Consider the following 54683-nt stretch of genomic DNA (forward strand, 5'->3'; position numbering starts at 1 on the left):
GAGACCAGCCGGCGGGCGTGCACGGTCAGCTGGGTGAGCAGCCAGCTCGGCTTCTCCTTCAGGCGGCGCGGGATCTCGTCCATGCGGATCAGGCTAGCAGTGTTGGCGCGACCAACAAACCTTCGCTAGTGTTGGTCTCACCAACATTGGAGGTTCCCATGTCCGCTGCCGACCGTCTCGATGTCGCTGACCTGTTCGCCCGGCTGGCCCGGATGCTGGACGAGCGGCGGCACGACGAGATCGACCGCGTTTACCATCCGGACATCGCGGTGCATTCCCCGCGCGGCGAGTTGCGCGGGCTGGCCGAGGTGACCGCGTTTCTCGCCAAAGAACCCAGCGAACTCGCCCAGCATGTGCACGGCGACATCCTCGTGGACCTCGACGGCGACCGGGCCACGGCGACTGCCAACCAGCTCGTCTACTTCTACCGCGAAGGCCAGCCGCCCCACCGCCGCAGTGGGTTGCGGGTGGCCACTGCGGCGGTCAGGACTCCGGAAGGGTGGCGGTTTACCGAGATGAGCATCCGTCCGGTGTGGATTCAGGAGGACTGAAGAAACGGTGCCCCGGACTGTCCGGGGCACCGTGGGTATTACCGGGTCGCGCCTGCGGTCCACTGAGGAGCGCCGTATTGGTAAGCGCCTAAGCTTGGTGTCGCATCCGTTGAGCCGTCGTTGATGCCGGGTAGCGGGATTGCTGCGTTGCGGGCTGGGGAATCAGCGTTCAAGCGGTAGTCGTGCTTCGCCGCGTCGACGAACTTCGGGTCGGTGCCTGCGGGGAGGTTGTTCGAGATCAGCATTCCGCCGTCCGTCGCGCCGTCCAGGCCGACGATCTCGCCGATGTTGTTGTACAGCTTGGTTCCGGTCGACTGCCCGGGTCCCTTGACATAGAACAACGTCGCGCCGCCAGTGTTGTTGTAGACGAGGTTGTTGCGCGAGCCGGAGCCGAGGCCGTTGAGCATCACGGTTTTCTCCAGGTTGTTCCAGCCGACGTTGTTCGCGATGGTGATATTGCTCTGGCCGTTGTCGGCGTAGATTCCGGCTACCGCGAACGGGTTCACGCCGGGGGTCGGGGTGCCGTCGTGCAGGACGTTGTGGTCGATCGACGTTTTCAGCATGTCGGAGGCGCAGCAGGTGTAGATCGCCGCGGTGTCCAGGCTGAGCCGGGCGTACTGGGAGATGTCGTTGTACGCGATACGGTCTGGTCCGGGTGTCGTGCCGGGTGCGACGTCCCATTGCAGGTTGATGCCGCTGCGGCCGACGCGGTAGATCGTGTTGTGCTGCACGGTTTGGCTGTTTCCCGCGACGGCGATGCCTGCGGCGTAGGTGCCGAGGTAGTCAGCGTCGTGGATGACGTTGTTGGAAGCGGTATTGTGCTGGCCGCGCAAGGCAATCGCGTTGCCTGCGCTATAGGCCAGGTTGCTGTTGATGACCTGGTTGTTGGTCCCGTTGATGACGAGACCGGTGTCGGCGACGCCGCGGGTTACGGTGGAACCGCAGTCTGTCGCGCCCTGGGTGATGTCGGTGTAGTGCGACAGGTAGTGGGCATTGATCTTGTCCAGCACCACATTTGTGCTGGACGAACCAGTCTGCACTGAAGCGCCGAACAAGGTGAGGCCGGTCAGGTTGGTGTAGCTGGCGTTGGTGAGGTCGAAGGCGAGTTTGCGCCGTTTGGCTTCGACGTTGTGTGCGGCTGGGTTATCCGTGCTGTAAACGTAAAGCCGTTTGGCGGAGGTGTCGTAGAACCACTCCCCCGGATTCGCCAGTTCGCCGATTTTGCCGAACAGCGAGTATCGCGTGTCCTTCGGCACGACCTTGTGCACGCACGGCGGGGCGGCGGCCAGCGTCACCGAGCCGGCTGCGGAACTGGTCACTGTGGACGTTGCCGACACATACCAGTAGCCGGTCAGCGCGCGAGCGCCGTTCCAGTATCCGGCGGGACGGGTCATTGCCGGGTCGACGATGGTGGCGTCGGCGCTGCCTGCGCCGGCGTAGGCCAGTTTCGGGGTGACCAGGTCTAGGCCGGGGTAAGGCCATTGTGCTTCGACGCCCATGGTTCCGTCGGTGAACACCTGCACGGTGGTCACATCGGTGCCGAGGTCCACTGCGGTGCTGTAGACGTTGCCCGCCGAAACAGCTTGGCTGAACGGTGAGTTCGCGGCGAACGGGTCTTTTTTGGCGATCGCCGCGACGTCGGCCGCGGACACTTTCGCCCAGCCGCGCACCGGTTCCGCACCGCTCAGTGTCACCTTCTCGCCGGGCGCGGTGCGGTAGGTGATCGGCTCTCCGGCGGTACCGGAATTGGCTGGCTTCACCGTTTCCCGGTAGGTGCCGCCGGCGATGACGCACGTGTCACCGGCGACCATTACGTCCGCGCAGCGTTGGACGTGCTGGAACGCCGTGGTCGGGGCTTGTCCGTTCGCGCTGTCGTGACCGGTGGTGGCCACGTAGAACGTGCGTCCGGCCGCGGAAGCGGCGGGGGCGACGGCGAGCGTCGTGGCGAAGGCGGCCGCCAGGACCGCGACTTTCCTCAGCACTGCATTGTCCTTACTCCTTTTGAGAGAGACTCAGCCCTTCACGGCCCCGACGGTGAGGCCGCTGATGATGTGCCGTTGCATGTAAATGAAGAAAATGATCACCGGCGCGATCGCCAGCAGCAGGTTCGGGAAGACCTTCGTCAGGTCGGTCGAGTACTGGCTGATCCCGGCGTAGATCGCGGTGGTCACGGTGTAGTGGCCGGAACCGGGGCTCAGCAGGATCTGCGGGCTGACGAAGTCGTTCCAGATGCCGATCGAATTCAGGATCAGCACGGTGACCACGGCGGGGCGCATGAGCGGGAAAATGATCAGCCAGAACGTCCGGTACCGGCCGGCGCCGTCGATCGTCGCCGCGTGGTCGATGTCGACCGGAATGGTGCGGATGAAGCCGACGAACAGGAAAATGCTCACCGGCAGCGTCGAGGCCACGTCGTGCGCGATCAGGCCGGTGACGGTGTTCGCCAGGCCGACTGAACGCAGGACATAGATCACCGGGATCACCAGCGCCGCGCCCGGAATGAACGTGCCCGCCAGGAAATACAGCAGCAACAGCTGCGTGCGTTTCTTCAGGCTGCGCGCGATCACGTACGCCGCAGGTCCGGCGAGCGCGATGCAGAAGATGTCCACCATGACGACGAGGAACAGGGTGAATCCGTAGCCCTGCAGGACATTGAAGTCCGGGCTCGTCGCCGCGGCCTTGATGAAATCGAAGGTGAAGTTCCCGACCGGAAGCCCGAACGGGTTGTCGACGATGTCTTCCTGCGGTTTGAAACTGTTGACCAGCAACAGGTAAACCGGCACCACCATGACCACAAGGAGCCCGGCGAGCAGCACGAACCGGACGACGCCGCCCTCGCGATCCGAGACCCGCTTGGGAACAGCCCGCGGCTCCGCTTGTACCACCACTGCTTGCCCCCTTATCCCGACGCGGCTTGGTCTTGCCGGTTGCGCAACGCCGTCACCAGCAGCGCGAGTGCGGCCGAGACCACCATCAGGAACACGGCCTGCGCGGTCGCGTAGCCGATTTTGGTGCCCTCGAACGATTTGGCGAGGATGAGATACCCGTACGTCTGGGTCGATCCGGCCGGTCCGCCGCCGGTGAGGCTCACGACGAGGTCGTAGGCGCGGATCAGGCCGACCAGGTTCAGCACGGTCGCGACGGTGACCACCGGGGCGATCATCGGGATCACGATCCGCCGGTTGATCTGCCCCTTCGACGCGCCGTCGATCGCCGCCGCCTCAAGCAGTTCCGCGGGAACCGTTTGCAGCGCGGCGACGAAAAGCACCACGTTGAAGCCGAATCCGGCCCATACGATGACCCAGATCAACGCGATCAGCGCGAGCTTCTCGTCGAACAGAAACCCGATCGGGCCGAGCCCGAATTTCTGCAGCGTGCTGTTGATCGCCCCGTTGGTGCCGAGGATCGCCGCCCACAGATAGCCGAGGATCAGCGCGCTGATCACGTGCGGGTAATAGGCCAGTGCGCGAAAGAAGGAGTTCCATTTGGACCGGCCGCGCAACGCCAGCGCGTACACCAGCCCGCCGCCGACCATCAGCACCGTGCCCGCCACCGAAATGATGCCGGTGACGTACCACGCGCGGCCCGATGCCGGGTCGGAGAACAGCTTCGCGTAGTTCTTCAGCCCGACGAACACCGCCTTGGAAAAGCCGTTCCAGTCGGTGAAGCTGAGATAGATCGCGACGCCGACGGGAACGACGGTGAGCACGGTGTACAGCAGCACGGCCGGGCCGCTCATGCCCAGCGAAACGGCGGCCGCGCGGAGCCGGACGCCGCGCGGCCGGGTGTTCCGCCGTGGCGGCGCGGGCGGGGCCGCGACCGGCTTCGTCAGCTCTGCGAGTTCCACCACTTGTCCAAACCCTCCGCGACCTGCTGCGCCGACGAGCCGGTGTACAAGGACTGCACCTGGGTGTTCAGTTCGGTGGTGTAGCCGTCGATCGGCTGCCGCTCGCCCGCCTTCACGAGGACCGACGGCGCGGCTTCGAGGATCTGCTGCACCTGCTTGCCGAGGCTCGACATCTCGTAGGCGAAGCCCTTGCGCAGGTTGCCGTCCGCGGCGAGCTGGCTGCGCACGGCTTCCTTGTCGGTGACCAGCCAGCGCACCAGCTCGGTCGCCTCCTGCGGATGCGGCGAGGCCGCGGCGACCACGTACGGGTCCGCGACGTTGCCGAACTGGCCGGACGGGTACGCGCCGTCGGTCGGCATGCTGAACACGCCGATCTCGTCGCTCTTCTTCGCCTTGTCCGCGGCGGGGACGAAGTACGAGCCCATCACGTACATCGCCGACTTGCCGGCGAGGAACGCGGCCTGCCCGTCGGTGTAGGTGAGGCCGAGCGCGCTCTTCTGGAGATAGCCCTGCTGGATCCAGCTCTGGTAGCGCTGCAAATAATTCACATAGCCGCTGCCGGCGAAGCTGACCTTCTTGTCCGTGCGTTTCACTGTCCACTCCGGATCGGCGGTGAGCACGCCCGCGTCGGCCATCATGGAGAACTGCGACCCCGGCACCCATTGCCCCGCAGTCTGCAGCGGCTGGTAGCCCGCCGCCTTAAGCTTGCCCATCGCCTCGGTGAACTGGTCGAGAGTCTTGATCGCCGCCGCGTCGACGCCGGCCTTCGCGAAGGCGGCCTTGTTGTAGAACACCAGCGACTGGATCTGCTCGCCGACGCCGACCAGGTAACGCTTGCCCTCGATCTCGTGCTGCTGCGCGAGCGGGGTGTCCTTCGTCCACTCCTGGTCGCTGAGATCCGTGAACAGCTGCGCGTTCTCCTTGGTCGGGACGATCTGCTGGGCGATGTCCGGCGGATCGCCCGCGGCGAGGTCCTGGTTGAGCTTCGCGCCCGCCGAGATCGTCCCGGTCAGCTCCAGTTTCACGTGCACGCCCGGATGCTTCTGCTCGTACTGGGCGAACAGGCCCTTCCAGTACTCCTGGGTGAGGTTCGGGGTGATGTTCACGATCACCCGCAGCGTCGTCTCCCCGGACGCGTCCGGCGACCCGCCGGCACACGCCGCGCTCGAACCCAGCACGATCGTCGCCGCAACGGCAGCGGTGCCTCGGCGCCAGTGTTTTCTCATGTCAGCCCCACGCTCCATTGCGTTCTCACGAGTAATCGATAGTCGAGATGAAACCATGCGGCCCAGGCGCGGTCAATAACGAATCGGAAGCGAAAAGCCTGTGCTGCAACGGAATTCGCGCGCATCAAGACCGGCGGCGACGCCTTCGGCAGCGACAGGCGTCCGCGCGACCGGGAGCCGGACCGGGGGCAGTGCCATCGTCTATCGATAACTGATCGTAAGCCAAGCCCCTCGCCTGTCAAGACCGGATTTTCACCGCCGCCAGCGCACCGCGACCCGGCGCACGGCCGGATCGGTGACCCGCAGAGTGAACCGGGTGAGGACGTTTCCCCAGCTCAGCCGCAGGAGCGGATCGTCGAGCGGCTGCTCCCGCACCTCCACGGCCGCTACCTCGGCGTCCCACGCCAGCCGCAGCGTCCGGCCGTCCGCGGAGACCTCCGCCCAGCCCTCCCCGCACTCGACTGAACCGGCGAGGAGATGGTGCAGCAGAACGGGATTCAAAGCTCCGTCCCACTCGTCCTCGACCACCACCTCGCGCTCCGCCCGGCGCAACCGGACCGTCCGCTGCCAGCGCGACACGGCACCGTCCGGATACGCCCCGCTCAGTTCCGCACGCAGGCTCGGCACGCTGAGATCGGCTAACACTTCGCGAGCACCGTGTTGTGAACCAGTCACTTGCTCCGCGCCGGGTTCTGGGACGTTGTGCCAAGCGCTGCGGAACGGCCACGCGTCGTACCGGTTCGGGCCGAAGGTCGCGGCGGTGTACGTCGGGCGGCCAGCGTCTACGACCATCGGACGGCCGTCGAGCGCGACCCAGTACGTGCCGACGTCCAGGTGGTTGTGGTGCTCCCCGTTGTGCCCGGCCTTCGCCGCCACCGCGAGCCCATCGGATCGGCCGTTTTCCTCGCGGGCCACCAAAATCTGCACGCGCGGAAACCACGCTTCGCGCGCCAGCCACGGCGTATCCGGACGGCCTTCAAGGGCGGCTCGGCACCAATCCGGGTCCCGCAACGCGGCGAGCGCGCGCCCGAGCCCGGCCGCCGGATGCACTGCGCGGCCGGACAACCGCGCACCGGCCGCCGCGTGCGCCGCCGTTTCCGGCTGGCCCAGCCGCAGACCCCACTGATACGGCACATGCCAGGGCTGAGTCAGCAGCAACCGCGCGGAAGCGTCCCCGACGTTGACGTACCAGTCCTCGCCGAGATGCATCCGCTGGGGATAGCGCAGCAGCTCTGTGAACCGTTCACACCTGTCCGGACCACCGCCGTTCTCCGATACCAGGTCCAGCAGGTCCAGCGCCTCCAGCAACCGGCACGGGCCCTGCCACCAGTACGCGATGCCCTCGTCGATCGCCCCGTCGTCGGGCAGCACGGCGAGGTAGTGCTCGAGTCCTTCGCACACGAGCCGCACCAACCGGTCGCGCCGAGTGTGATCGGTGCACAGGAACACCGCGGCGGCGAGAACCGCGCCGTGAATCCACGGATTCCAGTTGTTCGCCGTGCCGTCCGCGCCGATCCACGCCCAGTCCCGGATCCGCTCGAACGGACCGAGCACGCGCCGGTCCGCCTCGCGCCGGAGACGGCGGCGCAAGCCCGGGGCCCGCAGGTCCAGGTGCGGGCCGAGCACCTGGTCCGCCCAGGCGAAGAGGGACACGACGTCGGCCGCGCCGAGGTCGAGGAACGGTTCGTCCGGGTCCGGGAGGACGTCGCCGCGGGCCGCGGTGAACCGGTCGTGCGGGGCCCAGCACCAGGTGGTCGCCTCGGCGAGCGCGACCAGGCCGTCGATCGCCGCGTCGAGGTGCGGGCACTCCCCCGGCGGCGCGGTCGCCGGGGCGGCTTCGCCGGTCAGCACGGCGGCCAGGACCAGCACCGTGACGCGTTCCTTCAGCAGCCGGACCTGCGTTTCGTACGCGCCGCGGTTGCCGTCGCGGAACGGACGGGCCCAGTCTCCGGCCAGCAGCTGCGGGGCCGGACGGTCGAGTTCGCGCGCGGCCTCGGCGAGAATGTCCTGCCGCGCTGAGGGTTCTGCCGCGTCCCAGGTCGCGCGATCGGTGACGTCCGGCAGCTTCAAGTCCACTTCGGACAGTCGCTCAAGCATCGGCTTCGAGGAACAGTTCGAGCACCGGAAGCAGCACGTCCGGCGCGATGATCGGCAGGGTCAGGGTGAGCGTGCCCGCGTCCTGACGAGGCGGCGCGAGGTTGTTGTGCTCGTGGTTTTCCCCGTTCAGCTGGTGAAACCGCACCTCCGAACCGTCGTGCAGCAGCTGCGCGTACCGGACTCGCCCGGCCAGCCCCGGCAGGTGGAGGTGTTTGAGCGGCCAGAACAGCAGATGCACGTACAACCGGTCGCCGACCTGCGTGTACAGGACGTTCGACGGCGGCGTGAACTCCGCCGGGCCGGCGTTGTGCACCGAGCGTTCGTGCAGCTGCATCCACTCGCCGATGGCGGCGAGCGTCTCGCGGGCGCGCGGGTCGAGCGCGCCGCGACCGGTCGGGCCGACGTTCAGCAGCAGGTTTCCGCCGCAGGCCACCGATTGGACCAGCATCCGCACCAGCAGGGCCGGGTCTTTGTACTCGTGGTTGTCGCGGTCGTAGCCCCAGGATCCGTTGAGCGTGTGGCAGGCTTCCCAGCGCACCGGCACGCCGTCGCGTTCCAGCGGACGGTCGGGCTGGTACTGCTCCGGCGTCACGTAATCGCCGGGGATGCCGAGGCGGTCGTTGACCAGAATTCCCGGGCGCAGCTCGCGGACGAGGGCCAGCAGCTCCTCCGCGCCCCAGTCCTCGGGGCCTTTCGCCGGGTACGTGAAGTCGAAGAACAGCAGGTCGATGTCGCCGTACTCGGTGAGCAGCTCGGTGACCTGGCCGCGCAGGAACTCCCGGTAGCGGGCCATGTCGCGCGGTTGTTCCAGCGCGGCGGCGTCGGCGTGCAGCGGGTGGTAGCGGTCGATCTCGAAATCCGGGTGATGCCAGTCGAGCAGCGAGTAGTACAGCCCGACGCGGATGCCCTCGGCGCGCATCGCGTCGGCGAACTCGGCGACCAGGTCGCGGCCGGTGACGCGGACCGAGTGGTAGTCGGTCAGTTTCGAGCCGAAGAGGCAGAAGCCGTCGTGGTGCTTGGCGGTCAGCACGGCGTAGCGCATCCCGGCCGCGCGGGCGGCTTGGGCCAGCGCCGGGGCGTCGAACCGGTCGGGATCGAATCGTTCGAGGTAGCGGTCGTATTCGGCGTCCGGGATCGCCTCGCGGCTGCGGACCCATTCGTGCCGCGCGGCCAGGCTGTAGAGGCCGAAGTGGACGAACAATCCGAACCGGGCCGGCTCGAACCAATCCGGGGATGCGGGCACAGCGGTCTCCCTTCTGCCGGGGCCTCGGGGGCCCGAGGTTGACAGCTCTCGGCCGTCGGCGGTTACATCTACCATCGATAGACGATAATGTCACCGTCACTCGGACGGCGACGCGCGGAGAGGCACGCCATGGACGCGAACGGCCGGCAGGCTGTCCCAGCAGGGAAAACCGACACGTACGACTCGAAGCTGGCACCGGTGCAGACCGCGACCTTCACCCGGCCGACCGCGCGGATGGTCGAGGCATTGGACGACGTGAGCGCGGCGACGGCGTGCGCGAAGCTGCACCAGATGGGCATCACGCGGACCTTCCTCGACGGCCCGGTCCCGCTGCACCGCACACCGGACGTCAAGGTGGTCGGCGGCGCGGTGACGCTGCAGTTCCTGCCGCAGCGCGAGGACGTTTTCTCCGGCACCGCGCAGGAGGACGCCGAGCGCAAGACCGCGTTGTGGCAGGTGCTGGAGTCGATCCAGCCGGGTGACGTGCTGGTCGTTTCCGCGTTCGGCAGTCACTTCACCGGCTGTCTCGGCGACATGCTCGTGCGCTACTTCAAGCTGCGCGGCGGGGCCGGAATCGTGGTGGACGGCCGGGTTCGCGACGCCGCGCGGATCCGTGCGCTGGGCGTTCCGGTGTGGTGCACCGGGGTGACGCCGCATTACGCGTCGCAGACAGAGCTGTTCCCGGCGGCGTTCAACGTCCCGATCGGCGCGGGCGGCGCGCTGGTGACGCCCGGCGATTTGATCGTGGCCGACGAGGACGGCGCGGTCGTGGTGCCGCAGCAGAAAGCGCTGGCGATCGCGGAGGATTCCCTTGCGCACCAAGACAAGGAAGCATTTGCGCGACAAAGGCTCGACGAGGGCGGCCGGTTGTCGGACTACTATCCGCTGACCGGGCGCGGGCTGGATGAGTACGTGGCGGCGCAGACCTTCGCCGACTGATCAGCCGCGCCAGCGCGCCAGCCACTCCGCCGCCGCGCGCAGCGGGACGTCGACCGGCGCGATCCCCGGATGCCAGGCGCGTTCCCATTCCAGGGAAATCCAGCCGGACCACGGCCGCAGCAGCCGTCCGCATTCCGCGAGCGGAACCCTCCCCTCGCCCGGCGGGACGGGCGTCAGGTCGGCGGTCGTGTCTTTCAGCTGGAAGTACCCGAGGTACTCGCCGAGCAGTGCCCGGGTCCGCGCCGGAGGTTCGCCGGCCCGCCACGGATGCAGCGCGTCCCACAGGACCGCCACCCGTGCCGGGTCGGCGAACGGCGTGACCAAGCGGAGCACGGATTCGGCGGTCAGATGGGAATCGTGGGTCTCGACGAGCAGCCGGATGCCCGCCGCGGTCAGGTCCGGCAGTACCGCGGCGATCCGTTCCACCGCACGGCCATCGCTTCCGTCGCCACCGGGGAAGACCCGGATCGCCGGGGCGTTCAGTTGCACGGCCAGGTCAATAAGTGCGCGGAGTTCGCCCACCGGGCCAGGTGCGCAGACCTGGACATAGCTGGCCAGCGCGGAAATCTCTAGCCCCGCTTCGGTGATCTGTTCGCGAATGGTCGCGGCGTTGGTGAGTCCTAAATGGACTTCTTCGTCCGCGTGCACTCGCAGTTCCAGCCCGGCGCATCCGTGCGCGGCGGCGATCGCGGCCGATTCCCGCACCGGAATTCCGGGCATCCCCAGCGTGCTCACGGCGAATTTCCATTCCGTCACAACAGGAATCTTACCCGGCTGCTGTCCCGCCGGTAGCCGGAGTTCGTCCGTGTCGCATCACGAAAGTCAGCACGAGCGCGAGCACGCCGACACCGAGCAGAACGAAGTACGCCGCCTGATATCCGGTATCGCTGGTAATCGAGGCACCGGGGAGCCGGACTTGATGAGCGGAAGTGACTGCGCCGACAATCGCCGTGCCGAGCGTATTCATCACGCCGAGCGCGGTGTACAGCAACGAAGTCGTGACCCCCTGCGCTTCCGCGGGCACCGCCTCGATGACGAGATTATTGGCCCCCGCATAGAGAAACCCGAGCCCGATCCCCATGAGCCCGGCGATCACCACGATCAGCACCGGCCCGCTCAACTGTCCGAAAAGGATCAGCACCACTCCCCCGAGAGTGCCGATAATCGAGGTGAGCAAAGCGGTTCTCGGCGCGAACCTCCGGCACACCCACCCTGCCGCGTACCCCGCCGCTGCGCCGACGAGCCCGAAAGGAAGACCGTAACTCACCCCGTATTCCAGCGCGGTCATGCCGAGACCGCGCTCCGCGACCCCGGGAACGTGCGGAGTCCGCAGCAGTTGCGGGATAAGCACGGAACTGTTGGCCGTGGTGACGAAAATGGCGGTCCCGGAAGCCAGCAGAGTCAGCCACACCTTCGGTTCCGACACCAGCGCGAGATCGATCAACGGTTCGGCCCGGCGGCGCTCGACAAGCACGAAAAGCACCAGCAGCACAACGGAAAGCACCAGCAGATACCCGAGATACTGCTTCTCGACCAGCCCGAGCACGAGCACCGCCATTCCCGCTCCGAGCAGAAGACCGCCGGCGACGTCGATCCGGCGTTTGATCCGCACCCGGGTTTCCGGCACGACAAGCAGCACGAGCGTCGAGACGACGACGTCGTAGCCGAGCGTGAACCAAAAGGCGCTGCGAAAGCCGAAGGCATCGACCAAATACCCGCCGAGCAGCGGACCGCCGAACGCGGCCACCCCAGTGCCGACCCCGAGCGCACCGACGCCGAGCGGCACCAGTCGCGGCGGAAAGAGGTCCCGGATCAGGCCGTAACCGGCGACGTACGCGACGACGAAAGCGGACTGCAGCACGCGTCCGGTCAGGAAAAGCCAATACACCGGTGCCAGCGCGCAGATCAGCGAACCAGCACCGAACATGACGGCCGCGGCCATCAGGACTTTTTTCTTGCCGTGCGCGTCGGCGAGTTTCCCGGCGATCGGGAGGAAGACCAGCGACGCGACGAAGACGACGGTCATCACCAGCGCCACCTGGTGGGTGCCGAAGGCGGCGGCGATGTCGGGCAGGCCCACCCCGACAAGGGTGAACTCGAAGTTGGCGTTCTCGGTCAGGAGCGCGATCGCCACCACGATCAGCACGTAATACCAGGTCGGCCGCTCTGCGGTGCGCGGTTCCTCAGCCATGCGCACCGATGTAACCGGCGGCCCGCCCGGGGCGGAAAGATCAGTCCCGCTGTCCGGGACTCACTCCGCCAACCGGTCGAGCGCTTGCTTGAGCTGCGGAACCCAGGCCTCGTGCTCCGGCTTCATCAGCACCGACCGGAGGATCGTGACCGTCTCGGCGTCGCGTTCGACCTCCGGGTGCAGCGTGGCGAATGCGTCCGCTTCGACGCGCAAAGTGGACAGATACAGCGGGTTTTCCGCGTCCGCCATGCCTTTCTGCAGCATGGTGTTGGCCGCTTCGGAAATCTCGCTCATCCGGGACCGCCGGGGCCAGTAAGCGACAATGTCCAAAGTGGGCTCAAGATGCAACGCGAACCGGTCGGATTCCTTGATCCGGGCGGCGAAATCGTTCGCTGCCCGGCGGCAGGCGGCGAGCAGCTTCCCGAGTCCGCGGTCGCGCTCCAGCGGAAATGCTTGCAGGGTAAGCCACAGCGCTCCGGCCGCGGCGCCCGCGCGGGAGCATTCCAGGGAGATCTCGCCGAGGTGCAGCTCGTCGGAAGTGAAGTAGGTATAGGGCGAGTCATGTTTATAAAACCGGCCGACCGCCGGATCGGCGAACAGCACCGCGCCGCAGCCGTACGGCTGAAGCCCGTGCTTGTGCGGATCGACGACGATCGAATCGCATCCGCCGATCGCACGATAGGCCTCGTATTCGTCCAGCAGGGCGTAAAACCCGCCGTACGCCCCATCGACGTGCAGGCGGACGCCGTACCGTTCCTTCAGCGCGAGGGCCTGCCGGATGTCGTCGACCGCGCCGAGCCCGGTCGTCCCCGGCGTCAGCACCACCGTGCCCACCCCGCCGCCGCGGACTTCGGCTTCGACGGCCTCCAGGTCGACGCGACCGTCCGGAAGCGCCCGCACCGCACGGGATTCCACGCCGAGCACCTGGCACATCCGGCCGTGCGTGTAGTGCGCGTCCCGCGAATGGACGACCGCCTTGCCCGGGGCCAGCTCGCGGGCGACCCAGAGGGCTTCGAGATTCGCGATGGTCCCGCTGGAGGTGAGATGCCCGAGCGACGGTTCGGCGAACCCGAACATCCGCGCCAGGTCCGCGACGACCTCGACCTCCATCGGCGAGGTGGCCTGCGACGCGTCGAGCGCGTGGTTGTTCGGGTTGACCACCATCGCGGCGAGATAGGCGGCGACCGCGACCGGATGCGGCGGTTTGAGCATCTGGCCCGCGTAGCGCGGGTGGAAGAACGGGAAGGACGCGTCCATCCGGGCGGCATAGGTTTCGAGGAGTGCGGGGAGGTCGACGTCCGGGCTGCTCGCCGGGGACGGGGCGAACGGGCCCCATTTGCGTTCCCACGCCTCGACGCCGCGGAGAGCCTGATCGATCAGTTCACGCCGGTCCATGGCAGGCACCCTACCGATCAACGGGCATTCTTCGGACTTTTCGCGGACGGCGTTCTAAGGTGTGCGGCACTGGTTCTCCCGCGGCAAGGAGCTTTCGATGACTGCTGGCCCGCCTGAACAACAACCGCCGCAATGGCCTGCCCAGCCGCCGATGCCCCCGCAATACCCGGGCTACGCGCCCTATCCGCCCGTTTACCCGCCCGCGCCGGCCCCGGCGAACGGCGTCTGGCTGGGAACAGCGGCCCTGGTACTGGGCCTCCTCGGCTGCGTGGTCCCGCTGCTGCCGATCGACCTGACCGGCATCCGGGCCTACCTCGCGCTCCCCTTCGGACTGGCCGGGCTGGCCTGCGGGATCGCCGGTCTCGTCGGACGGCGCACCGGCAAGCCGCTGTCCGCGACCGGTGTAGCGGTGTCGGCGATCGCGCTGGTGCTCGGCGTGGTCATGCTCGGCAACCTGGTCGCGGGCTGAGGAACCGTTCTGCCGTGAGCGGAACGGCTGTCCCCGGGGCCCGGTCTGATGCCAGGCTGGGCCTATGGCGGACATCCTTCCTTTCCACCAGCGCCGCGCCCCCGCCCGGGACGACGAGGCCGAACCGCTGTGGCGCGAGGCACTGGGCCGCAGCCTGCGGTCGGCCAGGGAAACCCAGGGCGAGCGGCTCGTCGACGTCGCCGAGCGGGCCGGGATCTCGCCGCAGTACCTGTCCGAGATCGAACGCGGCCGGAAGGAACCGTCGAGCGAGATGATCGCCGCGGTGACCGGTGCGCTCGGCGTGGATCTCGCCGGTCTGCTGAGCGGGATCGCCCTGGACATCCGGCAGGTCAGCGTGGTCGGGCCGAGGCCGGCGCGCCGTCCGGCCGGGCCCGTGCTGATGGCCGCCTGAACCGCGGGCCGGACCCCCAGCCCGACCCGCGACCCGGCAGCAGCGTCACGGACGGTCCGCGATCACCTGGTCCGCCAGCCCGTACTCCACCGCCCCGGCCGCGTCGAACACCCGGTCGCGGTCGGTGTCGTGCCGCAGTTCCGCGACGTCGTGCCCGGTGTGGCTCGACACGATCTCCTCCAGCTGCGTCCGGACCCGCACCACCTCGTCGGCCTGCAGGATGAGGTCCGGGATCGTCCCCCGTCCCTGCGCGGCGGGCTGGTGCAGCACCACCCGCGCGTGCGGCAGCACCGAACGCCGCCCCGCCGCGCCCGCCGCGAGCAGCACCGCGCCGGTCGCGACCGCCTGGCCGACACACGTCGTCGCCACCGGGGCCTTGATGAAGCGCATCGTGTCGTAGAGCGCCAGCATCGCGGACGGGTCGCCGCCCTCGGAGTTGATGTAGAGGTTGATTTCCTGCTCCGGGTTGTCCGACTCCAGGAACAGCAGCTGCGCGATCAGCGCGTTCGCGACGCCCGAGTCGATCGCCGTGCCCAGGTAGACGATCCGTTCGGACAGCAGGTGCGAGTAGACGTCCATGATCCGCTCGCCGCCCTGGCTGCGGGTGATCACGTTCGGGATGGTGTAGGTGCTCATGCGCGTACCCCCAGGCCCATCGCGTGCGTGCGCACCGGCACGACCTGCTCCAGGCGGTCGACGATCTGGTCGATGAAGCCGTAGTCCCGTGCTTCGGACGCGGTGTACCACCGGTCGTGCAGGGAATCGGCGAAAATCCGGTCGAAGGGCTGTCCGGTGTCCTGCGCGGTGAGGCCCAGCACGGTGTCCCGGGTGTAGCGGAGGTCGTCGGCCTGCACCTCGACCTCCACGGCCGAACCGCCGATCCCCGCCGAACCCTGGTGCATCAGGATCCGCGCGTGCGGCAGCGCGAACCGCTTCCCGGGAGTGCCCGCCGACAGCAGGAACTGCCCGGCGCTGCAGGCCAGCCCGAGGGCGAGCGTCGAGACGTCGCACGGCACCAGCCGCATGACGTCGCGGATCGCGAGCATCGACGGGACCGAACCGCCGGGCGAGTGGATCCACAACGCGATGTCCTTGACCGGGTCTTCCCCGGCCAGTGACAGCATCTGGGTCGCGAGGACCGTCCCGTTGTCGTCGTCGAGCACGCCGTCCAGGACGAGGACCCGCTGGCTCAGGAACCGTTCCCGGAGCCGCTGGTCGAACATCGGCGGAGTCGATTCGTTGGTCATGCCCCGACTGTGCCGCCGCGGACCCCGCCGCGTCCGCTCGCGCTGCTCCCAGCGGATCTGCTGTGAGCAGCGCGGAAACTCAGGCGGTTTTGCGGACCAGGTTCGTGTACCCGGCCAGCGCCAGCGTCGCCAGTCCCCACACCGCGACCTGCACGCCCCAGATCGCCGCGGTGAACACCTGCCCGGCGGCGCTGGCGGTGTCGAGGTCGCAGCGGCTGCGCAGGCCGGTCGGCGCGATCGGCAGCCCCCGGTCGAGGCCGAGGCCGATCAGTTCGACCGGGGAGCACGACGTCCCGGTCGCGACGCGTTCGGCGGCGTGGTGTCCCGGCCGGGTTTCCGTTGCCCCGGCCCACAATCCGAGCGCTCCGGCGGCGACGAGCGCGAGCAGCAGCGCGGCCGCGGTGCGCCGGGCGCGGTAGCCGTAACCGGCCAGCACGCCCCAGATCCAGTGGAACAGCCGCGACATCGGCCCGCCGAGCGCGTCCGGCGAACGGCGGCGCAGGTCGTCCTGCTGGGCGATCAGGATGGCACGCGCGTTGCCGTCGTGGCCCGCGGTGCGTTCGACCGCCGCCAGCTTCTGGTACCCGGAGGCGTCGTAGTACTCGGTGTGCCTGCGGAGCAGGTGCAGCCAGCGCCGCCAGCCGAACGCCGGATCGATCGCGGCGTACGTGAACCCGTCCAGCCACACCAGTTCGGGACGAGAGCACTCGGCACTCGTGCTGCCGTCCGGGCACACCAGGCCGTCCGGCATGAACACCGTGGTGGCCTTCGCGTCGGAGAGGCTGAGCAGCCGGTTGTCGGGCGAGGTGATGCGGGTGGTCGCGGAAAACTCAAGCTGCCCGCCGATCTGCGCGCCCTGCAAGCGCACCGCGCCGATCTCCCCGGTGCCGGTCAGTTCGGTGTCCCGGATCAGCATGCTGCGGCCGACCGTCAGAGTGTCCGCTTCGATGGCCGGTCCGCGGTCGTTGGCGATCTTGACGCTCTGGCATTCCAGCGGACCGCCGATGCGCGCGCCGTTGAGATGCAGCGCGCCGTCCGCCGACGAGCCGCTGATCAGGGTCCCCCGGTGCAGGTACAGGCCGCTGCCGAGGTCCGCCGAACTCGCCTCCAGCGCGAGCCCGTCCGGATTCGTGATTTCGGCGTCCCGGCACAGCAGGCTCCCGCCGATGCGCGCGCCGATCAGCCGGATCGCGCCTTCCGGGGTGCCGCCGGTGATCCGCACGCCGTCGGACAGGTGGAGGTCGCCCTCGATCCGCACTCGCGAGGCCTGCAGGCTCGGCACCAGGCCGCCGATCAGGTACAGATGCGGCAGCGTCGCCTGGCGCGCGAGCACCGGCTGGTCGAAGACGCAGTTGAGCAGCATCAGCCCGGCCATGGCGGTGGCGCCGTCGAGGATCAGCGCGCCGGTGATGCGGACGCGGGCCAGCACGACCCCGCGCGGGTCGAGGTCGCCGTGCCTGCCGAGCAGCAGGTCCCGGAGCACCTCCGCGCGCAGGAGATGGTCCGGGTCGTCGGTTTCGGCCAGGTCGGCGACCTCGATCTGCTCGGCGCCGAGCAGATCGCCTTCCCGGGCCGCCTCGACCACACGGCGTTCGAAGTCGCTGAGATCAGTCACCCGGGGCGCAGTCACGCCCGAGATCATGCCGGGTCCGGCGCTCCGCCGCGACGAGGCACGCGCTAGCTGGTCCGCGGATGGAGCAGCGTTCGCAGTGCTTCACGCAGCCAGGGCCCGTACTCCGCGGCGGACCAGCCGTTGGCCCGGCGCAGGTGCACCATCGTGTCGGCACACAGCAACGCGTCCGTGGTGACCGCGAGCTGCTCTATGTCCACAGTGGACTCCAGCAATCCGTCTTCGGCCGCACGGGACCAGAATTCCTTGCACAGCAGCGCTGTCTCCCGTCGCCCGGACTGTGCGGCTTCGGCGATTTCCGGCTCCGCGCCCTCGGCTTGCGCCGCCACCTCCAGCAAAGCCCCGGCACGATCGGCGATTCCGGCCGTGACGTCGACCAGCGCGTCCAGCCGTTCCCGCAAGGTCCCGGCAGTCATCGCGTCCTGCGCCCGAGGCCGGTGCGCGACCTCGATCGGCTCCGCGTCGCCCACGAGCGCTTCGTCGATGACTCGCCGGAACAGCGCGGCCTTGGTACCGAAGCGGACGTACACAGTCCTCGGCGCTACCCCGGCCCGCCGGGCGACCTGCGTGAGCGCGGTGGCCGCATAGCCGTGCTCCAGGAACAGCTCCCGCGCCGCAGCGACGACGAGCGCCTCGGTCCGCGCGATCCGGGCCGCGCCGAACTCGGCTCGCGCATCGGCCTTGACCTGGTCTTTCATCAGATGCATCATAACTGCATTGCAGTCTTACTGCACCAGTGGAGGTCACCGATGATTCCCACCCTCGACGGAGTGCATCACCTGAAGCTGCCGGTGACCGATCTGGAGCGGTCGTCCGCCTGGTACGCCGACCGGCTCGGTTACGCGATCGCGCTCGAATTCCGTCAGCACGGCCGCCGGACCGGGGTCACCATGACGCATCCGCGCGGCGGGCCGGACCTCGGCCTCGTGCTCGACCCGGAGCTGGCCCGCGCGGCGGCCGGGTTCGACTACTTCTCCATCGGCGTCCCGGACCGGGCGAGCATCACCGCCCTCGCCGACGACCTCACCAGCCGCGGCGAACAGCACGCGGGCGTCCATTTCGCGACCGTCGGCTGGATCCTGCCCGGCCTGCACGACCCGGACGGGCACGAAGTCCGCTTCTACACCACCGAATCGCACACCCCGCTCGACCCGGCGACCCCGTTGGTGGTCGAGGACGCGATCACCTCCGCCCGAGCCGCCGAACAGGTCTGGCTGCGCACGCACTAATCCACTGTGGAGGCTTTCCGCAGCGCGAAGAACGCCGCCGCCACGACCGCCAGCCCGATCACATACCCGAGCACCAGCAACCCGACCCGCCCGCTGAAGTTGCCGCCCACCGGCGGCAGCACCACGGAAAACACCGCGACGAGCGCGATCACCACGGACCGCACGCGTCCGGCAGACAGCGACGCGGCCAGCGGAACCGCCGCCCACAGCAGGTACCACGGCTGCACGACGGGCCCGAAAATCACCACGACGCTCAGCATCAGCCCGAGCGAGCGGACCGGGTCGATCCGGCCGGTCCACTGCCGTTGCAGCACCACGACGATCCCGGTCGCGGTGAGCACGTACCCGATGATCTTGCCGACGCCGATCATCGTCTGTGTGATGTGCGCACCGAACAGCGAGCCGACGCCGCCGACGAGGAAGCCGAACCAGTTCGTCGGCGCCATCCAGCTGTTGACCTCCCCCGAGGTGGTCAGCGCGGACACCCAGCTGAACCCGATCCCCGACGCCAGCGAAACCGCCGCGGACACCGCCACGAAGACCACGACCATCGCCGCACCGGCGAGCAGGAACTCGCCGACCCGCCCGCGCCGGCGGGCGATCGCCGTCCCGACCGCGGCCAGCGCGACCAGCGCCGGCACCTTCACCTCCGCGCCGAGCGCGATGAGCAGCACCCCGCCCGCGAGCGGCCACCAGCGGATCCGGTCGCCCACCGCGTCCAGCGCGACCGCCGTGCCCGCGACCATCAGGCCGAGCATGAGCGAATCGTTGTGCATTCCGGCGACGACGTGCCACAGCACCAGCGGGTTCAGCACGCCCAGCCACAACGCGACCCGCGGCGACGCCCCCGCCTTGGCGGCCAGCCGGGGCACCGCCCACGCGATCAGCACGAGCCCGGCCACTTCGACGAGCCGATGCAGCGCGACACCGACGATCGGATTCCCGCCGGACACCTGCGCGATGACCCGCTCCACCACACCGAACAACGGCCCGTACGGCGACGGCGTCTCACGCCAGTAAACGCTGACCCGGCCGACGATGTCCGACGCCGGACCCAGCGCCTGCTGCGGGCCGACGACGTTGAGGTCGAACCCGTGCGCGGCCACCGCGCCCTGCGCGAGATAGCTGAACACGTCCCCGCTGAACAACGGCGGCACGACGAGCAGCGGCCCGCACCACAACGCGAGCGTCCGCTTCAGCCAGCTCGCGCCGGGCGAGTCCGCGGCGAGCACGCGTCCGCCGAGCAGCGCCCACGCGAGCACCACCAGCCCGACCCCGGCGATCCCGCCCGCGAACGGCGCCACGCCGGACATCCCGGCGGCCCCGGCGTACACGGCGACGGCCAGCAGCAGGACCCCGCCGAAGCCGGTCCAGCGCAGGCTCGCCGCGGACGCGAACCCGAAGAACCGCACGGGGCGCGAGAGCGTGCCCGGCTGACTAGACGACATGCGGCAATCGTAGTAGCCGCCCGCCCCGCACCCCGGCTACCGGTCCGTGAGGGGAACCCTGAGGGAATCAGATTCCCTCAGGGTTCCCTTCACGGACAGTCTACAAAGGACACTCGGGTCAGTTCTTGTCGCGGGTGATCACGCCGCAGGCGAACCGGGTTCCCGCGTCGCCGGTCGCCAGCGTCTTCTCGTCCGGGACCGGAGCGTCCGGCTTGCCGCGGACGCTGTAGCGGTCGGCGGGGATGTTGGCGAAATTGTCGGACTTCGAGTGCACGATCAGCGCGGTCCCGTCCGGGCCGAAGAGCTGGTCGAGGGTGAAGGTGTCCAGCACGAACTTCGTGTACCCGCGATTGTTGGACTGCACGAGCACCGGCGGCAGCTGTCCGATCGGCAGTCCGGTGTGGTGGTCCATCGGCATCAGGTGGGCGCCCGCGGCGGTGAACGGGTTTTTCGGGTCGCCGACCGTGCAATTGCCTTTCTCGTGGACGTGCATGCCGTGGAAACCGGGGGCGAACTGACTGGTCAGGTAGACCTCGACCCAGACCTTGTGCGAGCGCCGGTCCGCGGTGAACCACGCGGAGCCGACCTCCTTGCCGTTGACGTCCTTCAAGGTGGTGGACGCGGAGTCGCCGTCGCGGGCGGCCGAGCCGGCTGGCTGCCGAGCGGTGTCGGGCAGCTGCTGGCCGGTTTGGCTGACCGCCGCTGGCGCGACGCCAACGACCAGTGCGCAAGCGCCGAGCGTGCCTGCGACAAACTTCTTTCTGCGCACGGTATCTCCCTGAGGGCACTGGTGATCTCTGACCGCTCCAGAATCAGCCCTCGCCTTCCCGGTGGCCAGGGGCCAGATGGAAGTAAAGAGTCCGGCACGCGGCGGAATGTCCAGGTTTCGCGGTCAGGCGGCATATTCGGCGATCAGCCGCTTAACCGTCTCATAAGCGGGTTTGGCGGAATAATCATCGCGCAGCAGACCGAACCGGTTCTCCCGGGGTCCGCTCGACAATCCGTCCCGCAGCCCGAAAATCTCGTACGTGTCCACCCCGGCTTCCGGCAGCCCGAAAACCGTGCGCGCGACGGATTCCATCACGCGAGCCTGCTGTTCCTCCGAATTCTCCGGTCCGGTCGGCCACCCGGTCTCGGTGATGTGCAGCGGCACCGAACCCGGTATCCCGATCTCCGACGCGGACTCGCGAAATGACCGGACAACATACGTCACCGCGCCGGGCAACGCATCGGCGGGCACCGGCCGGAAAACGTCCGGAAAGAAATCCAGCCCGAGGAAATCCACGCGAGTCAATACTTCCGGGTCTACCGCCGAACGCACCTCGTCCCAAAACGGATCCCCGGGCAACGCGACCGCCGCGTTGAATCCGATCGCCACGTCGACCCCCAGTCGCGTCCGCTCGTCCAGCGCCGCCGCGAGACCGGCACCGAGCGCGTCGTAGCAACCGGGGCTGCCGCCATCCAGCGGCGCGGCGACGTTGACCTCCTCGCAGACCTGCAGTTTCCCGCCGCCCAGTTCGGCGACCTCCCGAACCGCTCTCCGCACCGCATCGGCGAACCCGCCCGGATCGACCTCCGGACTGCTGTAGCCGAGCACGTAGTCCACCACCCGTCCGTCGCCGAGGTACGGAACGGGATCCGGCGGCGTCGGCTCGTGCGTGCCCCGGTAGTGGCGATAGCAGCGCACGTAGAACCGTTCCGCGCCCTTCGCGAGGTCCCGCAACGCTTCCGCGGTCCGCTCGACGTCTTCCGGCGGCGCGTCGATGAACGTTTCCAGCCGCACCAGATCCGTGCTGACCACACCGGGCCACACGCCGAAGGTGATCATGACCGTCCCCTCTCCAGTAGTCGTATACGAGCAATGTACTCGTATACGACTAACGTGCGCTACCCTGGCCCGGTGCCGACGAACGCTCTCGACAACCCGCTCGTGCTGCCGATGCTCGGCCTGCTCGTGGAAACCCCGCGCCACCAGTACGCGCTGCTGCGCGAGCTCCGCACCCGCTACCCGTTCCTGAACCCGAAGACCTCGACGGTGTACACGCTGGTCAGCACGCTGACCCGGCACGGACTCGTCGAACCGGACGGCGACGGCGACCCTCAGCCGGTCCGGCTCACCGAAGCCGGCCTCGCCGACTTCCGCGAACGGATCGAACGGCAGCTGCGCGACGCCGACCCGAACCTCGACTCGCGGTTCCTGATCGCGCTGGCCTACCTCGGCGCGCTCCCGCCAGCGCGCGCGGTGACCCTGCTGCGCGACCGCGCGGACCGCGTCCGCGACCAGCACCGCGAGCTGTCCGCGACGCTCGACCGCGCCGATCTGCCGGAAATGCAGATGATCGAGGTGCATTTCCTGGTTTCGCGGCTCCGGCACGACGCCGCGTGGCTCGCCCGCACGGCGGCCCGGATCGAGAGCGGGGACCTCGTCCCGCCCCGGTGATCACAGCTTTCATCGTGATTTCATCGCCGCCCCTTACCGTGCGCGAGTGCCCGGCGACAGCTGGCCGGGCAGAGGCGAAGGTGGGGGTATGACCGGCGAATCCGGATCAGTGGTCGACGCCGCGTCGGCCGGGGTGGAGAACCTGGCGGACTCGGCGCTCGCGGGACTCGACAAGGCGGGGCCGGTCGGCGACCTGGCCCGCCCGGTGGTGTCCGCGCTGCGCAACGTGTGGGAGGGCTACTTCGGCGCGCCGGTCCCGCCCGGCGGCACCAACTGGAACGCCTACACCCACCAGCAGCTGTACCAGATGCTGTGGGAGAAGGCCGACGTCGGCGACGTCAGCACGGTCGCCGCGGAATGGCAGCGGCACGGTTCGGCCATGCAGTCGCACGCCGATTCGCTCAAATCGCAGCGGGGGACGCTGCACGAGAACTGGAGCGGGGAGGCGGCCGAACGCGCGTCCGGACGGCTGGGCTCGCTCGGCGACCGCGCGTCCGGGATCGGCGACCGCGCCGGAACCGTCGGCGGCGCCGCCCAGGACGCCGGCGACTCGCTCGCCGTCGCGCGCAACACCATGCCGAAGCCGCCGGGCGACCCGACTGGGGGCGCAGTCGCCGCGGCGGCGGCCGGAGCGGGTGCGGGCGCGGTCATCGGCGGGATCCTCGGCGCCGGGGCGGGCGGGATCGGGGCCGGCCCGGGTGCGCTGATGGGCGCGGCGATCGGAGCCGTCGCGGGCGGCGGGGCCAGCCTGTTCGTCGCGAACGTCGCGGCGGCCGAGCAGAAAGCCCAGGCGGTGCACGTGATGCAGCGCTACGAAGCCAGCCTGCACAAGAGTTCGCGCGCCATCAATCCGCCGCCCGCCGGGTCGACGACCGCGGATTCCTACGGCGCGGACGAGTCGACCAGCGCGTCGAGCTACGCCGGTCCGCTCGGCGGAGCCGGGTCCGGCGTCGGCGGCGGCATGCCGTGGGGCGCGCTGACCACGGCGGCCCCGATCGAATCTGGTCTGTCCGCCGGATTCCGCTCCGCGCTCGGCATGGAAAGCGCGCTGCTCGCCCGCAACGCCGCGATGGCGGAGATGGCCGCTGCCCGCGCGGCCAATGGCAACGGCATGATGCCCGGCCGCGGCGCGGGCGCCTCGCAGGAGGAGGAAGAGGAGCACAAGAACAAGATGCCGGTGCTCGACCAGCCGCTCCTGCACCCCGAGGACAAGACCATCAGCCCGGTGATCGGGCTGTGACCAGCGAGAACGACAGGAGCACCCGATGACCGGCCACGAGGTCGCCCCGAACGCGCTGGACCGGCAGGTCGCCGCGCTCGGCAGACTCGGCGAGCAGACCGGGGAACTCGTCGGTTCGGCGGGACGGCTCGCCGACCGGCTCCCGCAGCTCGGCACCGCGCCGCCCGCGCTGCACCTGGCGCAGCGGCTGCGCGAGGCCGCCGGGCACGCCGGGCTCACCGGCGAACTGGGCGCCGCGGACACCGAGCTGACCGGGTTCCACGAAGCGCTGCAGGCAGGCATCCGGCGCTACCAGGACCACGAATCCGGGGTACAGGAAGCGTTCCAGCGGCTCGAACGGCAAGCCGAATGACCGCCGTGCTGCCACGCACCGGCGACGAGACCGTCCACATCGGACTCGTCGAGGCCGACCTGCTGGCCGCGCACGCCGGGGCGAGCTGGCCGTTTCCGTTGCAGGTGCCGTCTTACGGCCGGATCGACGGCGAGCGCGAGATCCTGTTCGCCACCGCCGGGCAGACGCTGCTGGCCCGCGGTCTCGCCGACGAATCCGGGCCGGACGGTCTCGCCGCGGAAGCGGTGACCGCACTGCGCGAACGCCGCGGCGTCGTCGATTTGGTGGTGGCGGACGCCGAGGGGGCGACCGCCGTCACCGCACTCGTCTACCAGTCGTCAGCGCTGATCTGCCGCCAGCGGCTCGACGCCGACACGCTGTCTGTGCGCCGGGTCGACGAAACCGCGCTGGTCGACGCCGTGTTCGCGGAAATCCCGAAGCTGGAGGCGGCGCGCACGATGCCGGTCACGCTGCCCGCGCACGCGGTGAAGGAGGCGATGGCGCTCACCGACGACGAGGACGACGTCTCCCGCGCGCACCGGCTGCGCGACCTGGTCCGCGACTCCGGCGGCGACCCGGCGGCGCTCGAAAGCCTCGCCGGCCTGGTCGTCCCGTTGACCGGCCGCGGCCAGCTCGGCGCGACCCGCGACGGGCGCACCCGGGAAGGCCGCGAACTGTCGTGGCTGGACGGGCCGCGCGGCCGCGTCCGGGTCAATCCCGCGCGCAACGGCTGGCTGAGCGTGAACTCGCTGCGCCCGGCCGACCTGCGCTTCGCCCTCGGCGAGATGGCCACCGCCGCGCGGCGGCCGTGATGACCGCACCGAAAACGACCGGAGGATCTTCCGTGCCGATCCAAGACTCGGCGGCCTGGCTCGCCGACTACCAGAAAAACCTGTCCCGGATGCAAGCGAACGCCGAAGCCGCGAGCGCGAGCCTCAGCCGCGTCGGCGGACGGGCCGCGTCGCCGCGCGGCGAGGTCGAGGTCGAGGTGGGCCCGAGCGGCGCGCTGACCGACTTGCGGCTGAGCCCCGCCGCCCGCACCCTCGAAGCCGACGCGCTCGCCCGGCTCATCCTCGCGACGGTGCACGACGCGCACCGCCAAGCGGGCGCACAGGTCGTGGACATCATGACCGACTACGTCGGCGACGGCCCCGCACTTCAGATGGTCCGCGACAACCTCCCGGTCGAGGCGGCCCCCGCCGCCCCGCGCCAGGAGGACGACTACTTCGCGCACCCGGGGATCATCTCGTGACCGCCGGCTTCGAGGTCGACCCCGCGCAGCTGCGCCGGCACGCGGCCACCGTCGGCGACCTGGCCGACCGGCTCGGCAATACCGCACGCAGCGCCCCGTCCGGACTCGGCGACCAGGCACTCGGCGTCTTCGTGCAGTTCCTCACCGCGGGCCTGCAGTCGGCGGTCGGCAAGACGACGGACGCGGTCTCGCACGCTTCGTCCACTGTGGACAAAGTGAGCGCGAACCTCACCCAGGCCGCGGAAAGCTACGAACGCCGCGACCAGGGCAATGCCGCGTCGCTGCCCGGAAAGGACCTGCCGTGACCGATTCAGGCCAGATTCTGGCAGACCTCAAGAGCACCACCCAGGCAGTCGAGAACCACGACTGGGTGTCCGCGGGCCTCGGCGGCGCCAGCACCGCACTCGACCTGCTTGGCGCGACGCAGGACCCGCTCGCCGCACTGACCTCGGCCGGGTTCGGCATGATCACCGAACTGGTGCGGTTCCTGGAAGAGCCGCTGAAACAGTTGCAGGGCAACCCGGATTCGGTTTCCTCGCACTCGCAGGGCATGGAGGGCGGCGGCCAGCAGGTATCGTCCGTCGCGGACGACTACCGGCAGTCGGCGGGCCCGGAAACGTCGGGCTGGAGCGGTTCTTCGGCGTCGAGCTACCGCGACAACAGCTCGCAGCACGCGGACTGCGTCGAAGCGGTCGGCCAAGCCGGCATCGCGATGGCGAAGGCGGCCACCGGAGCGGGGAAGGTGGTCGCGAAGGCGCAGCAGGAGGTCGGCGGGCTCATTTCGGAGGCTGTCGGCCAGATTATCCAGCTGATGACGCAGGCGTTCGCGGCCGCGCAGGCAACGTTCGGCGCGAGCATCGCGGCGGCGATCCCGCAGGCGGTGGCGATCGCCACCCAGTACGGCGGGCAGATCGCGCAGAAGCTCGGGGTGTTGCTGTCGGATTCGGACAATCTGCTGCAGCTGATCACCTCGGTGACACAGGGGCTTGAGGCGGCTACGCAGCTGATGACGAAGCTCAGCGAGGCTTCGAAGAGCGGCTCTGACGGCGAGACCAGCTCTTCGGACTCTTCGCAGACTTCGTCGCGGTATCCGTCCTCTTCGGACTCTTCGGCAAGTTCGCGGTATCCGTCGTCTTCGGAGTCGCAGTACTCCAGTTCGCCGGAGGACTCGCAGTACCCGGATTCCTCGGACTCCTCGGATTCTCAGTACCCGGAGCAGCACCGCCCGCGCACTCCGGTCAGCACGGCCCGGCAGAGCTGACGAGTTCGACCTCGAAACCGTCGTCGTTCTCCAGGTACGCGGCATAGTGCTCCGCGCCCCCGGCATGGGGATGCTTCTCCGGAAACATCAGCCGCCACCCATGCCGGGCGGCGTCGGCGGTCAACTGGTCGACCGTCGCCGCGTCCTCGACGTGAAAAGCCAGGTGGTTCAGTCCAGGACGACAGCGGTCGTGCCGGTCCGCGGTCAGCGCCGGGGACTGCTCGACCACGAGATACGTCGGCCCGAGCCGCCAGCTTCGGCCCGCGTCCCAGGTCTGGAACCGCTGATAGCCCAGCGTTTCCAGCAGCCAGCCGAGCGACGCGGCCGCGCGGGCGAGGTCCGGCACCCACAACTCGACATGGTGCAGGGTCCCGTGTCCGCTCACGAGGGACCCCGATCCGAGCTGAGCACCACCCGCAGCTCCCGGTCCAGCTCCGCCCCCGGCTCGACGTCCAGATCCGTCCGCAGCCGCTCCCGCGTCCGCCGGTGCACCGCCAGCGCGTCCGCCCGGCGGCCGCCGCCGTGCAGCGCCCGCATCAGCAGCACCGCCAGCGGTTCCCGATGCGGATGCACCGCCAGCAGTGCCGTCAGCTCGTGCACCACGTCGTCCGTCCGCCCCAGTTTCAGTTGCAGCACGGCCTTTTCCTGCACCAGCGTCAGCCGCCGTTCGGTCAGCCGCAGTCGCTCGCCCTCGACGAACGGGCCCGGCAATCCGGCCAGCGGCTCGCCGTGGAACAAGGCCAGCGCGCCGGCGTAGGCGTCGACCGCGGCCGCCGGATCGCCGCTGTGCGTGGCGGTCGCGGCTTCGGAGATCCGGTCGGTCAGCTCGGTGACGTCCAGCCGCACTCGTTCCCCGGCGAAGCGGTATCCGCCGCGATCACTGCCGATGACCGAGTCTTCCGTCCGTTCGCCCGCTCCGCGCAGGCATTTCCGCAGCCGATGCACGTACACCGGGACCACCCGGCCACCGGTGCCCGGCGGTTCCAGCCCCCACACGCCGTCGAGCAGCTCGCCCGGACTGACCGTCTCGCCCGGCCGCAGCACCAGCGCCGCCAGCAGCGCCTGCTGCCGGACCGGGCCCAGGTCCAGCGGGTTCGGCCCGCGCCACGCCTGCAACGGGCCGAGCACGCTGAACCGCAGCGAGTCCGGGCCGGCCGGGGCCGGTGCCGTGCCCGGCGTGACCAGGCCGTGGTCGAAGGCGTACACGATGGCCGCCGCACGGTCGCGGAGGCGGAGTTTCGCGCGCACCCGCTCGAAATGCGCCTCGACGGTACTCGCGGAAACCGCCAGTGTGCCAGCGATTTCCGCGTCCGTCAGGCCCCGCGCCACCGCGGTGAGCACGTCCAGTTCGCGCGGCGTCAACAGCCCGGACGGCACCACCGGACGGTCGGCGGCTGCCTCGCGGTAGGTCGTGAGCACCCGTCCGGTGACCGCCGGATCGAGCCACGCTTCGCCCATCGCGACCGCTCGCACCGCGCGGATCAGGTCCTCCGCCGGGGAATCCTTCAGCACGTACCCGACCGCGCCCGCGCGCAGCACCCCGGCGAGCAGTTCGTCGTCGTCGAACGTGGTCAGCGCGAGCACCGGCGGACACGGTCCGGACGCCCGCAGCCGCCGCGTCGCCTCGATGCCGTCGACGCGCTTCATCCTCAGGTCCATCACCACGACGTCGACCCCGCCGGCCGCCTCAAGCGCCGCCGGGACCTCATCGCCGTCGGAACACTCCCCCGCCACCACGAACCCGTCGCGGCGGCGCAGGATCAACCGCAGCCCCGACCGCACCAGTTCCTGGTCGTCAACGAGCAAGACCCGCATTTCCCCCGAGGCAGCGGTCACGACACGACCTCGCGCGCCAGCGGCACCGTCACGTCGACCACCCACTCGTCACCCTCGGGCCCCGCGCTCAACTGCGCGCCAAGCTGACCCGCGCGCGCCGCCATGCCCGCCAGCCCCGATCCTCCCGGCTTCCGTGCCGCGCCGGTGTGTCCATTGCGGACAGTCAATCTGGCTTCCGCGGTGCCGATCTCCAGTCTTACCAAGGCTTTCTCGGCCGGTTCGTGCTTGACCACGTTCGCCAGCGACTCCTGGACGATCCGGTAGAGCCCCAGCCCCACCGCATTGCCGACCGCGGTCACGTCGCCCTCCAGTTCGTAGTCCGCGACCAGCCCGGCCGCGCACGTTTCCGCCACCAGGTCCGCGATGTCGCCCGCGCCGGGCAGCGGCCGCGTTCCCGAAGACTCCTGCGCGAGCAATCCCACCGTACGGCGGATGTCGGCCATCGCCGCCCGCCCGATCCGCTCCGCCTCGGTGAGCGCGGCGACGGCTTCGTCGATGTCGCGATCCGTGCGCAACCCGTGCCGCGCGCCCGTGACGTGCAGCAACGTGATGCTCAGCGAATGCGCCACGACGTCGTGCACCTCGCGCGCGATTCGCTGCCGCTCGCCGAGCATCGCCTGCTCGCGCACCGCCTCCTGCTTGCCGCGCTCGGCGTCCAGCGCGCGCACGTACCAGCGCAGCATGAACCCGGCGGCCATCCCGACGATCACCGCGAGCATGTACACCGGAAACCCGACGAGCCCGACCGTCAGCGCCGCCGCCCCGAGCACCGCGACCGCCCCGCCGGTCGCCGCGAACGCGACCCGCGCCGACGCGATGGACCCGAGTTCGCCGGTCAGCACGACCAGCGGCATCGGCGCGAAGTCCGGCACCACCGGAAAGGCCAGCAGCAGCCCGGTCCCGGCGAGCATCCCGGCCGCCTTCACCCACGACGGCGCGAGCCGCCCGGTGCAGACCCACAGCAGCGTCGACGACGTGGCCAGCAGAAACCCCGCGATCGCCGCCGGCAGCGCGGGCCCGGCCCGCTGCGCCACCGCGACGATCAGCCCGATCACCGTGAAGGCGGTCGTGCCCATCGGAACCCACCAGGGCAGCGTGAGCCCGGACCGGGCCAAGCCGTCGGCCAGCCTGCCCCGCAACCGGTCCCGCGCTGTCTCCCACACGAGGTCCAGCCTAGAAAACCGCGACGGCGGCCGCCCAGCGGGAAGAACGGGGAACTCCCGGTGCCCGATCGGGCGCCGCCGGATGCACGGAAGATCAACGGTGGGTTACCGTCCGGGCAGGGGAAACGCTGGGGGAGGGGACAGTTGTGAGCAACCCGCTGGTCGCGCCGGTCAAGGACTCGACGACGGCGATGTCCGGGGTGCCGCTGCTCGAGGACGCGGAAACCCTGAAGCAGGGCATCGAGAGCAAGAACTGGGCGTCGGTGGCGATCGGCGCGGTGGGGACCGCGCTGGATGTGCTGACCGCGGTGATGGACCCGTTCGGCGCGATCTTCGCGGCCGGGGTCGGCTGGCTGATGGAGCACGTCGGCCCGCTGAAGGAAGCCCTCGACGCGCTCACCGGCAATGCGGACGAGATCAAGTCGCAGGCGGAGACCTGGACGAACGTCGCCAAGGAGCTCGAGGGCGTCTCGGCGGAGCTGACCGAGCTGATCAAGAAGGACCTGGAGAGCTGGCAGGGCGAGGCTGCCGACGCCTATCGCAAACGCGCCGCGGACACCGCCGCGCTGATCGGCAGCGCGCAGAAAGGCAGCGAGGGCGCGGCCAGCGGCGTCAAGACCGCCGGAGAGATTGTCGCGGCCGTGCGGTCGCTGGTGCGGGACACGATCGCGGACCTGGTCGGGCACCTGATTTCCTGGGCGCTGCAGGTGCTGTTCACGGCTGGGATCGGGATGGCGTGGGTGGTGCCGCAGGTCGTCACCGCCGTCGCGAAGACCGCCTCGACCATCGCGAAGGTGACCTCGAAGCTGGTCAAGGCCCTCAAGGCGCTGATCCCGCTGCTGAAGAAGGCCGGCGTGCTGTTCAAGGACGCCGCGAAGTCCTTGAAAGGGCTCAAGGGCGGCAAGGGCGCCCCGGCGCCGAAGCCCAAGGACATCAACGTCAAATCCGACAAGCCCAGGTCCAATCCCAAGGAGGACGAGAGCGTCTCGACCTCCGGCGACCACAGCGGCGGGGGCGGGAACACCCACAGCTCCGGCGACCGCGGCGGCAACCACCAGCCGGGCAGCGAGGGCACCCGGGGCGAGCCCGGCGGCTCGGGCGGCTCAGGCGGCCGGGAGACCGGCGGCGACCGGGTCGACCCGCAGGGCGCCCGGGAGACCCGCGGCGACGGCGGACGCGGGGCCGATCCGGCGAAAACCAAGGATTCGGAAGGGAAGTGCACCGGGCTCGACCCGGTCGACCTCGCCACCGGCGACCTCCTGTTCAGCGAGATCGACCTCTTCGTCCCCGGCGACCTCGGCGCGCTGGTCGTCCGCGAGCACGTGTCGTCCTACCGCGACGGGCAGTGGTTCGGGCCGTCGTGGACGTCGGTGTTCGACGAACGGCTCGAACTCGCCGACGGCGTGGTCAAGTACTTCTCTGCCGACGCGATGGTGCTGTCGTTCCCGTACCCCCGCCCGGGAACAACCGGGACCGTCCCCGAGCACGGCCCGCTGCGCCGGCTCAGCGTCGACGCGGACGCGTACCTGCTCGACGATCCCGGCCGCGAGCAGACCCGCCGGTTCCTTCCGCATCCGCAGCGGCCGGATGTCTTGCTGCTGAACGAGATCTACACCTACGACGGCGAAACGGTCACCGTCGGCTACGACGAGAACGGCGTCCCGGCGGAACTCGCCCATTCCGCGGGAGCCCGGCTCCGCGTCGACGCCGCCGACGGACGGATCCGCGCGGTGCACGCGGCGGGCCCGGCCGCACCGGTGCTGGTCGCCCGGTACGGATACGACGAACGCGGGCACCTTTCCGTGCGGCACAACTCCTCCCCCGTGCCCGCGCGCTACACGCACGACGCGGAAGGCCGGCTGGTGAGCTGGACCGACCACGCCGGGCACTGGTACCGGCAGGTGTACGACGCGCGGGGCCGGGTCGTGCAGGCGGTCGGCGAGGGCGGCTACCTCTCCGGCTCGGTCTCCTACGCCGGGAACCGCACCGTGCTGACCGATTCGCTGGGCCACCGCAAGACTTTCGAGTTCGACCCGGACGGCGACCTGCTGTCGGAAACCGACCGGACCGGCGGCGTCACCCGGTTCGAATGGGGCCGGTACAACAAGCTTTCGGCACGCACCGACCCGCTCGGCAGGCGCACCGAGTTCGAGCACGACGAGACCGGCAGGCTCGCCGCGGTGAAGCGGCCGGACGGCAGCCGTGTCGAGATCCTGGTGCACACCAGCGCCGAACTGGTGATCGGCGTCCGCGAGGGAGAGCGGCTGCTGCGCCGCACCTACCGGGCCCCGCTGCCGGACCCCTACACCGACGCCCTCGGCTCGTCGGCCGACCAGGACCGCTCGGCCGCCGAAGCTCCCTCGCCGCTCTCCGCGCCCGCCGAGAACCGCGACCGGGACCTGTTCGGCAGGCCGCGCGTCGTCCGGAACGCCGCGGGCGGGCGCGAGACCCGGTCGTGGTCGGTCGAGGGCACGCTGCGGTCGCTGGTCCAGCCGGACGGCGCGCGGTACGAGTGGGTCCTGGACGGCGAAGGCGCCCCGGTGCGGAGCATCGACCCGCTGAACCGGGCGTCGATCACCGAATACGGCCCGTTCCGCATCGTCACCGCCACCGTCGACCCGGCGGGCGCCCGCACCGTCCGGCGCTACGACACCGAACTGCGCCAGGTCGCGGTCGTCAACCCGGCGGGACAGACCTGGGAGTTCAGCTACGACGCCGAGGGCCGGATGATCGCGCAGTCCGACTTCGGCGGCCGGGTCAGCCAGTACGAATACGACGCCGCGGGCCAGCAGACCCGCGCCGCCAACGCGGCCGGGGAAACGGTCGCCTGCACCTACGACCTGCTCGGCAACCTGGTCCGCCGCGAGTCCGCGGCACGGGTCGACGAGTACCGCTACGACGCGGTCGGGAACGTGGTGCACGCCGCGGGACCGGACGCGGAAACGACGATCGAGTACGACGAGATCGGGCGCGCGGTCCGGCAGGTCTCGGGCGGGCGCACCACCACTTTCGCCTACGACGGCGAGTCGGGCGTCACCCGCCGGACCCCGTCCGGAGCCGAAGTCGCCTGGGCACGCGGCGCGGACGGCGTCGACACGCTCTCCGTCACCGGCGTGGAACTGACCCTCAAGCACGACGCGGCCGGACGGCTCGCCTCGGTGCGCGACAGCGAGAAAACCTTGCTGCAGCAGCACTTCGACCTCAGCGGACAGCTCATCGGGCAGCAGACGCCCGCCGGGGCCCGCCAGTACCACCGCCGGCCGGACGGCAGCGTCTCGTCGCGCGACGACGCCGCCGGGCACGTGCGCTACGACCACGACCAGGTCGGCCGGGTCACCGCCGTGCACTCCCCGCGCGGCGCCGAGCAATACCGGTACGACGTGCTCGGCGACCTCGTCTCGTCGTCGCCGGGGACCGGGGCGGAAGCCGGCCCGCGCCGCTACGACGGCGGCCTGCCGGAAACCGCGGGCGCGGTGAGCTACACGCACGACGCGCAGGGCCGGATGACCTCCCGCACGGTCGCCGTCCCCGGCGGGCCCGCGCGGACCTGGGCCTTCGCCTGGGATCCCGGGGACCAGCTCGTCGGCGTGCGGACCCCGGACGGCGACCGCTGGCGCTACCGCTACGACTCCCTCGACCGCCGGGTGGCCAAGCAGCGCCTCGACGCGGCGGGCCGGGTCGCCGAACAGGTCGAGTTCGTCTGGGACGGCACCCAGCTGATCGAAACCCTGCACACCGTCGGGGACTCGCCCGCGACCGTGCTCACCTGGGCGCACCACCCGGACGACGACCGCCCGGTGGCACAGGTGCCGACCGGCGCGGACGGGGCGGCCCAGCCGGTCGCCGTGCTCGTGACCGACGCGGTCGGCACCCCGGTCGAGACGGTCGGCTCCGGCGGCGGCGAAATCCTGCGCACCAGCCTGTGGGGCCTGTCCACCGGCGGCGAGCCGACGCCGCTGCGCTTCCCCGGCCAGTACTACGACGCGGAAACCGGGCTGCACTTCAACGTCTTCCGCTACTACGACCCCGGCAACGCGCGCTATCTCAACCCGGACCCGCTCGGCCTCGAACCTTCCCCCAACCCGCTGGCCTACGTCAGCGACCCGCTGCGGTACGCCGACCCGCTCGGCCTGACCGGCATCGGCGACGACCTCGGGAACTACGCCCCGGACCGCACCGGCCTCAAGCGCAAATGCAAGGGCAACCAGTCCGGGAATTCCGGGCAGCCCGCGCAGAACGGCCAAGGCTCGTCCGCTCCGCCCGCCAAGAAACCGCGCACGCCGAAACCCGGCGGGTCCGGCAAGCCAGCGAGGACCGGGCCCAACGAATGGGACCAGACGCCGCACGGGCCGATCAACGGCAAGCGGCACGAATCCCAGGGCGGCGGCACCGGCACCGGCGAACTGCACCTCGACGGGTCGAAGAACCACTCGACCAAGTCGGGCGGGGCCTGGGACAACCACTGCACGGACGTCCCGCAGATCAACGACGCGGCCCGCAACGGCAAGCTCACCCCGGAGTTCAAGCAGCTGCTCGGCAACAGCGAGATGATCAAGGGGCACATGCACACCGAGGGGCTCGGCGGGGCGGGCGACTCCGCGAACCTCACCCCGCTCAGCAAGAAGGCGAACTCGACGATGTCCGGCAACTTCGAGAAGCCGCTCGCGAACGCCGAAGACAAGCTCCACCTGATGAAGGGGCACGGCAGGGTCTCCGACGCCACCCTGACCACCCGCGGCTACAGCCCGCAGGAGATCGCCCGGCTCAACAAGAAGCTGGACGACCTGCAGATCGATTTTTCGGTGACCCCGAGCAAAGACCTGAAGCTGCCGAATTCCACGAACGCCTTCGAACAATCAGTCCACGACAAGATCGAGCTGCGTTCGAACCTGAACGTCGATCCCGAGCTGGACCGGTTCCTGTCCAAGGAATACGGGAGAAGCTACGCCGAGCTGAAGAACCACATGCCGGGCAACCTGGACGTCGACACGATGAGCGGCCGCATCACCAGGCGGTAGCCGGAGCCGGTATCGATACGATGCCCGGGTGCTCTCCCGACGCGGCGACGGCCGCCGGCGGCCCCGTTTCCTCCTGCTGGCGGCACTGCTGGCCCTGACCGGCTGCGCGACCGGCAAGGACGCGGGCGGCCGGGCGGACACCTTCGAATTCGTGTCCCCCGGCGGCCAGACGGCCATCCACTACCCCGTGGCGCAGCGCCAAAAAATCGCGAACCTCAAGGGCCAGAGCCTCCGCGAGCCCGGCAAGGACATCTCGCTCGCCGACTACTCCGGCAAGGTCGTCCTGCTCAACCTCTGGGGCGCCTGGTGCGGACCGTGCCGCGCGGAGTCGGGCACGCTGAAGACCATCGCGGACTCCGGCCGGGACCGCGGGATCCGGGTGCTCGGCATCAACGTCCGCGACAACCCGAAGTACGCCGCCGATTTCGTGAAGGACCTCGGGCTCGGCTACGAGTCGATCTTCGACCCGTCCGGCCGGGTCGCCCTGCAACTGCGCGGCATCCCGCTGGCCGCGGTGCCGGTCTCGCTGATCGTCGACAAGCGGCAACGGGTCGCGGCCGTCTACCTCGGCGCGGTCCTGAAGACCGACGTCCAGCCCACCCTCGACAGCGTGCTCGCCGAGTGACCCCGGTCCGCGGTCCGTCCACAAAGGACACCAGAACCGGCGATGTGCCCGTTTTATGCCCGAAGGTCCGTGAGGGGAACCCTCAGGGAATCAGAGTCCCTCAGGGTTCCCCTCACGACCCGCACGCACCCCCGCCGCTGCCCGTGAAGGACTCCTTGAAGGAATCAGATTCCCTCAAGGAGTCCCTCACGGATGACACGCCCAACTCCCGCCCTCGCGCGCAACGACTCCTTGAGCCCCGGGCATCCCCAGCCAAGGTCCAGACCTACCCGGCCCCCTGCGCCTACCATGGACCGATGACCGCGAGTGGCCACAACCGCCGGGAGCGGCCCGCCAAGCCCGCGCTCAGCCGCGAAGGCATTGTCGCGGCCGCAGTCGACGTCGTGCGCCGCGAAGGGGCCGAGCGCGTCACCATGCGGCGGCTCGCGAAGGAACTGGACACCGGTCCGGCCTCGCTCTACGTCTATATCCGCGACACCGACGAACTCCACGCCGCCGTGCTCGACGAACTCCTCGGCGAGGTGCCCACCAGCGCCTCCGAGGGCGACTGGCGGAGTCGCTTGTGGACAGTCATGTCCGCCTACCGCGACGTCCTCTACACCCACCCCGGCCTCGCCCGCGTCGCGCTCGTGACCCCGTTGAACGGGCCGAATTACCTCACCGTCGTCGACACCGTGCTCGGCCTGCTCGCCGAAGCCGGGGTGCCGTCCGGGCCCGCCGCCTGGACGGTCGACCTGTTGCTGCTCGTCGCCACCGCCAGCGCGGTCGAGCACAGCACCCGCAACACCCGCCCGGAAGCGGAACGGCAGCACGACGCGCTCGCCGAAATCCTCCGCGGCCTCTCCGCTAAAACGCACCCGAACATCGCCGCTGCGGGGCAAAACCTGTTCTCCGGAAACAAAAACTCCCGTTCCCGCTGGGCGATCGACGTCCTCCTCAACGGCGCGCGCACCACTCCGCTGCCGGACTGAATCAGCGTCCAAAAAGGACCACTACGCCGGAATAGCGGCGATAACGGGCACAATGTCCGCTTGATCGATTCGCTTGAAAAGCACAGTTGACGCGCTCCCTCCTTTCGTAGGTTCCCGGAAAATTTCCGCCCATCTACCTTTGCAGTGTTCCGCTTCACTCCTCCCCGCCCTTTCCGGGTTCTTTTTCTGCGTATCCAAAGGAGCATCAGGATGCAGATCAGAAAAACGTCCGCGCTCGTTTCCCTGCTCGCCGCGGCCGGTCTGGCCGCGACGATGGGCGCGACCCCCGCGTCCGCCGTTCAGCACCACCCGGCCCCGCTGAAGCACGGCCTCGGGCTGAACGTCGCCGGGCTGAAGGCCGCGCAGTCGGGCAAGCGCGCCCACGCGCATTCCGCGCTCCCGGTGCACCCGCGCACCACCGCGGCCGTGCCGTCCAGCGCCGATCTCACCCAGTACGCCAACGAACCCGGCGACCAGGGCCAGGTCGGCTCGTGCGTCACCTGGGCGACCGGCTACACCGGCTACGGGGTGCTGATGAACGAGCAGGGCATCACCGGCGGCCCGATGGCCCCGATGTTCATCTACAGCCAGATCGCCAAGGGAAACGACCAGGGCACCTGGGCGAGCGTCGCGCTGCCGATGGAACAGAAACAGGGCATCGACACCAAATCCGACTACTGGCAGGGCGATTTCGACTACACCACTCAGCCCGACCAGAACGAACGGGCGAATGCGGCGCACTACAAACTGTCCGGCTACACCGAATTGCCGACCAGCGGCGCCGCGGCGAAGTCCGGCATCGAGAACGCCATTTCCCAGGGCGAACCGGTCGCGATCGGCTTCACCGTGCACCAGAGCTTCATGGACCTGAACTCCTCGACCGCGAGCGACTACTCGTACCTGCCCGGCGATTCGGGCAGCGACCCGGTCGTCGGCGGGCACGAGGTGACCGTCGTCGCCTACAACGAGCAGGGCGTGAAGATCGAGAACAGCTGGGGATCCGGCTGGGGCGCAAGCGGTTTCGTCACCGTGCCGTGGTCGTTCTTCAGCACCGGCGACGTCGACGAGGTCAACGCGATGGGCAAGCTCGTCCAGAGCTGACCCCGCGCGGCCTGCCGAAAAGCCGTGAGGGGAACCCTGAGGGAATCAGATTCCCTCAGGGTTCCCCTCACAGGCTTCAAGCGTTCAGGCGGAACTCAGACCAGGTCGTACCGGTCGTTGTCCATCACCTTGTGCCACGCGGCGACGAAGTCGCGGACGAACTTCTCCTTGGCGTCGTCGCTGCCGTAGACCTCGGCGACGGCGCGCAGTTCGGAGTTCGAGCCGAACACCAGGTCGTTGCGGGTGCCGGTCCACTTGACCTCGCCGGTGGCGAGATCGCGGCCCTCGAAGGACTCCGCGTGCGGGCCCTCGCCGTCGGCGGGCTTCCACTCGGTGCCCATGTCGAGCAGGTTGACGAAGAAGTCGTTCGTCAGCGTGCCCGGCCGGTTGGTGAAGACGCCGTGCGCCGAGTTCTGGTAGTTCGCGCCCAGCACGCGCAGTCCGCCGACCAGCACGGTCATCTCCGGCGCGCTCAGGTTGAGCAGATTCGCCTTGTCCACCAGCAGGTACTCCGACGGCAGCGGGTTGGCCTTGCCGCGGTAGTTGCGGAACCCGTCGGCCTTCGGCTCGAGCGGCGCGAACGAGTCCGCGTCGGTCTGCTCCTGCGACGCGTCGGCGCGGCCCGGCGTGAACGGAACGGTGACGTCGACGCCGCCGTCCTTCGCCGCCTTCTCCACGCCCGCCGCGCCGGCCAGCACGATCACGTCGGCGAGCGAGATCTTCTTCCCGCCGCTCTGCGCGCTGTTGAACGCCTCCTGGACACCCTCCAGCGTGCGCAGCACCTGAGCCAGCTCGTCCGGCTCGTTGACCTCCCAGCCGCGCTGCGGCTCGAGGCGGATGCGGGCGCCGTTCGCGCCGCCGCGCTTGTCGCTGTGCCGGTAGGTCGACGCCGACGCCCACGCGGTGGACACCAGCTGCGCGACCGAAAGACCCGACTCGAGGATCTTCGCCTTGAGGTCCGCCACGTCCGCGTCGGAGACCAGCTCGTGGTCGACGGCCGGGATCGGGTCCTGCCAGATCAGCTCTTCCTGCGGCACGAGCGGGCCGAGGTAGCGCTGGATCGGGCCCATGTCGCGGTGGGTGAGCTTGTACCAGGCGCGGGCGAAGGCGTCCGCGAACTGGTCCGGGTTCTCGTAGAACCGGCGCGAAATGGGCTCGTAGACCGGGTCGAAGCGCAGCGCGAGGTCCGAGGTCAGCATGCTCGGCGCGCGGTTCAGCTCACCGCTCTCCGGGTCCGGCACGGTGCCCTGCGCCGCGTTGTTCTTCGGCTTCCACTGGTGCGCGCCCGCCGGGCTCTTGGTCAGCTCCCATTCGTAGGTGAACAGGTTGTGGAAGAACCAGTTGCTCCACTGCGTCGGGGTGGGGGTCCAGGTGACCTCCAGCCCGCTGCCGATCTGGTCGCGGCCCTTGCCGCTGCCGAAGCTGTTCTTCCAGCCGAGGCCCATCTGCTCGATCGGGGCGGCCTCCGGCACCGGGCCGACGTTCGCGTCCGCGTCGCCCGCGCCGTGCGTCTTGCCGAAGGTGTGGCCGCCGGCGATGAGGGCGACGGTCTCCTCGTCGTTCATCGCCATCCGGGCGAACGTCTCGCGGATGTCGCGCGCCGAGGCGATCGGGTCCGGGTTGCCGTTCGGGCCTTCCGGGTTCACGTAGATGAGGCCCATCTGGACCGCGGCGAGCGGGTTGTCCAGCTCGCGGTCGCCCTTGTAGCGCTCGTCGCCGAGCCAGGTGCGCTCCGGGCCCCAGTAGATGTCCTCGTCCGGCTCCCACACGTCGGCGCGGCCGCCGGCGAAGCCGAAGGTCTTGAAGCCCATGGTCTCGAGCGCGCGGTTGCCCGCGAAGACCATCAGGTCCGCCCACGAGATCTTCTTGCCGTACTTCTTCTTGACCGGCCACAGCAGGCGGCGCGCCTTGTCCAGGCCGACGTTGTCCGGCCAGCTGTTCAGCGGCGCGAACCGCTGCTGGCCGCCGCCCGCCCCGCCGCGGCCGTCGTCGATCCGGTAGGTGCCGGCGCTGTGCCAGGCCATCCGGATGAACAGCGGGCCGTAGTTGCCGAAGTCGGCCGGCCAGAACTCCTGGCGCGTGGTCAGCAGCGCGTCGACGTCGCGGGTCAGCGCGTCGAAGTCGAGGCTCTTGAATTCCTCGGAGTAGTCGAAGTTCCCGCCCATCGGGTCCGCCGCGGGGGCGTGCTTCCGGAGGATCTTCAGGTTGAGCTGGTTCGGCCACCAGTCACGGTTCGCGGCGCCCTCGGAGGGGTACCCCATGCGGCCGCCCGTGACCGGGCACCCCGCGTTCGTCTCGCCGGCAGCGGCGTCAGGCGTTTCGGACAACAGAAATCCTTCCGGGAATCATGGTCTTGCTCAGGAACTCAATGCGGCGGAACAGCTGGGACAGCGGCCCCAGTAGACGACCTCGGCCTCTTCGATGACGAAACCGTGCGTCTGCGAGGCGGTCAGGCACGGAGCCTCGCCGACCGCGCAGTCGACGTCCTCGATGGCACCGCACGAACGGCACACGACGTGGTGGTGGTTGTCCCCTACCCGGGCCTCGTACCGCGCGACCGAACCGGGCGGCTGGATGCGCCGCAGCAACCCCGCCTCGGTCAGCGCGCGCAGCACGTCGTAGACGGCCTGGTGGGAAACCTCGCCGAGATCCGCGCGCACCATGCCGATGACGGATTCGGTGTCCGCGTGCGCGTTGGCGTGCACGGCGGAGAGCACGGCCACCCGAGGGCGCGTGATCCGCAACTGCACTCCGCGCAGCAGCTGCTCGAAGTCCGCGGTCGTCGGCATGCCCCGGAGTCTGCCCCATTTTCTGGAATGAATCAAGAATCTGTCACCCACTCCGGTTGTCCTCCTCCTGGCGGTCGCTTGACAGCCCGGAAGGTCTACGGTGAGTAGACCGAAGAGACGTCTGACACATCCGAGGTGACGCCAGAAATGACCGAGGCCGTCGAATCGCCCAGTTCGCATCCGGTCGGGGTCGACATCACGCGAGCGAGCATCGCCCGGGTGTACGACGCCGCGCTGAACGGCACGAACAACTACGAGATCGACCGCAGGGTGCTCGCCCAGGTGGCGACCGTGGCCCCCGAGGTCAACGACCTCGCCTGGGCCAACCGCAACTTCCTCATCCGCGCCTGCCGGTTCCTCGCCACCCAGGGCCAGGTCACGCAGTACCTCGACTGCGGCTCCGGCCTGCCCACCGCGGAGAACACCCACCAGGTCGTGCAGCGGATCATCCCGGAAGCCCGCGTGCTGTACGTGGACAACGACCCGGTGGTGCTCGCGCACGGGCGCGCGCTGCTCGAAGAGAACGAGAACACCAAGTTCATCGACGAGGACATCTTCAAGCCCGAGCACATCCTGCGGAACGAGACCGCGCGCGAGTTCCTCGACTGGACCAAGCCGATCGCGTTGCTGCACAACGGAACCCTGCACCACTACCTCGGCGACGACTACGAGGAGATGATGCGGACCTACGTGGACGCGCTGCCGTCCGGCTCGTTCGTCGTGGTCGCGCACTTCCTCGACCCGCAGACGCCGGAGCACAGCGAGATCGCCCGCCGGATGGAGGACAAGTTCACGCACAGCCCGATGGGCAGCGGCCTCTTCCGCAAGTGGGACGAGATCGCGCGGATGTTCGGCGGCGCCGAACTGGTCGACCCCGGCCTGGTGCTGTGCGAGGACTGGTGGCCGGACGGCCCGCGCTACCAGCCGCTGAACCAGGTCCAGGAGTGCATCGCGGGCGGAGTGGGCCGGAAGGCCTGAGTCCCTGTTTTCGCCGAAGGGCCCCTCGCGGGAGTTCCGCGAGGGGCCCTTCGCCGTCAGTCGAGGGTGCGGAAGTCCAGCGCGGACAACGGCGAATCCGGATTGAGCGCCACGCCGACCGTGCGCAGGGTGTCGTCGAGGATCGACCAGACCCAGCGGGCGAGCAGTTCGCGCAGCTCCTCGCGGCCGATGCCGCGCGGGACGTCGAGCCAGTGCGCGGTGCTCGATTCGACCAGCCCGACCAGCCCGTACGCGATGGTCTCGCCGACCTTCTGGTCCGCGCCGAACAGCCCGAGGTAGTACTCGAACAGCACGGTCAACTGCCGGGCGATCGCGGTCTTCACGTCCGCGACGACATCGCGCGGGCCGGTCACCGACTGCCGCATCAGGTATTGGTAAAGCGCGCGGTGCTCGGAAAGCCATTCGATGTGCGCGCCGATCGTCGCGTGCACCATATCGCGCGGCGTCCCGGAAACTCCCCACAGCGGGGAGAATTGCGCGCCGATCATTTCCGCCGCCCGCAACGCGATAGCGCGCTGCAGATCGGCGGTGTCGGAGAAATGCTTGTAAATGCGCGTGCGGGCGACGCCGGCCTCGTCGGCGATCTGCTCGGTGGACACCTCCGGGCCGTATCGGGCGATCGCGCGCATCCCGGCTTCCACGAATTCCCGGCGCCGGCGTTCCCGCTGCCCTGCCCACCGGGCGGCCCGCCCGTCGGGCGGCGTACCTGAGGACGTCATCCGCGCGAGTGTATCGCCGGGTCACATATCGGATACGGCGCTGTACCTGTTACTTTGGGTATAGAGGGATGACTGTCAGTGTCCGGGATTGCTTCGATGGGACCAGTCGCTTCACGGCGGCGGTTGCTTCGCTGTGACTCAGATCACGGGCAGGGAGTGCGTCATCGGCACGCGGGGAGCGAGTCGCGTCGGTGAAGCGAGCGCCGCCCGCACGGGCGGCGTGCAGGGAGGAACACATGGACGGCGAACAGCACCGGCCGGAACTGTCCACCGGCCACCGGGTCACCTACGTGGTCGGCCAGCGCACCGGCAGGCGGCAGCTGTGCCGGCGCGGGGTGGTCACCGGATCCCCGGTCACCGACGACGCCACCGCGGTCACCTGGGTCCCGGTCCAGGTCGACGGCCAGGCGAGAGACGCGGACCCGCAGTGGGTCGCGGCCGACGCGATCATCGACGTGGTGAGCGCGTCATGAGCGCCGAACAGGCCGTGGCCACCCCGATTTTCGACGGCGTGGTCGCCGAGGCCGGGGTCGACTGGTCCGAAGAGGACATTCCGGCGGGCGGCAAGGCCGGGACGGACGACGGCAAGAAGGCCGGGCCGGGGAAGTAGCCGCCTCGCGCGGGCCGGGCAGCCGGGCAGCGACGGGGTTCAGCGGGCAACGGCCCGGGCACGCAGCCGTCTCGCGCGGGCCGAGGAGCCGGGCAGCGACGGGCTGTTCGGCGGGCAGCCGTCCGGGCACGGCGCAGCAGCGGGCTCTTCGGCGGCCAGCCACGGCACCCTTCCCCCGGCCGCAGCACCAATGCCAGGGACTTAAGCCGCGTGGCCGCACGCGGCTGGACCATCCGCAAAGGACGCCAGAACCCCCGAGTTGCCCGTTTTATGCCCGCATGACGATATCCGGAGGTCTGTGAGGGGAACCCCGAGGGAATCAGAGTCCGTCAGGGTTCCCCTCACGGACGACCACACCCCGCGCCAGCCGGACCCGGCAAGGGCGGCGCCGGCCCTGGCCAGCCCCTTCGACCTGGGCAAGGCGAGCCTTCAACGGCACCCGCAGCGCCCGCCTTCAGTCACTGGCACTGGGCCGCAGCACGGCGATGGCGCCCCCGGGGTGCGGGACTCGCACTCCGCACGGCTGCGGTGCCTCGGGCGCGGGATTCGCACTCCGCCCGCTGACGCCCGCACCGGTTCGCCCCGGTGCGGTTTTCGCGCGCCCGCGGCCGGGCTAGACCAGTTGGGTATCGCCGGTTTACTGCACTCGTCCGGGTGAACCGCATGCCGCCGAATCCCGGCTCAGCGCACTCGCCGCACCTCATTCCGGCGGAGATTCCGGCCGACCCGGAGCCCAATCGACCGGTGCCACTTCCCCCTGCCTTGATCACCACGCGCCACCCGTCGGCAATTATCAACCGGTCAGCCAAGAACCGCGTAAACGATCAACCAGAGCCCTCGATAACCCGATCACCGCCGAGCTTCCTCCAAATACCGCAACACCGCAGTAACCCGCCGATCCGCACTATCGTCCGGAGCCAAATCCAGTTTCGCGAAAATGCTGCGAATATGCTTATGCACCGCGCCGTCCGTCACCACCAGCCGTTCCGCGATCGCGCCGTTCCCCAATCCCTCGGCCATTAACGCCAGCACATCCCGTTCCCGGGGACTGAGCCGTTCCAGGCCGGAATCCGCGCGCGTCCGGGTCAGCAGCTGTGCCACTACCTCCGGATCGATCGCGGTCCCGCCACCGGCCACGCGGTTCAGCGCTTCCATGAACTCCGTAACCCGCCCGACGCGTTCCTTCAGCAGGTACCCGAGCCGCGCGCTGCCGCTGCCCAGCAGGTCCGTCGCGAACGCCTGCTCGACATACGCCGACAGCACCAGCACCGCCAGCCCAGGGCGACGGCGGCGGGCTTCGACGGCCGCGACGATGCCCTCGTCGGTGTGCGTCGGCGGCATCCGGACGTCCACGACCGCCGTGTCCGGTTCGTGTTCGTCCACCGCGGCGAGGAAATCGGCCGGGTTGTCGGTCGTCGCGACGACGTCCAGGCCTTCCGCGCGCAACAGCAGCGCGAGTCCTTCGCGCAGCAACGAGTCGTCCTCGGCGATCACAATCCGCATGGCAGGCTCACAGTCAGCATCGTCGGTCCGCCGGCGGGGCTCGCCAGCGCGAAAGTTCCGTCCAGCGCCTCGATCCGGCGGCGCATCCCGCCCAGCCCCGAGCCGCCGGTTTCCGCCGCGCCGCCGCGGCCGTCGTCAGTGATCCGGAGATGAAGCACGTCATCGCGCCGGCGCAGGACCACCTCGACGCTTCGGGCACCGCTGTGCTTGGCGACGTTCGTAAGCGCCTCCGCGACCACGAAATACACCGACGCCTCCACCGAAACGGCATACCGGCCAGGCAGATCCGCGTCGATGGTGCACGGCACCGGGCAGTCCGCGGCGAGCGCGGTCAACGCGTCGGCGAGGCTCCGGTCGGCCAGCACCGGCGGCAGGATGCTGCGCACCACCGCGCGCAGTTCGCCGAGCGCCGCCTCGGTGGCGTCCTGTGCGCGGCCGAGGATTTCGTCGACGTCCGCCGAACCCCGCGCGGCTGCCCGGCGGGCCGCGCCGACCAGGACGTTCACCGCGACCAGCCGGTTTTGCGTGCCGTCGTGCAGGGCGCGCTCGATGCGGCGCAGTTCGGCGGAATGCGCGTCGAGCGCGGCGGCCCGGGTGGCGGTCAGGTGGGCGATGCGCAGCGTGACGTCGGCGTCCGAGCCCGCGGGCAGCAGCCGACGGCCGGGCAGTGCCTGCAGCCGCGCCATCGCGGGCAGCAGCGCGACCGAAAGGAACGCCCACGCGACGCCGAGCAGCGAAACCGGGAGCGCTGCCGCGAAACTGTGCACCGGCCAGCCGAGTGACGCCGATGCCTCTTCGTCCGGCAGCAGGTACCAGTAGAGCGGGAAAAGCCCGTCCCGCGCGGTGTTGAGCACGATCGTCAGCCCGACGAAGCCGAGCAGGAAACCAGCCAGGCCGTGGACCGCGATCCACAGCAGTTCGCGTTGCACCGTCCGGTCGCGCAGGGCCGCGCCGAGCCGTTCGGGACCGGGGCCGGGGCTGATGACGTCCGGTTTTATCGCAGTGAGCCGGATCCGTTCCCGGTCGGCGACCGCGTGCGCGACGCGCAGCATCGGGCGCGCCAGCGGCAGCCCGGCCCCGATGAGGCACAGCAGCGCGACCGCGGCCACGCCGACCAGCACCAGCAACGCCAGCACCGAGGTGCCGATCCCGCCGACTAGGTGTTCCAGCGCGTCGAGGGCAGTCCGGACCCGCGCGGTCCACGGACGCGGACGGGGTTCGCCTGCGGTTGCCATCGCACCTCCTCCAACGCCGGACCCTAGCCGAGAAATCCGCCCCGGCACCGCCGCGGAGCGCGAAAGTACAGCCTGCTGTACCTCGATTCTCCCGCGCGCGGGATCGTCGCGGCGAGGCCCGGTTCGTAGCGTTCCCGGCATGACGAAACCACCTGCCCGAAAGGGCGCCCGGCCGTTGCTGTGGGGCGTGCTGGTGCTGAGCGCCGCGGCCAACGCGGTCACTTCGGCTCTCGGCGTCAACCTCGTGCTGAGCACCGTGTTCGGGGTCGTCACGCTCGCCGCCGGCATCGCGCTCGTCGCGAACTACCGCAGCCGCCGCTGAGCCCGACCGTCCACAACGGACCCAGAAGGACGATTGCCCATGACTGCCTTACTCCCGCTGCGCGCGTTCGTCGCACGCCGCCCGATCGCGACCTTCTTCACCCTGGCCATCGCGCTGAGCTGGCTCGCGTGGATCCCTTACGTGCTCTCGGACAACGGCCTCGGCGTCGTCCACTTCGGATTCCCGCCGGTACTCGGCACGACGCAGATCCTCGGCATGCTCCCCGGCGCTTACCTCGGCCCGATCTTCTCGGCGTTCCTGGTCACCGCACTCGCCGAAGGCCGCCCTGGGCTGCGCGCGTGGGTGGGCCGGTTGCTGCGCTGGCGGGTGAATTGGCGATGGTACGCGCTCGCGCTGTTCGCCGTACCGGTCGTGCTGACGCTGGCCAGCCTGCCGTTCGCCGGTGCGTTCCGGGTTCCGGCCGCGTCGCTGATCCTGGTGTGGGCCTTGGGTTTCGTGCTGCAGATAGTCACCACCGGACTCGCCGAGGAGCCGGGCTGGCGTGATTTCGCGCTGCCGCATTTGCAGCCGAAGTACGGCCCGTTGCGCGGGACGCTGATCCTCGGCCCGCTGTGGGGCGTCTGGCATTTGCCGTTGTTCTTCACCGAGTGGGGACACTGGCCGGACGTGACGGTCTGGTCGGTGCTGGAGTTCGTCGCGACCGCCATCGCGATCAGCTTCGTGATGACGTGGGTGTTCAACCGCAGCGGCGAAAGCCTGCCGATCGCACTGCTGCTGCACGCCGGGATCAACAACTACCTCTCCGTCGCGTGGGGCGAACTGTTCCCCAGCGCGGACCCGAAAGTCGCCGAACACCTGCTGTTCGCCGCCTTCGCCGCCGCCGCGCTGCTCGTGGTCGCCGCGACCAGGGGCCGGCTCGGCTATCCCCGCCCGGCGACGGAATCCCCGGGCGCGATCCAGCGCGTTCAGTAGTAGATCTGACCGGGGACGCCACCGCCGACCGCGACGGCGTCCCCGTTGATCGCGACGCTGCGCGCAGACGCCAGGAACGCCACCACGTCCGCCACCTCGGCAGCAGTCACCAACCGTCCGATACTCACCCCCGCGGCCAGGCCGCTTTCCAGCTCCGCCACCGAAACCCCACGCGCCCGCGCGATCTCGGCGAACTTCTCCGGCGTCCGCTCAGTGACCGTGTAACCCGGATGCACGACCGTGACGGTGATCCCCTGCGGGCCCAGTTCGTCGGCCAGGTTCTTGGTCATCGCCGCGACCGCGACGTTGCGGATCGAGCCGAACGTCGAACCCGCCAGCCGCGCGTTGAGCCCGCTGACGTTCACGATCCGGCCCCAGCCGCGCTCTCGCATCCCCGGCGCGAGCGCGCGGGCGCAGCGCAGGTAGCCGAGCACCTTGGTCTCGATCTCGGTGCGCAGGTCCTCGTCACGCAGGTCGTCGAGCGGCGTCCGGACCCCGGTGGACGCCGGGGCCGCGCAGTTGACCAGGACGTCCGCCGCGCCGAATTCCGTCCGCACCCGCTCGGCCATCGCCGCTACCGCAGCGTCGTCAGTGGTGTCCGTGGGTATCGCGACGACCTTCGTGCCGCGCCTGCCGACGCTTTCCACTGCTGCCGCAAGGGCTTCGACGTCCCGGGCGACGAGCGCGAGATCCGCGCCCTCCGCCGCGAGCACGTCGGCGACCGCCAGCCCGATGCCCCGGCTGGCCCCCGTGACGACCGCGCACTTGCCCTTCAGACCGAGATCCACGGCTTCTCCCTGAGCGTCAACGACGACGGCGGGGCTTGCCGCGCCCGCCAGGCTTGGGCGCGTTCCGGCGCCGGGCCGGCTCGCGCTGTGGCGGTTTTTTCTTCGCCGGGGCCGCTTTCCCGGTCTTCGCCTGCGTTTCCTGCTGGCCGCGAGTGCTGTTCACGGTGCGGCCGCGGACGATGCCGATGAACTGCTCCACCAGATCGCTGGTCTCGCCCTCCGGCCAGGACAACGCGACCCGCGACTGCGGCGCGTCCTCGACCGGCCGGTAGGTGAGGTCGCGGCGATGGTGCAGCCGGGCCAGCGACTGCGGCACCAGCAGCACGCCGACGCCCGCCGCCACCAGCTCGATCGCGTCGCCGGTCGTTTCCGGGCGCTCCAGCGCGGGGCGGCCGGGCAGCTCGTCCCAGCCGAGCGGATCGTCGAGCGGATGCAGCACGAGATCGTCCGACAGGTCCGTTATGGACACCTCGTCGGCCGCCGCGATCAGATGGTCCTTCGGGACGACTACCACGGTGGTCTCGGTGTAGAGCGGGATCGCGTGCAGGCCTTCGCGGTCTTCGGACAGCCGCAGCAGCGCCGCGTCCGCACCGCCCTCGCGGACCAGCGCGGCGGCCTCGGCCGCGGTGACCGCGACCAGGTCAAGCGGCACTTCGGGATTGCGTTCGCCCCAGATCCGGACCCACTTCGCGGGGGTCGCACCCGGGACGTAGGCGAGCCGGAACGCCGGGGGCTGCTCGGCTCCTGTCACGTGGCAAGGCTACCGGCGCGGACGTGCCGGTTACGCTGGTGGGCATGACGGCGCAGAAGACCCCCCAGACCATGAAGCCGGCGACGGCGGCGAAGAAGCTGGGTGTCTACCTCGAAGCCACCCCCGCCGAGTTCCGCGCGGGCGCCGTCTCGCGCGACGAGCTGAACGCCCTGCAGACCGACCCGCCCGAATGGCTGCGCGACCTGCGCCGCAACGGCCCGCACCCGCGTCCGGTGGTCGCGGCGAAGCTCGGCGTGTCCATCGGCGGCCTCGCCCGCGGCGGCGTCACCGAGGCGTTGACGACGGAGCAGATCGAGGCGCTGAAGACCGACAACCCGGCCTGGCTGCAGCGCGAACGCGACACCCAGGCCGAGGTCCGCCGCGAAGCCGCCCGGCTGCAGGCGGAAAAGACCGACTGACCGTCCACTGCGGACCACCGACGTCCGTGAAGGGAACCCTGAGGGACTCTGATTCCCTCAGGGTTCCCCTCACGGACATCTCCATCGCGCACCCGCTACTGAGCTAGCTTTTTGCGCTGATTGGCGTTGAAGCGCGCCTTCTTCTGGCGATTCCCGCACGTGTTCATGTCGCACCACCTGCGGGTGCGGCTCTGGCTGGTGTCGAAGAACGCGGCCTGACAGGTCGGCGACGCGCACAGGGCCATTCTTCCGTCTCGCTCGCCCGAGACGATGCTGACCGCGTCGGCGGCGATCACGCTGAGCGCGTCCTCCACACTGGCCGCCGGGCTGAGCTGCCATTGCCGCTTGCCCTCGGCCGTCAGCACTGCGGCAGCCCGGCCCTCGACGCTGCGGTCATTGATGATCTTGACCGCCGACGCGGGCAGCGCGTTCTGGGTGGCGGTCGCGGTCGCGGCGGCGTGGATCGCCTCCCGCAGTTCCCGCGCGAGGTCGAGCTGGGCAGGGGTGCAGGAGTCCACGGCGAGACCGCTCACTGCCAGCCAGTCGATAAGGCGCTGCGGCGTGGGGATGCGCTCCACCGGGTCGCCGCGGCGCTCGGTCAACGTCGCGGTGAAGCTCGTCGCCAGCACGCTACCGAGGCGGAAGTCAGGGAACCCAGCAGGCATGGAACCAGCTTAGCCGGTTGCGAGCCGTCCGGCCGCCGTGCTAGAACCGTCTTAGCCGGTTCCACGATGGCCGAGGAGGTCTCATGTCCCGTCCGACCAGCGACATCACCGCGTTCGAAGCCCGCGAACCCGAAGCCGAACTCGACGAACTGCGTGCGCGACTGGGCGCGGCGCGGCTGCCGGAGGCCGAGACGGTCCGCGGTGCCCGCCGATGGGACCAGGGCGTTCCGCTCGCCGACCTAGCCGAGGTCGTCGACTACTGGCGCACCGGATACGACTGGCGAGCGTTCGAAAAGCGCCTCAACGAGATCGGCCAGTTCCGCACCACCATCGACGGTCTGGGCATCCATTTCCTGCACCGCCGCTCCGCGCGGGCGGACGCCACTCCGCTGCTCGTGACGCACGGCTGGCCGGGCAGCATCGCCGAATTCGTCGATGTCGTCGACGAACTGGCGGATCCGCGAGACGCGAACGCACCGGCGTTCCACGTCGTGATTCCGTCGCTTCCCGGCTTCGGTTACAGCGACAAACCGGCCAGCACCGGATGGGGAACCGAAAAGATCGCCGCCGCCTGGGTGACCTTGATGGGAAAGCTCGGGTACTCCGAATTCGCCGCGCACGGCGGCGACTGGGGCGGCAATATCACCACGGTTCTCGGCGGCCGGTTCCCGGAGCACGTTCTCGGCATTCACACCACGTTCGCCCAGGGAATTCCCGGGCAGACCACGGACGGGCTGACGGCGATCGAGCGCGAATGGGCCGAGGAAACTCACCATTTCTGGCGGCACCGCGCGGCGTACGCGAAACAGCAGGCGACCCGGCCGCAGACCATCGGCTACGCGCTCGTCGACTCGCCGACCGGGCTGCTCGCCTGGATCCTGGACAAATTCGCCGAATGGTCCGACACCGAGGACAGCCCGTTCGAAACGATTTCCCGCGACCGGATCCTGGACAACGTCACCCTGTACTGGCTGACCCGGACCGGCGCCTCCGCGGCCCGCATTTACTACGAAAGCCACAACTCGCTCGACCCCGAACTCCGGGTCGACGTCCCGGCGGCGATCACCACTTATCCCCGCGACATCGAGAAGTATCCGCGTGCCTGGTCGCAGGAGCGCTACCGGCAGATCGTCCGGTGGAATTCGCCGGAGTCCGGCGGGCATTTCCCGTCGCTGGAGATGCCCGGGTATTTCGTCAAGGACCTGCGGGAAGGTCTCGCGGCGGTGCTGGCCGCGCGCGGCCGCTCATAGCCATCCCCTGTCGTCGGCGATCCGCAGTGCCGCCATGCGGTTCCGCGCCCCGGTCTTGGCGATCGCCCCGGACAGGTAGTTCCGGACCGTCCCCTCCGACAAGTACAAACTCCCGGCGATCTCCGCCACCGACGCCCCGGAGCGGGCCGCGATCAGCACGTCCCGCTCCCGGGCGGTCAACGGCGATTCCCCCGCCGCGAGCGTCGCCACCGCCAGCGCCGGATCCACCACCCGCTCGCCCCGCATCACCCGGCGGATCGCGTCCGCCAGCGCTTCGGCGGGCGCGTCCTTCACCACGAACCCGACCGCTCCCGCCTCCATCGCCCGCCGGAGATATCCCGCGCGGCCGAACGTCGTCAGCACCACCACCCGGCAGCCCGGCACCTGCTCGGCCAGCACCGCGGCCGCCGCGAGCCCGTCCAGCCCGGGCATCTCGATGTCCAGCAACGCGACATCGGGCTCGTGCTCCCGGGCCGCGGCCACCACCTCGTCGCCGCGGCCGACCTGGGCGACCACCGCGAAGTCGTCCTCCAGGTCGAGCAAGGTGCTCAACGCCTGCCGGACCAGCGCCTGGTCGTCGGCCAGCAACAACCGGATCGTCACGGCACCCTCACCCGCAACCGCCATCCCCTCGGCCGCACCGGGCCGGATTCCATCTGTCCCCCGGCTGCCGCCACCCGATCCCGCAATCCCGACAACCCGTTCCCGTCCGCCGCCGCGGCGCCGATGCCGTCGTCGCGGACTTCCACCGCGTCCGCCGAAACCGTCACCACGCACGAGGTCGCCCGCGAATGCCGGACCACATTCGTCAGCCCCTCCCGGACGACCCAGCCGAACAGTTCCTGCTGCGGCCCGTCCGCGGCGGTCGGCAGATCGGCGCTGATTCCCGCCGCCCGCAACAGTTCCCGGCCGCGCGCGAGTTCGCCGGCGAGCGTCACGTCCCGGTACCCGGACACCGCGGCCCGGACGTCCGCGAGCGCCTGCCGGGACAGCTGCTCGACCTCGCCAATCTCGTCGGCCGCCCGCTCGTCCCCCTTGGCCGCGAGCCGCCGGGCGAGATTGCTTTTCACCGTGATCGCGGTAAGCGAATGTCCCAGCAGATCGTGCAAATCCCGCGAGATCCGCGAACGCTCGGCGTCCGCGGCCAGCCGCTGCACCTCCGCGCGCGCCTGCACCAGTGCCCGGTTCGCCCGCAGCGCCTCCGCGAACGCGACGACCACCAGCACAGTGAACACCAGCGCGGCCGCCTGCGCCCACCCCGGGCCGGTGTCCCAGACCGCCCACGGCACCAGCACCGTCGCCGCCGCGGCGACCGGCACGATCAGCATTCCCTTGCGCGGCAACCGGGGAACGGCGAGCGAAACCACCACGGCGAGCAGGTAAAACGCGTTCTCGTGGGCGATCGGCAGCACGACGGCGAACAGCACCGTCAACGCACCGGTCAGGGTCCAGAAGAGCCCGCTCCGGAGCTCGTAAGCAGCGACGGCCGCCCCGATGTAGCACGCGCAGAACGCCAGCAGCGCCACCACCGCGGTCGGCCGATCCGCGGTCTGGGCCAGGACGATCAGCGGGTACACCAGGAGGCCGGCGTCCAGCACGAGCCGGCGCCAGCCCAATACCCAGCGCCGCGCGTCGGAATCGGGGCCGCGGTCCACGTCGGGCACGCTACCCGGCGAACAGCGAGCGCACGCGCCGTCCGTTGGCCAGTACGACCACCGCCAGCAGCAGCACCCCGCAGACGCCCTGCTCAAGCCGGACCCACAGCGGCAGGAAGCCCGGGATCGACACGATGACGACAATCGCGACCGTCATCACCGCCGACACGATCCGGAGCCGCAACAGCCCTCGTTTCGACCCGTTCGCCGCGCTCCGCGCGAAGAGAAAGGTGAGCAACGCACTGGCCGCCACGATCGTGGCGCGGACCCAGACGACGTCGGTGACCATCGCCGGGTCGGCGCGGAGAAGGAAGATCGCGCCGAGGGTGAGCACGCTCAGCGCCAGATAGGCCCCGGTGAGGACGCGGACCACCCGGAGCGCCGGGTCGGCAACGGAAACCGTTGCGGGACGGGAGTTCATGACTGTCCTTTCCGGACCTTTCCGGCCCGGTGGACCCGGCGCCGCTTGCCCGCCTCATGGTGAGCGGACGGGCAAGCGGGCCGTAGTGTCACCGCGCACCGATGCGCGGTGACATTTGTCAGAACCCGGTCATCCGCGGGCGGCGGTGAGCTTCGGCCCGATGGCCGCGCCGACGACCACGAGCACCCCGCCGGCCAGCAGCAGATACGCGCCGAGGCTGATCCTCGACAGGTCCTCGGAGAAGATCGTGACGATGCCGGCGATGTGGATGATCAGCATCACGGTCGCCCGTCCCGCGAAGACGGTGCGGTACCACCCGAGGCTCTGCGGCGTCAGTTCGCGGCTGCGGATCCCGCTCAGCCAGTAGGCGGATTTCTTGGTGCGCAGGGCGCCAAGCACCCACGGGAGGCTGGACAGCAGCGTCGCGGCGATCACGATGAAGGCGAGGAAGCGCACGTACATCGAGGCGAAGCCGTCGGAGCCGGACGGGAGGTTGCTGAAGATGTCGAAGAAGGTGAGCGACGCCGATTGCGAGCCCTTGGTGAAGGTGATCCAGGGGATGAAGAGGGCGACGATCTCGAGGATGCCGCCGAGGGCCGCCGGGATGGCGCCGAGGCCCGGGGTGGTGAGAGGCCGGTTGGCTTGCGGGTAGCCCTGGGGTGCGGGGTAGCCGGGGCCGGGCTGCTGCTGGGGCGGGTAGCCGGGCTGTTGTGCTGGATAACCCTGCTGAGCGGGGTAGGCGGGTTGGCCGGGGTACGGCTGGCCTGCCTGACCCGGCTGCTGGCCTGGCTGCGGCTGACCTGGCTGACCGGCTTGCGGCTGGCCCGGGTACTGACCGGCTTGCGGGCCCGGCTGCCCCGGGTACTGGCCGGGCTGCGGCTGGCCCGGCTGCCCGGGCTGGCCCGGGTAGTAGCCCGGCGCGGGCTGGGCGGGCTGGCCGTACTGCGGAGACTGCCCAGGCTGCTGCGGCGAGCCGGGCTGCCCCGGCTGTGCGGCGGGCTGCTGCGGATACCCGGCGCCCGGCGGGGGCGCCTGCCATCCCGGCGGGACCGCACCCGGCTCCTGCGGCGTGCCCGGCTGCTCTTGTGGACCCCCTGAGGTACTCATGGCCGCCGATGGTAACTGCCGCACCGGCGCGGCGAACGGCGAAAGCCTGGCTCGGCCATGAGAAGTCCGCACACCGGGACGGCCGGGGTCCGCAGCCGCCGCACAGCGGGGCCGATGACCTGGCCAAACCTGCCGATCTCGGGGGCGGATCGCCGCAGTCGGCTCGCCCCGGCCGAGCCGGAACCGGGCCGCCACACGAGCCGCAGGCCGCTCGTCCCGGACCTCGCGACCCAGCCGGGCCACCACGCCAGCCACGGTCGGCCAACCCCCGGCCGCGCGACGCAGCCGGGCCGAGCCGGTCCCGGATCGCGCCGCCAGGTCAGCCGCGGTCGGCCTGCCCCAGCCGCGCGATCCAGCCTCGCGGGAGAGAGCCGACCCCGGAGCCAACCGCACCTCCGGCTATCTCTCTCGAGCCCGGCCGCGCCGCCCAACCACCGCGGCGCGGACCGGACTCACTCAGCCAAGCTCACTTGGCCGCGCGCAGGATCAGCTCCGCGACCGCGTCCGGCCGCGAAACCAGCACCGCGTGCGAAGCGTCCGCCACCTCGACCACCTCCGCCTCCGCGCGTTCCGCCATGAACCGCTGCGCCTCGGCCGGGATGTTCTTGTCCGCGGTCGGGATCAGGCTGTACACCGGCAGGTCCTTCCACGCCGGCGCCGGCGACGCCTCGTCCAGGGCCGCCGCGGCGATCGGGCGCTGGCCGGCGGCCATCAGGCGGGCCTGTGCGTCCGGGACGTCCGCCGCGAACTGCTGGTGGAACAGGTCCTGCCGGACGTACAGGTCGACGCCGTTCGCCAGCGGCACCTGCTCCAGGGTCTCCCCCAGCGTCCCGCCCGGGAACTTCCCGGCCAGCTCACCGGCGCTTTCGCCCTCGTCCGGGAGGAAGCCGGCGATATAGACCAGCGCCCGCACCCCGGGGTGCCCGGCCGCGGCGGCCGAGATCACCGAGCCGCCATAAGAATGGCCGACCAGGACGATCGGGCCTTCGACACTGTCCAGCAGGGAACGCACGTACGCGGCGTCTTCGGCGACTCCGCGCAGCGGGTTCGCCGCCGCGATCACCCGGTGCCCGGCGGCTTGCAACCGCTCGATCTCCCCGTTCCAGCTGGACGAGTCAGCGAACGCGCCGTGCACCAGAACGACAGTGGCAGTCATGGGGTCCTCCTCAAGGGAAAGTTCCGAACGGGACCCACTGTACAACTCAGTTGTGCGCAATCAAGTTGTACTCAATGAGATGTGGGTCACTCGGCGGCCGGGTCGCGGTAGGACCGGGGCGGGGCGCCGAGGAGGCGGCTGAACATCGTGGTGAAGGCGGCCGGGCTTTCGTAGCCGAGGGTCACCGCGACCTCGGCTA

At 69.9% G+C, this 54683-nt stretch carries 57 protein-coding genes (2 of these 57 cut by a window edge); 23 read left to right on the forward strand and 34 right to left on the reverse strand.

Translation table 11 applies throughout. The annotated features are described in order from the left end of the window. On the reverse strand, nucleotides 1-83 hold the 5' portion of the coding sequence (locus ACFSVL_RS35440) for a MarR family winged helix-turn-helix transcriptional regulator (RefSeq protein ID WP_378310657.1). Its footprint begins 358 nt before the window's first position; only the first 83 of its 441 coding nucleotides appear in the window; its start codon is at nucleotides 81-83; its stop codon lies beyond the left edge, outside the window. Nucleotides 84-158: 75 nt separating this feature from the next. On the opposite strand from ACFSVL_RS35440, the gene ACFSVL_RS35445 reads away from it, so the two are divergent. Further along, entirely contained in the window at nucleotides 159-551 is a 393-nt protein-coding gene (locus ACFSVL_RS35445; protein ID WP_378310659.1) for a nuclear transport factor 2 family protein, read from the forward strand. Nucleotides 552-589: 38 nt separating this feature from the next. On the opposite strand, the gene ACFSVL_RS35450 is transcribed toward ACFSVL_RS35445, so the two are convergent. The 6 genes from ACFSVL_RS35450 to ACFSVL_RS35475 form a co-directional block, all read right to left on the reverse strand. Next, nucleotides 590-2533, reverse strand: a complete 1944-nt coding sequence (locus ACFSVL_RS35450) for a right-handed parallel beta-helix repeat-containing protein (RefSeq protein WP_378310661.1) — start codon at nucleotides 2531-2533, stop codon at nucleotides 590-592. 30 nt (nucleotides 2534-2563) lie between these two features. After that, nucleotides 2564-3439, reverse strand: coding sequence for a carbohydrate ABC transporter permease (locus tag ACFSVL_RS35455; RefSeq protein ID WP_378310663.1), 876 nt, complete (start codon nucleotides 3437-3439; stop codon nucleotides 2564-2566). 11 nt (nucleotides 3440-3450) lie between these two features. Further along, the gene (locus tag ACFSVL_RS35460) at nucleotides 3451-4401 is read right to left on the reverse strand and encodes a carbohydrate ABC transporter permease (RefSeq protein ID WP_378310665.1); all 951 of its coding nucleotides are present in this window, start codon (nucleotides 4399-4401) and stop codon (nucleotides 3451-3453) included. Beyond that, the gene (locus ACFSVL_RS35465) at nucleotides 4380-5624 is read right to left on the reverse strand and encodes an ABC transporter substrate-binding protein (RefSeq protein ID WP_378310667.1); all 1245 of its coding nucleotides are present in this window, start codon (nucleotides 5622-5624) and stop codon (nucleotides 4380-4382) included. The genes ACFSVL_RS35460 and ACFSVL_RS35465 overlap by 22 nt, the downstream gene beginning before the upstream one ends. A 252-nt stretch (nucleotides 5625-5876) precedes the next feature. Further along, on the reverse strand, nucleotides 5877-7721 hold the full coding sequence (locus ACFSVL_RS35470; protein ID WP_378310669.1) for a heparinase II/III domain-containing protein: 1845 nt from the start codon (nucleotides 7719-7721) through the stop codon (nucleotides 5877-5879). Continuing rightward, nucleotides 7714-8964 (reverse strand): alpha-L-fucosidase, encoded by a 1251-nt coding sequence (locus tag ACFSVL_RS35475; RefSeq protein WP_378310671.1) that lies wholly within the window; start codon nucleotides 8962-8964, stop codon nucleotides 7714-7716. The genes ACFSVL_RS35470 and ACFSVL_RS35475 overlap by 8 nt, the downstream gene beginning before the upstream one ends. A 129-nt stretch (nucleotides 8965-9093) precedes the next feature. On the opposite strand from ACFSVL_RS35475, the gene ACFSVL_RS35480 reads away from it, so the two are divergent. After that, nucleotides 9094-9903: an RraA family protein gene (locus ACFSVL_RS35480; protein ID WP_378310672.1), complete on the forward strand. Its 810-nt coding sequence runs from the start codon at nucleotides 9094-9096 to the stop codon at nucleotides 9901-9903. On the opposite strand, the gene ACFSVL_RS35485 is transcribed toward ACFSVL_RS35480, so the two are convergent. From ACFSVL_RS35485 to ACFSVL_RS35495, 3 genes are read right to left on the reverse strand one after another with little or no spacing between them, the layout of a single operon-like run. Continuing rightward, entirely contained in the window at nucleotides 9904-10659 is a 756-nt protein-coding gene (locus ACFSVL_RS35485; protein WP_378310673.1) for a sugar phosphate isomerase/epimerase family protein, read from the reverse strand. It lies immediately after the preceding gene. A gap of 10 nt (nucleotides 10660-10669) precedes the next feature. Then, nucleotides 10670-12094, reverse strand: a complete 1425-nt coding sequence (locus ACFSVL_RS35490) for an MFS transporter (RefSeq protein ID WP_378310675.1) — start codon at nucleotides 12092-12094, stop codon at nucleotides 10670-10672. Between the two features lie 60 nt (nucleotides 12095-12154). Further along, on the reverse strand, nucleotides 12155-13489 hold the full coding sequence (locus tag ACFSVL_RS35495) for a pyridoxal phosphate-dependent decarboxylase family protein (RefSeq protein WP_378310677.1): 1335 nt from the start codon (nucleotides 13487-13489) through the stop codon (nucleotides 12155-12157). Nucleotides 13490-13586: 97 nt separating this feature from the next. On the opposite strand from ACFSVL_RS35495, the gene ACFSVL_RS35500 reads away from it, so the two are divergent. After that, complete coding sequence (locus tag ACFSVL_RS35500; protein WP_378310679.1) at nucleotides 13587-13958, forward strand: hypothetical protein; 372 nt, start codon at nucleotides 13587-13589, stop codon at nucleotides 13956-13958. A 64-nt stretch (nucleotides 13959-14022) separates the two neighbouring features. Next, entirely contained in the window at nucleotides 14023-14370 is a 348-nt protein-coding gene (locus ACFSVL_RS35505; RefSeq protein ID WP_378310680.1) for a helix-turn-helix domain-containing protein, read from the forward strand. Between the two features lie 45 nt (nucleotides 14371-14415). Here ACFSVL_RS35505 and ACFSVL_RS35510 read toward each other — a convergent pair whose 3' ends face one another. From ACFSVL_RS35510 to ACFSVL_RS35525, 4 genes are all read right to left on the reverse strand, one after another. Then, nucleotides 14416-15006: a ClpP family protease gene (locus ACFSVL_RS35510; protein ID WP_378310682.1), complete on the reverse strand. Its 591-nt coding sequence runs from the start codon at nucleotides 15004-15006 to the stop codon at nucleotides 14416-14418. Then, on the reverse strand, nucleotides 15003-15617 hold the full coding sequence (locus ACFSVL_RS35515; RefSeq protein ID WP_378310684.1) for a ClpP family protease: 615 nt from the start codon (nucleotides 15615-15617) through the stop codon (nucleotides 15003-15005). Before ACFSVL_RS35515 ends, ACFSVL_RS35510 begins: the two co-directional genes overlap by 4 nt. Before the next feature lie 79 nt (nucleotides 15618-15696). Continuing rightward, nucleotides 15697-17247, reverse strand: coding sequence for a hypothetical protein (locus ACFSVL_RS35520; protein ID WP_378310686.1), 1551 nt, complete (start codon nucleotides 17245-17247; stop codon nucleotides 15697-15699). Between the two features lie 47 nt (nucleotides 17248-17294). Next, nucleotides 17295-17945, reverse strand: coding sequence for a TetR/AcrR family transcriptional regulator (locus tag ACFSVL_RS35525; RefSeq protein ID WP_378310688.1), 651 nt, complete (start codon nucleotides 17943-17945; stop codon nucleotides 17295-17297). 51 nt (nucleotides 17946-17996) lie between these two features. Here ACFSVL_RS35525 and ACFSVL_RS35530 point away from each other — a divergent pair, with 51 nt between their 5' ends. After that, a complete protein-coding gene (locus ACFSVL_RS35530) occupies nucleotides 17997-18476 on the forward strand; it encodes a VOC family protein (RefSeq protein WP_378310690.1) in 480 nt (159 codons plus the stop codon). On the opposite strand, the gene mptB is transcribed toward ACFSVL_RS35530, so the two are convergent. From mptB to ACFSVL_RS35545, 3 genes are all read right to left on the reverse strand, one after another. Next, complete coding sequence (gene mptB / locus ACFSVL_RS35535; RefSeq protein ID WP_378310692.1) at nucleotides 18473-19924, reverse strand: polyprenol phosphomannose-dependent alpha 1,6 mannosyltransferase MptB; 1452 nt, start codon at nucleotides 19922-19924, stop codon at nucleotides 18473-18475. The two genes, ACFSVL_RS35530 and mptB, sit on opposite strands and share 4 nt — an antisense overlap. A gap of 118 nt (nucleotides 19925-20042) precedes the next feature. Next, nucleotides 20043-20693, reverse strand: a complete 651-nt coding sequence (locus ACFSVL_RS35540) for a superoxide dismutase family protein (RefSeq protein WP_378310694.1) — start codon at nucleotides 20691-20693, stop codon at nucleotides 20043-20045. 123 nt (nucleotides 20694-20816) lie between these two features. Further along, a complete protein-coding gene (locus tag ACFSVL_RS35545; RefSeq protein ID WP_378310696.1) occupies nucleotides 20817-21752 on the reverse strand; it encodes a hypothetical protein in 936 nt (311 codons plus the stop codon). Between the two features lie 72 nt (nucleotides 21753-21824). On the opposite strand from ACFSVL_RS35545, the gene ACFSVL_RS35550 reads away from it, so the two are divergent. The 7 genes from ACFSVL_RS35550 to ACFSVL_RS35580 all read left to right on the forward strand — a co-directional run bounded on the left by ACFSVL_RS35550 (nucleotide 21825) and on the right by ACFSVL_RS35580 (nucleotide 26448). After that, nucleotides 21825-22364, forward strand: a complete 540-nt coding sequence (locus ACFSVL_RS35550; protein ID WP_378310698.1) for a PadR family transcriptional regulator — start codon at nucleotides 21825-21827, stop codon at nucleotides 22362-22364. A gap of 88 nt (nucleotides 22365-22452) precedes the next feature. After that, entirely contained in the window at nucleotides 22453-23604 is a 1152-nt protein-coding gene (locus ACFSVL_RS35555) for a WXG100 family type VII secretion target (RefSeq protein WP_378310700.1), read from the forward strand. A gap of 25 nt (nucleotides 23605-23629) precedes the next feature. After that, nucleotides 23630-23956 carry a hypothetical protein gene (locus ACFSVL_RS35560; RefSeq protein WP_378310702.1) on the forward strand — a complete coding sequence of 109 codons (327 nt, stop codon included), beginning with the start codon at nucleotides 23630-23632 and terminating at the stop codon, nucleotides 23954-23956. Continuing rightward, a complete protein-coding gene (locus ACFSVL_RS35565) occupies nucleotides 23953-24747 on the forward strand; it encodes an ESX secretion-associated protein EspG (RefSeq protein ID WP_378310704.1) in 795 nt (264 codons plus the stop codon). Before ACFSVL_RS35560 ends, ACFSVL_RS35565 begins: the two co-directional genes overlap by 4 nt. A 32-nt stretch (nucleotides 24748-24779) precedes the next feature. Further along, on the forward strand, nucleotides 24780-25187 hold the full coding sequence (locus ACFSVL_RS35570; RefSeq protein WP_378310706.1) for a YbaB/EbfC family nucleoid-associated protein: 408 nt from the start codon (nucleotides 24780-24782) through the stop codon (nucleotides 25185-25187). Then, on the forward strand, nucleotides 25184-25492 hold the full coding sequence (locus tag ACFSVL_RS35575; protein WP_378310708.1) for a type VII secretion target: 309 nt from the start codon (nucleotides 25184-25186) through the stop codon (nucleotides 25490-25492). The genes ACFSVL_RS35570 and ACFSVL_RS35575 overlap by 4 nt, the downstream gene beginning before the upstream one ends. Beyond that, entirely contained in the window at nucleotides 25489-26448 is a 960-nt protein-coding gene (locus ACFSVL_RS35580) for a hypothetical protein (RefSeq protein ID WP_378310710.1), read from the forward strand. Before ACFSVL_RS35575 ends, ACFSVL_RS35580 begins: the two co-directional genes overlap by 4 nt. Here ACFSVL_RS35580 and ACFSVL_RS35585 read toward each other — a convergent pair. The 3 genes from ACFSVL_RS35585 to ACFSVL_RS35595 are packed head-to-tail and all read right to left on the reverse strand — an operon-like array spanning nucleotide 26426 to nucleotide 29447. Then, nucleotides 26426-26833, reverse strand: coding sequence for a VOC family protein (locus tag ACFSVL_RS35585; RefSeq protein ID WP_378310711.1), 408 nt, complete (start codon nucleotides 26831-26833; stop codon nucleotides 26426-26428). The two genes, ACFSVL_RS35580 and ACFSVL_RS35585, sit on opposite strands and share 23 nt — an antisense overlap. Beyond that, nucleotides 26830-28284: a BTAD domain-containing putative transcriptional regulator gene (locus tag ACFSVL_RS35590; protein WP_378310713.1), complete on the reverse strand. Its 1455-nt coding sequence runs from the start codon at nucleotides 28282-28284 to the stop codon at nucleotides 26830-26832. Before ACFSVL_RS35590 ends, ACFSVL_RS35585 begins: the two co-directional genes overlap by 4 nt. Next, the gene (locus ACFSVL_RS35595; RefSeq protein ID WP_378310715.1) at nucleotides 28281-29447 is read right to left on the reverse strand and encodes a sensor histidine kinase; all 1167 of its coding nucleotides are present in this window, start codon (nucleotides 29445-29447) and stop codon (nucleotides 28281-28283) included. The genes ACFSVL_RS35590 and ACFSVL_RS35595 overlap by 4 nt, the downstream gene beginning before the upstream one ends. Nucleotides 29448-29593: 146 nt before the next feature. On the opposite strand from ACFSVL_RS35595, the gene ACFSVL_RS35600 reads away from it, so the two are divergent. The 4 genes from ACFSVL_RS35600 to ACFSVL_RS35615 all read left to right on the forward strand — a co-directional run bounded on the left by ACFSVL_RS35600 (nucleotide 29594) and on the right by ACFSVL_RS35615 (nucleotide 37162). Continuing rightward, on the forward strand, nucleotides 29594-34465 hold the full coding sequence (locus ACFSVL_RS35600) for an RHS repeat-associated core domain-containing protein (RefSeq protein ID WP_378310717.1): 4872 nt from the start codon (nucleotides 29594-29596) through the stop codon (nucleotides 34463-34465). A 28-nt stretch (nucleotides 34466-34493) separates the two neighbouring features. Then, nucleotides 34494-35090 (forward strand): TlpA family protein disulfide reductase, encoded by a 597-nt coding sequence (locus ACFSVL_RS35605; protein ID WP_378310718.1) that lies wholly within the window; start codon nucleotides 34494-34496, stop codon nucleotides 35088-35090. A gap of 296 nt (nucleotides 35091-35386) precedes the next feature. Further along, a complete protein-coding gene (locus ACFSVL_RS35610; protein ID WP_378310720.1) occupies nucleotides 35387-36061 on the forward strand; it encodes a TetR/AcrR family transcriptional regulator in 675 nt (224 codons plus the stop codon). Between the two features lie 210 nt (nucleotides 36062-36271). Next, nucleotides 36272-37162, forward strand: coding sequence for a C1 family peptidase (locus ACFSVL_RS35615; RefSeq protein WP_378310722.1), 891 nt, complete (start codon nucleotides 36272-36274; stop codon nucleotides 37160-37162). Between the two features lie 95 nt (nucleotides 37163-37257). Here ACFSVL_RS35615 and katG read toward each other — a convergent pair whose 3' ends face one another. After that, nucleotides 37258-39489: a catalase/peroxidase HPI gene (gene katG / locus ACFSVL_RS35620; RefSeq protein WP_378310724.1), complete on the reverse strand. Its 2232-nt coding sequence runs from the start codon at nucleotides 39487-39489 to the stop codon at nucleotides 37258-37260. A 30-nt stretch (nucleotides 39490-39519) separates the two neighbouring features. Next, nucleotides 39520-39951, reverse strand: a complete 432-nt coding sequence (locus tag ACFSVL_RS35625) for a Fur family transcriptional regulator (protein WP_378310726.1) — start codon at nucleotides 39949-39951, stop codon at nucleotides 39520-39522. Between the two features lie 147 nt (nucleotides 39952-40098). On the opposite strand from ACFSVL_RS35625, the gene ACFSVL_RS35630 reads away from it, so the two are divergent. Beyond that, the gene (locus ACFSVL_RS35630) at nucleotides 40099-40929 is read left to right on the forward strand and encodes an SAM-dependent methyltransferase (protein ID WP_378310728.1); all 831 of its coding nucleotides are present in this window, start codon (nucleotides 40099-40101) and stop codon (nucleotides 40927-40929) included. A 56-nt stretch (nucleotides 40930-40985) separates the two neighbouring features. Here the strand turns inward: ACFSVL_RS35630 and ACFSVL_RS35635 are convergent, their stop codons facing one another. Continuing rightward, nucleotides 40986-41669, reverse strand: a complete 684-nt coding sequence (locus ACFSVL_RS35635) for a TetR/AcrR family transcriptional regulator (protein WP_378310729.1) — start codon at nucleotides 41667-41669, stop codon at nucleotides 40986-40988. 236 nt (nucleotides 41670-41905) lie between these two features. On the opposite strand from ACFSVL_RS35635, the gene ACFSVL_RS35640 reads away from it, so the two are divergent. Both ACFSVL_RS35640 and ACFSVL_RS35645 read left to right on the forward strand, forming a co-directional pair. After that, the gene (locus ACFSVL_RS35640; RefSeq protein ID WP_378310731.1) at nucleotides 41906-42142 is read left to right on the forward strand and encodes a hypothetical protein; all 237 of its coding nucleotides are present in this window, start codon (nucleotides 41906-41908) and stop codon (nucleotides 42140-42142) included. Continuing rightward, the gene (locus tag ACFSVL_RS35645) at nucleotides 42139-42279 is read left to right on the forward strand and encodes a hypothetical protein (RefSeq protein ID WP_378310733.1); all 141 of its coding nucleotides are present in this window, start codon (nucleotides 42139-42141) and stop codon (nucleotides 42277-42279) included. The genes ACFSVL_RS35640 and ACFSVL_RS35645 overlap by 4 nt, the downstream gene beginning before the upstream one ends. 849 nt (nucleotides 42280-43128) lie before the next feature. Here the strand turns inward: ACFSVL_RS35645 and ACFSVL_RS35650 are convergent. Both ACFSVL_RS35650 and ACFSVL_RS35655 read right to left on the reverse strand, forming a co-directional pair. After that, a complete protein-coding gene (locus ACFSVL_RS35650; protein ID WP_378310734.1) occupies nucleotides 43129-43782 on the reverse strand; it encodes a response regulator in 654 nt (217 codons plus the stop codon). Continuing rightward, nucleotides 43770-45017, reverse strand: coding sequence for a sensor histidine kinase (locus ACFSVL_RS35655; protein ID WP_378310736.1), 1248 nt, complete (start codon nucleotides 45015-45017; stop codon nucleotides 43770-43772). Before ACFSVL_RS35655 ends, ACFSVL_RS35650 begins: the two co-directional genes overlap by 13 nt. Before the next feature lie 139 nt (nucleotides 45018-45156). Here ACFSVL_RS35655 and ACFSVL_RS35660 point away from each other — a divergent pair, with 139 nt between their 5' ends. Together ACFSVL_RS35660 and ACFSVL_RS35665 are read left to right on the forward strand one after the other, a co-directional pair. Next, nucleotides 45157-45339 carry a hypothetical protein gene (locus ACFSVL_RS35660; protein WP_378310738.1) on the forward strand — a complete coding sequence of 61 codons (183 nt, stop codon included), beginning with the start codon at nucleotides 45157-45159 and terminating at the stop codon, nucleotides 45337-45339. 39 nt (nucleotides 45340-45378) lie between these two features. Then, on the forward strand, nucleotides 45379-46272 hold the full coding sequence (locus ACFSVL_RS35665; RefSeq protein ID WP_378310740.1) for a CPBP family intramembrane glutamic endopeptidase: 894 nt from the start codon (nucleotides 45379-45381) through the stop codon (nucleotides 46270-46272). On the opposite strand, the gene ACFSVL_RS35670 is transcribed toward ACFSVL_RS35665, so the two are convergent. Next, complete coding sequence (locus tag ACFSVL_RS35670; RefSeq protein ID WP_378310742.1) at nucleotides 46266-47060, reverse strand: SDR family NAD(P)-dependent oxidoreductase; 795 nt, start codon at nucleotides 47058-47060, stop codon at nucleotides 46266-46268. The two genes, ACFSVL_RS35665 and ACFSVL_RS35670, sit on opposite strands and share 7 nt — an antisense overlap. A 16-nt stretch (nucleotides 47061-47076) precedes the next feature. Next, nucleotides 47077-47811, reverse strand: a complete 735-nt coding sequence (locus tag ACFSVL_RS35675; protein WP_378310744.1) for a LysR family substrate-binding domain-containing protein — start codon at nucleotides 47809-47811, stop codon at nucleotides 47077-47079. 44 nt (nucleotides 47812-47855) lie between these two features. Here ACFSVL_RS35675 and ACFSVL_RS35680 point away from each other — a divergent pair, with 44 nt between their 5' ends. After that, nucleotides 47856-48230, forward strand: coding sequence for a DUF5997 family protein (locus ACFSVL_RS35680; protein ID WP_378310746.1), 375 nt, complete (start codon nucleotides 47856-47858; stop codon nucleotides 48228-48230). Nucleotides 48231-48325: 95 nt separating this feature from the next. On the opposite strand, the gene ACFSVL_RS35685 is transcribed toward ACFSVL_RS35680, so the two are convergent. Continuing rightward, nucleotides 48326-48895: a CGNR zinc finger domain-containing protein gene (locus tag ACFSVL_RS35685; RefSeq protein WP_378310747.1), complete on the reverse strand. Its 570-nt coding sequence runs from the start codon at nucleotides 48893-48895 to the stop codon at nucleotides 48326-48328. Nucleotides 48896-48978: 83 nt separating this feature from the next. On the opposite strand from ACFSVL_RS35685, the gene ACFSVL_RS35690 reads away from it, so the two are divergent. After that, complete coding sequence (locus ACFSVL_RS35690) at nucleotides 48979-50145, forward strand: epoxide hydrolase family protein (RefSeq protein WP_378310748.1); 1167 nt, start codon at nucleotides 48979-48981, stop codon at nucleotides 50143-50145. Here the strand turns inward: ACFSVL_RS35690 and ACFSVL_RS35695 are convergent. The 6 genes from ACFSVL_RS35695 to ACFSVL_RS35720 form a co-directional block, all read right to left on the reverse strand. Next, nucleotides 50140-50748: a response regulator gene (locus tag ACFSVL_RS35695; protein ID WP_378310749.1), complete on the reverse strand. Its 609-nt coding sequence runs from the start codon at nucleotides 50746-50748 to the stop codon at nucleotides 50140-50142. The two genes, ACFSVL_RS35690 and ACFSVL_RS35695, sit on opposite strands and share 6 nt — an antisense overlap. Further along, nucleotides 50745-51800: a sensor histidine kinase gene (locus ACFSVL_RS35700; RefSeq protein WP_378310751.1), complete on the reverse strand. Its 1056-nt coding sequence runs from the start codon at nucleotides 51798-51800 to the stop codon at nucleotides 50745-50747. The genes ACFSVL_RS35695 and ACFSVL_RS35700 overlap by 4 nt, the downstream gene beginning before the upstream one ends. Nucleotides 51801-51810: 10 nt before the next feature. Further along, the gene (locus tag ACFSVL_RS35705) at nucleotides 51811-52221 is read right to left on the reverse strand and encodes a hypothetical protein (RefSeq protein ID WP_378310753.1); all 411 of its coding nucleotides are present in this window, start codon (nucleotides 52219-52221) and stop codon (nucleotides 51811-51813) included. 129 nt (nucleotides 52222-52350) lie between these two features. Beyond that, on the reverse strand, nucleotides 52351-53328 hold the full coding sequence (locus tag ACFSVL_RS35710) for a hypothetical protein (protein ID WP_378310755.1): 978 nt from the start codon (nucleotides 53326-53328) through the stop codon (nucleotides 52351-52353). 466 nt (nucleotides 53329-53794) lie between these two features. Continuing rightward, entirely contained in the window at nucleotides 53795-54484 is a 690-nt protein-coding gene (locus tag ACFSVL_RS35715; protein ID WP_378310757.1) for an alpha/beta fold hydrolase, read from the reverse strand. An 86-nt stretch (nucleotides 54485-54570) separates the two neighbouring features. Next, nucleotides 54571-54683: the end of an AraC family transcriptional regulator gene (locus ACFSVL_RS35720; protein ID WP_378310759.1), read on the reverse strand. It continues 661 nt past the right edge of the window; the window shows 113 of its 774 coding nt (coding positions 662-774); its start codon lies beyond the right edge, outside the window; the stop codon is at nucleotides 54571-54573.

The organism is Amycolatopsis silviterrae (assembly GCF_042684085.1).
GTDB classification, from domain to species: Bacteria; Actinomycetota; Actinomycetes; order Mycobacteriales; family Pseudonocardiaceae; genus Amycolatopsis; species Amycolatopsis silviterrae.

What these genes read in the sequence shown, in the direction of transcription:
- ACFSVL_RS35445 (WP_378310659.1), top strand. Translation starts at nt 159, where the DNA reads ATGTCCGCTGCCGACCGTCTCGATGTCGCTGACCTGTTCGCCCGGCTG.
- ACFSVL_RS35465 (WP_378310667.1), bottom strand. Translation starts at nt 5,624, where the DNA reads ATGAGAAAACACTGGCGCCGAGGCACCGCTGCCGTTGCGGCGACGATC.
- ACFSVL_RS35470 (WP_378310669.1), bottom strand. Translation starts at nt 7,721, where the DNA reads ATGCTTGAGCGACTGTCCGAAGTGGACTTGAAGCTGCCGGACGTCACC.
- ACFSVL_RS35480 (WP_378310672.1), top strand. Translation starts at nt 9,094, where the DNA reads ATGGACGCGAACGGCCGGCAGGCTGTCCCAGCAGGGAAAACCGACACG.
- ACFSVL_RS35490 (WP_378310675.1), bottom strand. Translation starts at nt 12,094, where the DNA reads ATGGCTGAGGAACCGCGCACCGCAGAGCGGCCGACCTGGTATTACGTG.
- ACFSVL_RS35495 (WP_378310677.1), bottom strand. Translation starts at nt 13,489, where the DNA reads ATGGACCGGCGTGAACTGATCGATCAGGCTCTCCGCGGCGTCGAGGCG.
- ACFSVL_RS35500 (WP_378310679.1), top strand. Translation starts at nt 13,587, where the DNA reads ATGACTGCTGGCCCGCCTGAACAACAACCGCCGCAATGGCCTGCCCAG.
- ACFSVL_RS35505 (WP_378310680.1), top strand. Translation starts at nt 14,023, where the DNA reads ATGGCGGACATCCTTCCTTTCCACCAGCGCCGCGCCCCCGCCCGGGAC.
- ACFSVL_RS35510 (WP_378310682.1), bottom strand. Translation starts at nt 15,006, where the DNA reads ATGAGCACCTACACCATCCCGAACGTGATCACCCGCAGCCAGGGCGGC.
- ACFSVL_RS35515 (WP_378310684.1), bottom strand. Translation starts at nt 15,617, where the DNA reads ATGACCAACGAATCGACTCCGCCGATGTTCGACCAGCGGCTCCGGGAA.
- ACFSVL_RS35525 (WP_378310688.1), bottom strand. Translation starts at nt 17,945, where the DNA reads ATGAAAGACCAGGTCAAGGCCGATGCGCGAGCCGAGTTCGGCGCGGCC.
- ACFSVL_RS35530 (WP_378310690.1), top strand. Translation starts at nt 17,997, where the DNA reads ATGATTCCCACCCTCGACGGAGTGCATCACCTGAAGCTGCCGGTGACC.
- mptB (WP_378310692.1), bottom strand. Translation starts at nt 19,924, where the DNA reads ATGTCGTCTAGTCAGCCGGGCACGCTCTCGCGCCCCGTGCGGTTCTTC.
- ACFSVL_RS35545 (WP_378310696.1), bottom strand. Translation starts at nt 21,752, where the DNA reads ATGATCACCTTCGGCGTGTGGCCCGGTGTGGTCAGCACGGATCTGGTG.
- ACFSVL_RS35555 (WP_378310700.1), top strand. Translation starts at nt 22,453, where the DNA reads ATGACCGGCGAATCCGGATCAGTGGTCGACGCCGCGTCGGCCGGGGTG.
- ACFSVL_RS35560 (WP_378310702.1), top strand. Translation starts at nt 23,630, where the DNA reads ATGACCGGCCACGAGGTCGCCCCGAACGCGCTGGACCGGCAGGTCGCC.
- ACFSVL_RS35565 (WP_378310704.1), top strand. Translation starts at nt 23,953, where the DNA reads ATGACCGCCGTGCTGCCACGCACCGGCGACGAGACCGTCCACATCGGA.
- ACFSVL_RS35610 (WP_378310720.1), top strand. Translation starts at nt 35,387, where the DNA reads ATGACCGCGAGTGGCCACAACCGCCGGGAGCGGCCCGCCAAGCCCGCG.
- ACFSVL_RS35615 (WP_378310722.1), top strand. Translation starts at nt 36,272, where the DNA reads ATGCAGATCAGAAAAACGTCCGCGCTCGTTTCCCTGCTCGCCGCGGCC.
- ACFSVL_RS35625 (WP_378310726.1), bottom strand. Translation starts at nt 39,951, where the DNA reads ATGCCGACGACCGCGGACTTCGAGCAGCTGCTGCGCGGAGTGCAGTTG.
- ACFSVL_RS35630 (WP_378310728.1), top strand. Translation starts at nt 40,099, where the DNA reads ATGACCGAGGCCGTCGAATCGCCCAGTTCGCATCCGGTCGGGGTCGAC.
- ACFSVL_RS35635 (WP_378310729.1), bottom strand. Translation starts at nt 41,669, where the DNA reads ATGACGTCCTCAGGTACGCCGCCCGACGGGCGGGCCGCCCGGTGGGCA.
- ACFSVL_RS35640 (WP_378310731.1), top strand. Translation starts at nt 41,906, where the DNA reads ATGGACGGCGAACAGCACCGGCCGGAACTGTCCACCGGCCACCGGGTC.
- ACFSVL_RS35645 (WP_378310733.1), top strand. Translation starts at nt 42,139, where the DNA reads ATGAGCGCCGAACAGGCCGTGGCCACCCCGATTTTCGACGGCGTGGTC.
- ACFSVL_RS35650 (WP_378310734.1), bottom strand. Translation starts at nt 43,782, where the DNA reads ATGCGGATTGTGATCGCCGAGGACGACTCGTTGCTGCGCGAAGGACTC.
- ACFSVL_RS35655 (WP_378310736.1), bottom strand. Translation starts at nt 45,017, where the DNA reads ATGGCAACCGCAGGCGAACCCCGTCCGCGTCCGTGGACCGCGCGGGTC.
- ACFSVL_RS35660 (WP_378310738.1), top strand. Translation starts at nt 45,157, where the DNA reads ATGACGAAACCACCTGCCCGAAAGGGCGCCCGGCCGTTGCTGTGGGGC.
- ACFSVL_RS35665 (WP_378310740.1), top strand. Translation starts at nt 45,379, where the DNA reads ATGACTGCCTTACTCCCGCTGCGCGCGTTCGTCGCACGCCGCCCGATC.
- ACFSVL_RS35680 (WP_378310746.1), top strand. Translation starts at nt 47,856, where the DNA reads ATGACGGCGCAGAAGACCCCCCAGACCATGAAGCCGGCGACGGCGGCG.
- ACFSVL_RS35685 (WP_378310747.1), bottom strand. Translation starts at nt 48,895, where the DNA reads ATGCCTGCTGGGTTCCCTGACTTCCGCCTCGGTAGCGTGCTGGCGACG.
- ACFSVL_RS35690 (WP_378310748.1), top strand. Translation starts at nt 48,979, where the DNA reads ATGTCCCGTCCGACCAGCGACATCACCGCGTTCGAAGCCCGCGAACCC.
- ACFSVL_RS35705 (WP_378310753.1), bottom strand. Translation starts at nt 52,221, where the DNA reads ATGAACTCCCGTCCCGCAACGGTTTCCGTTGCCGACCCGGCGCTCCGG.
- ACFSVL_RS35710 (WP_378310755.1), bottom strand. Translation starts at nt 53,328, where the DNA reads ATGAGTACCTCAGGGGGTCCACAAGAGCAGCCGGGCACGCCGCAGGAG.
- ACFSVL_RS35715 (WP_378310757.1), bottom strand. Translation starts at nt 54,484, where the DNA reads ATGACTGCCACTGTCGTTCTGGTGCACGGCGCGTTCGCTGACTCGTCC.